This is a genomic window from Sphingomonas sp. EU05-FHT14C10 (genome assembly GCF_058790595.1).
Window position 1 is genome coordinate 56,663 of the sequence record NZ_JBYTEN010000014.1, and the last position, 49,374, is coordinate 106,036.

Sequence of the window (49,374 nt, forward strand, 5' to 3'; positions counted from 1 at the left end):
TGGAATGGGCAAGCCAGAGATAATTGTGCCGCTCGGTGACATGATCGCTGAACTCGTTGGCGAGCGCGAGGCCGAGGCGATATGGCGCGCCGTCCGGCCCGATGAGATAGATGCCCGCAAGCTCCGGCTCCTCGCCGCCATCCTGCGCGAAAGCGGGCATGCTGAGCGGCGCTTCCGGCCCGACGAGCTGCGAGCCATCGCCCTTGTAGAACCATTCGGGCTGCTGCCCGGCCTGGCCGGGTGCCGGCTTCCCCCCTTCGACGCCTTCGAGGAACATCCGCATCGAATCGGTCTGGTGCGCAGCGGCCGCGGCATCGCGGTGCATCTTGTCGCGTCCCTCGGCCGAGCCGAGATGGGTCAGCCCCGTGCCGGTCATGATGAGATGCGCGGGATCCGGGTGATCGATCGGGGCGATCAGGCGGCCGGCCTCGAGCGCGGCAGGGAGATCGACATCGCCTTCGACGCCAGCCGCTTCAACGGTCTCGGCGAGCGTGCGTCCACTCCCGATCGCCGCGAGCGCGAGCGCGCGCGTATCGGCGAAACCGACGACGAAGCCCGCCCGATCGTCGCGCGCGGCGATCACACGCCGTGCGCCGTCACCGGCGCGATATTGCAGAAGTCGGAACGCCATTCTTCGCTCTCCATACCCAAAGCGGCCTTTTGGGGCCTATTAGTCCGACATATTCATCTGTAAAGACGAAGGCAATCGTGCGTTGCCTGCGCGCGACGCGCTGTTAAGACTGCACCATCGGACAAGGGGCAAGTAGGAGACGCAAGGGGATGCCGTCGCAGCGGAAGGACGCATCGATTCCGCCTGGTTTGCTGGATGACGGATTGACGAAGGCGCCCCGCGGCTCGGGACGCCGGCTGCGCGGCGCGGTCGCCCATTATCTGGGCACCGCGATCGTTTCGGGGCGCATCGCGCCCGGCGAGCGGCTGACCGGCGAAGTGGCCAATTCGGAGGCGCTCGACGTATCGCGGAGCGCCTATCGCGAGGCGGTGCAGGTGCTGACCGCCAAGGGGCTGGTCGAAAGCCGGCCCAAGGCCGGCACCCGCGTACTGCCCCGGACGCGCTGGAACCTGCTTGATCCCACCGTGCTCGCCTGGGCGTTCGCGGGCGAGCCCAATGTCGATTTCATCCGGGATCTGTTCGAGCTGCGCGCGATCGTCGAGCCGGCGGCGGCGCGGCTGGCCGCCGAGCGCCGCGACAAGGACGACATCAAGGCGCTGAAGGATGCGCTCGCCAAGATGCGCCGGCACACGCTGGCGACCGAGGCGGGGCGCGCGGCCGATCGCGATTTCCATGAGGCGCTGCTCAACGCTACGCGCAACGAGGCGGTGGTGACGCTGAGCGCGAGCATCGGCGCGGCAGTGAGCTGGACGACGCAGTTCAAGCAGCGGCTGCGCGCCCTGCCGCGCGACGCCGTGCCGGACCATGCCCGCGTCTGTGATGCGATCGTGGCCGGCGACCCCGATGCGGCCAGCACCGCCATGCGCGCGCTGATCGACCTGGCGCTCGAGGACACGCGCGCCGCCCTTACGCCGCAGGGCTGATCGCCTCCGGGCTTGCTCCTCCGTTTGTAGTCAGAGTATTGGGGGGGCAATCGCGACGCCGCCGGCCATAGCAAGCGGCGGGCGCATGAGCTTATGGGGAGGAGACTAGAATGAGGATGAGCTGGCCGCATGCGTTTTCGGCATTCCTGATGATCGTCTCCACGACGGCGCCGACGGGCGCCCATGCCGCAGGGGCGCGGCGTGCGCCGTTCGGCGCCTTGCCCGACGGGCGCGCCGTGGAAGCGGTCACGCTGACCAATGCCAGCGGCATGAGCGTCACGCTGATCAGCTATGGCGCGATCATCCAGGCGCTGTCGGTGCCCGACCGCGCGGGCAAAGTGGCCGACGTGACGCTCGGCTATAAGGATATGAAGGGCTATATCGAAGCGCCCAACTATTTCGGCGCGACGGTGGGGCGCTATGCCAACCGCATCAAGGGCGGGCATTTCACGATCGACGGGACGAATTACACGCTCGCGCTCAACAACAAGACCAACGCGCTGCACGGCGGCGTGCAGGGCTTCGACAAGCGGCTGTGGAGCGTCGAGCGGGTGAGCGGCGGCGCGCAGGCGAGCGGCGGCGCGCAGGCGAGCGTCACCTTCACCTATGTCAGTGCCGACGGCGAGGAAGGCTATCCCGGTGCGCTGAACGTGACGGCGACCTACAGCCTCAACGACAGGAACGAGCTTTCGGTCGACTATAAGGCGACCACGAGCAAGCCGACGATCGTCAACATCACCAATCACAGCTTCTTCAACCTGGCGGGCGAAGCGGCCGGGCATGATGTCTATGACCATAGGCTGACGATCCCCGCCGAGACCACGACGCCCGTCGACGCCACGCTGATCCCGACCGGCGAATTTCGCGCGGTGGCGGGGACGCCCTTCGATTTCCGCCGACCGACCGCCATCGGCGCGCGCATCCGCGACGCGCGCGATCCGCAGATCGTCTTCGGGCAGGGCTATGACGAGAATTTCGTGATCGCCCGGACCGTGAGCGACACGCCGCGCCTGCAGGCGCGCGTCGAGGACCCCAGGAGCGGCCGGGTGATGGAGATCCTCTCCAACCAGCCGGGCGTGCAGTTCTACACCGGCAATTTCCTCGACGGCAGTGCCGTCGGCAAATCGGGACTTGCCTATCGGCAGGGCGACGGGCTGGCGCTCGAGCCCCAGCTTTTCCCCGACACGCCCAACCAGCCCGCCTTCGGATCGGCGCGCCTCGATCCGGGCCAGACCTATCGCAACATCATCATCTACCGCTTCTCGACAGCGGCCTCCGCAGGCGCCGACAATGACTGACAAGACCGACATGCCTAACACCAAGCTCCGTTCGCGCGCCTGGTTCGACAATCCCGACAATATCGACATGACCGCGCTTTATCTGGAGCGCTATCTGAACTTCGGCCTCAGCCTCGAGGAACTGCAGTCGGGCAAGCCGATCATCGGCATCGCCCAGACGGGCAGCGATCTTTCGCCCTGCAACCGCCATCATCTGGTGCTGGCCGAGCGCATCCGCGAAGGCATTCGCGAGGCCGGGGGCATCGCGATCGAATTTCCGGTCCACCCGATCCAGGAGACGGGCAAGCGCCCGACCGCCGGGCTCGACCGCAATCTTGCCTATCTTGGGCTGGTCGAGGCGCTTTACGGCTATCCGATCGACGGGGTGGTGCTGACCACCGGCTGCGACAAGACGACGCCGGCCTGCCTGATGGCTGCGGCGACGGTGAACATCCCGGCGATCGCCCTGTCGGTCGGCCCGATGCTCAACGGCTGGCACAAGGGCGAGCGCACCGGATCGGGGACGATCGTGTGGAAGGCGCGCGAGATGCTGGCGGCGGGCGAGATCGACGCCGCGCAGTTCATCAAGCTGGTCGCGAGCTCTGCACCGTCCACCGGCTATTGCAACACGATGGGCACGGCGACGACGATGAACAGCCTGGCCGAGGCGCTGGGCATGATGCTGCCCGGATCGGCGGCGATCCCCGCGCCTTATCGCGACCGGCAGGAGGCAGCCTATCATAGCGGCCGCCGCATCGTCGAAATGGTGGCCGAGGATCTGAAGCCTTCGGATATCCTGACGATCGACGCCTTCCACAATGCGATCGTCGTCAACTCGGCGATCGGCGGATCGACCAACGCGCCGATCCACCTCGCCGCCCTTGCGCGCCATGTCGGCGTCGACCTGCCGCTCAAGGATTGGGAGACGGTGGGGCACAAGGTGCCGCTGCTCGTCAATCTCCAGCCGGCGGGCGAATATCTGGGCGAGGATTATTATCACGCGGGCGGCGTGCCGGCGGTGGTCGCGCAGCTGATCGGCGAAGGGCTGATCCGCGAGCAGGCGATGACGGTCAACGGCCGGACGATCGGCGCGAATTGCCGCGACGCCCAGATCGAGGACGAGAAGGTGATCCGGCGCTTCGACGCGCCGCTGAAGGAGGAGGCGGGCTTCCTCGTGCTGTCGGGCAATCTGTTCGACGCCGCGATCATGAAGACCAGCGTGATCTCCGAGGAGTTCCGCGCGCGCTACCTGTCCAACCCGCAGGACCCCGATGCGTTCGAGGGGCCGGCGGTCGTCTTCGACGGGCCGGAGGATTATCATCACCGCATCGACGATCCGGCGCTCGGCATCACGCCCGCGACCCTGCTGTTCATGCGTGGCGCGGGGCCGATCGGCTATCCTGGCGCGGCCGAAGTGGTGAACATGCGGCCGCCGGCCTATCTGATCACCGAGGGCGTGCATGCGCTGCCCTGCATCGGCGACGGGCGCCAGTCGGGCACGTCGGGGTCGCCGTCGATCCTCAACGCCTCGCCCGAGGCGGCGGCGGGGGGCGGTCTGGCATTGCTCGAGACGGGCGACCGGGTGCGCATCGACCTGAGGCGCGGGACCGTGGACGTGCTGATCGCGGACGGCGAGCTGGCGGCGCGGCGGCGGACGCTGGAAGCCGCGGGCGGCTATCGCTATCCGCCGTCGCAGACGCCCTGGCAGGAAATGCAGCGCGCGGTCGTCGGGCAGATGGAGACGGGCGCGATCCTCGAAGGCGCGGAGAAATATCAGCGCATCGCGCAGACGATGGGCGTGCCGCGCGATAATCATTGAACTGGACTAGGTGCGGCTCCGGCCCGCTTCCTAGCGCGCGAGCGTCTCCAGCTCGCGGTCGACGAGCGCGATCGCGTGCCGCGTCAGAGCGGCGATCTCGACATCGGGGCTGAAGATGCGGCGCGTCATCAGCCCCATGCTGAGCGCGATGATCAGTTCCGCCAGCAAGGTGCGTTCGCAGGCGCGATCGGGCGCGGGGGCGAGCGCCTCGAGCGCGGCCATCAGGCTGGAGCGGACGCGGACGTCGAGGTCATTGTGGATTTCGGCGATGCGTTCGTTGCGGCCGGCTTCGGCGATGATCTCGGTCATCATCCGACATTCGTCGAGCGATTCTTCGACGACGCCGAAGCGGCGGATCCAGTCGCGGATAGCGGTACGGTCGCCGTTCGCCATCGCCAGCGCGAGCTCGTCCTCGAGCAGCCAGCTCGATACGTCTTCCTCGACGATCGCGGCGATGATCTCTTCCTTGCTGGCGAAATCGCGATAGATCTGGCCGACCTTGATCTCCGAGACGGCAGCGATCTGCGCCATGCCCGTCTGGTGGAAGCCATGTTCGACGAACAGCGCGCGCGCGACGTCCAGAAGATGCCGGCGTCGCGCATCGGCCCTGGCGGCGCGGGGTGCCTGTTCATCCAGCATCATCATCATTTGAACGCCAAACTCCTTATGTACTTGCCAGTTACGTTACGGCGCAGTAGAGGCGCAATGTGAGTGAACGATCATTCACTTTCAATCCCACTCGTAGCGCCACCGGTCCCACACCATGAAAAAAATCACTTCCGCTCTGGCTGTGACGCTGATCCTTGCCGGGTGCGGCGGAAAGGCTCCGCAGCAACCGCACGCCGTGCAGGTCGGCTATGTCACGATCAAGCAGGAGCCGGTGACGATCAGCACCGAGCTGCCCGGCCGGACGAGCGCCTATGAGACATCCGACGTGCGTCCGCAGGTGAACGGCATCGTGCTCGCCCGCCTGTTCGAGGAAGGCGACGCCGTGCGCGCCGGGCAGGCGCTCTACCGGATCGATCCCTCGCCCTACGAAGCGACCGCCGCCAATGCGCGCGCCGCGCTGGCGAGCGCGCGCGCCGGCATCGCCAACAGCCAGGCGCTCGCGCGCCGCTATGCCGAGCTGGTGAAGATCAACGCCGTCTCGCGCCAGGATTATGAGAATGCGGTCGCGAGCGCGCAGCAGGCGCAGGCCTCGCTCGCCGCGCAGCAGGCAACGCTGCGCAATGCGCAGATCGACCTCGGCCGCACCACGATCCGCGCGCCGATCAGCGGGCGGATCGGCCGCTCGACGATCACCACGGGCGCGCTCGTCTCGGCGGCGCAGACCGATGCGCTGTCGGTGATCCAGCGGCTCGACCCCATCTATATCGACATCCAGCAGTCGAGCGCGGCGCTGCTCAAGCTGCGCCAGCAGATGCTCGACGGCCAGCTCTCGCGCGACGGCGCGGATGCGCGCGTGCGGCTGGTGCTCGAGGACGGCAGCACCTACCCGATCGAGGGCAAGCTGAAGTTCGCCGACGTGACGGTCGATCCTTCGACCGGCAGCCAGATCATCCGCGCCGTCTTCCCCAACCCGCGCGGCCTGCTGCTGCCCGGCATGTTCGTGCGCGCCCAGCTTGTCGAAGGCACGCGCGCCAATGCGATGCTCGTCCCCGAGCGCGCGGTGTCGCGCAACGAGCGCGGCCTGCCGACGGTGCTGGTCGTGACCGGCCCCGACAAGGTCGAGCAGCGCGAGATCACCGCGCCGCGGACCGTGGGCGACAGCTGGCTGGTCACCGCCGGGCTCAAGCCGGGCGACAAGGTGGTGGTCGAAGGATCGCAGAACATCCGCCCGGGCCTGCCGGTGAAGCCGGTGCCCTTTACCGGCAAGCCGGCCCCGGCCGCCGGACAGGCGCAGGCGAAGTAAGGCCCCATGTCACGCTTCTTCATCGACCGGCCCATCTTCGCATGGGTCATCGCCATCATCATGATGCTGGCGGGCATCCTCGCGATCCGCAGCTTGCCGATCGCGCAGTTCCCGACGATCGCGCCGCCGGCAGTGTCGATCACCGCCACCTATCCGGGCGCGGATGCGGAAACGCTGGAGAAGACGACCACCCAGATCATCGAGCAGCAGCTGAAAGGCATCGATAATCTGCGCTATTTCTCGTCATCCTCCTCCTCGTCGGGGCAGGTGACGATCACGCTCACCTTCGAGCAGGGGACCAACCCCGACATCGCGCAGGTGCAGGTGCAGAACAAGCTGCAGGCGGCGACATCGCTGCTGCCGCAGGAAGTGCAGCGCCAGGGCATCCAGGTCGTCAAGTCGACCGCCAACTTCCTGCTGATCGTCGGCCTCTATTCGGACAATGATTCGCATTCGTCCTACGATCTTGCCGACTATGTCGTGTCGCGCCTGCAGGACCCGATCAGCCGCGTGAACGGCGTCGGCGACATCCAGGTGTTCGGCGGACAATATGCGATGCGCATCTGGCTCGATCCGATCAAGCTGACCAGTTACCAACTGACGATCGCGGATGTCTCCAACGCGATCCAGCAGCAGAACGTACAGGTTTCGGCAGGCCAGATCGGCGGCCAGCCCGCGCCCAAATCGCAGATGCTGAACGCGACCGTCTCGGTGCAGTCGCGCCTGCAAACCCCAGACGAATTCCGCAACATCCTGCTGAAGACCAGCACGGGCGGCGCGGCGGTGCGGCTGAGTGACGTCGCGCGCGTCGAGCTGGGCGCCGAGAATTACGGTTTCGACCTGAAATATAACGGCCACCCGGCCTCGGGCTTCGGCATCAAGCTGGCGCCGGGCGCGAACGCGCTGTCGACGGTCGAGGCTGTCAAGGCGCAGATCCAGCAGATCTCGAAGGAGTTCCCGGGCGACATCAAGGTCGTCTATCCGCTCGATTCGACGCCGTTCGTCCGGCTTTCGATCGAACAGGTCGTCCATACGCTGTTCGAGGCGGTGATCCTCGTCTTCCTCGTCATGTTCCTGTTCCTGCAGAACTGGCGCGCGACGCTGATCCCGACGATCGCGGTTCCGGTGGTGCTGCTGGGCGCTTTCGCGGTGCTCGCGGTCGCGGGCTATTCGATCAACACGCTGACCCTGTTCGGCATGGTGCTGGCGATCGGCCTGCTCGTCGACGACGCGATCGTCGTGGTCGAGAATGTCGAGCGCCTGATCCAGACCGAGCATCTCAGCCCCAAGGAAGCCGCGCGCAAATCGATGGACGAGATTTCCAGCGCGCTGGTGGGCATCGCGCTGGTGCTGTCGGCGGTGTTCCTGCCCATGGCTTTCTTCGGCGGATCGACGGGCGTCATCTATCGCCAGTTCTCGATCACCATCGTCTCGGCGATGGCGCTTTCCGTCCTCATCGCGATGATCCTGACGCCGGCGCTCTGCGCGTCGATCCTGAAGCCGCACGATCCGAACAAGCTCGAGGGCAACGGCCTGCTGACGCGCTTCTTCCGCTGGTTCAACAAATGGTTCGATCGCGGGACCAATCGCTACGAAGGCGTCGTCAAGGGCACGGCGCGCGGCTGGAAGCGGTCGATGCTCGTCTATCTGCTCATCGTCGTCGGCATGGGCTTCCTGTTCTGGCGCCTGCCGACCGGCTTCCTGCCCGACGAGGACCAGGGCACGGTCATCGCGCTCGTCCAGGGGCCGTCGGGCGCGACGCAGGGCCGCACCGAGGAAGGGCTGGCGCTGGTCCGCAAGCATTTCCTCGAAGATGAAAAGGCCAATGTCGAAGGCGTCTTCACCGTCGCCGGCTTCTCCTTCGCCGGTGCGGGCCAGAATGCCGGCATCGCCTTCATCCATCTGAAACCCTGGGCCGACCGGCCGGGCAACGCGAACAAGGCGAAGACCATCGCCGAGCGCGCGATGGGCACATTCTCACAATTCCATGACGCGATGATCTTCGCGATCGTGCCGCCTGCGGTGCAGGAACTGGGCAATGCCACCGGCTTCGACCTCCAGCTCGTCGATTCCGCGAATATCGGGCATGCCAAGCTGCTGCAGGCGCGCAACATGATGCTGGGCATGGCCGCGCAGGACCACAGCGTCGCGCAGGTCCGCCCGATGAGCCTCGACGATGCGCCGCAGCTCAAGGTCAATGTCGACCAGAACAAGGCGCGCGCGCTGGGCCTCGACCTTGGCGACATAAACAGCACGATCGCGACGGCGTGGGGCAGCGCCTATGTCAACGATTTCATCGACCGCGGCCGCGTGAAGCGCGTCTATATCCAGGCCGACGAGGCCTATCGCATGGCGCCGGAATCGGCCGACGACTTCTATGTGCGCGGCGCGAACGGCGCGATGGCGCCTTTCTCCGCCTTCTCGACGATGAGCTGGGCGCAGGCGCCGGTGCAGCTCACCCGCTATAACGGCCAGCCCGCCTTCGAGATTCAGGGATCGCCCGCGCCGGGGCTTGCCACCGGCACCGCGATGCAGGTGATGGAAGGCATCCAGGCCAAGCTGCCGCCGGGGACCGCGCTCGAATGGACGGGCCTGTCCTATGAGGAGCAGCTGGCGGGCGGGCAGGCGCCGGCGCTCTATGCGCTGTCGATGCTGATCGTCTTCCTCTGCCTCGCCGCGCTTTACGAAAGCTGGTCGGTGCCGATCGCGGTGATGCTGGTGGTGCCGCTGGGCGTGGTCGGCGCGCTGCTGGCGGCGACGCTCACCGGGCTCGACAACGACATCTACCTGCAGGTCGGCCTGATCACGACGATCGGCGTTTCGGCCAAGAATGCGATCCTGATCGTCGAGTTCGCCGAGGAACGGGTGCGTGCGGGCATGCCCGTCTTCCAGGCGGCGGTGGAAGCCGCGAAGCTGCGCATCAGGCCGATCCTGATGACATCGCTCGCCTTCGTGTTCGGCGTGCTGCCGCTCGCCGTCTCGACCGGCGCGGGCGCGGGCGGCCAGAATGCGATCGGCCGCTCGGTCGTGGGTGGCATGCTGTCGGCGACGGTGCTCGCCATTTTCTTCGTGCCGATGTTCTTCGTCGTCGTGAGCCGCCTGTTCGGCCATGGCAAGGAAGACCGGCCCGCCGCGTCCGAAGATGGCGCGGCGCAGGGAGCGTGAAGATGACCCGGTCCGCAGTCGCCCTCGCCCTCGCGGCGCTTTCGCTCTCCGCCTGCGATTTCGCGCCCAAATATGTGCGCCCGGTCGGTGCGGCGCCGGCGGAGCTGCCCGAGGGCGGCATCTACCCGGCCGCGCCGAGCGACGCGCCCGACGTGACGAGCATCGGCTGGCGCGATTTCTTCACCGACGCGCGGCTGCGCCAGGTGATCGAAAGCGGGCTGGCCAATAATCGCGACCTGCGCGTGGCCGCTGCCAACGTGTTGCAGGCGCGGTCGCAGTTCCGCGCGCAGCGGGCGCAGATATTGCCGACGATCAACGCCAGTGCCGGGGCGACCTTCACCAACAACGCTGCCGGTGCGCTTGGCGGGGCCGGCGGCACGGGCGGCGGCGTGGGTGCGGTCAGCAAGTCCGACCTGGAATTCTACAGCGTCGGCGGAGGGCTTTCGTCGTTCGAGATCGATCTGTTCGGGCGCATCCGCAACCTGACGCGCGCGGCGCAGGAGCAGTATTTCGCGAGCGAGGAGGCCCAGCGTTCGACGCGGATCACGCTGATCGCCGAAATCGCGACGGCCTGGCTGACGCTGGCTTCGGATCAGGATCAGCTGCGCCTGTCGCGCGAGACGCTGAAAGCCTTCGAGGAAACGCTGCGCCTGACGCGCGAGCAGTTCCGCGTCGGCACGGGCTCCGAACTGGAAGTGCGGCAGGCCGAGACCAATTATCAGTCGGCGAAGAACGACATCGCCGCGACCGAGATCAGGGTGGCGCAGGATCGCAATGCGCTGAACCTGCTGGTCGGCGCGACGGTGCCCGAGGACCAGTTGCCGGGCGGGCTGGGCGAGGCGCCGGCGACACGCGACGCGCTGCCCGCCAATCTCTCGTCGGACGTGTTGCTGCGCCGCCCAGACGTGCTGCGCGCCGAGCATCAGCTGATCGCCGAACATGCCAATATCGGCGCGGCGCGCGCCGCCTTCTTCCCCACCATCTCACTGACCGCGACGGTGGGGACGCTGGCGCCCGCGCTGTCGGGGCTGTTTACCGACGGCACCTTCAACTATTCGGTCGCGCCCACGGCCGCGCTGCCGCTGTTCGACGGCGGGCGGCGATCGGCCAACCTTGCCTATGCCAAGGCGTCGCGCGAGGTGGCGGTCGCGACTTACGAGAAGGCGATCCAGACGGCGTTCCGCGAAGTCGCCGATGCGCTGGCGGCGCGCGGCAGGCTCGGCGATCAGGTGACGGCGTTGACGACGCGCGCCGAGGCGGCGGAAGTGGCGGCCAGGCTCTCCGACGCGCGTTTCCGGGCGGGCGTCGATTCCTTCCTCGTCACGCTCGATGCGCAGCGCACCGCCTATGCGGCGCAGCAGCAGCTCGTCACCGCGCGGCTGAGCCGGGCGAGCAATCTCGTGGAACTCTATCGGTCGCTGGGCGGCGGTTTGAATTAGCGCTTTCGATCGGGCGAGGCCGTTGGCGCGGTCTCGCTATATCCGGATCAGGAGACGGGCGGGATCTGCGCGGGGTGCGACGGAATCTCGTCGCTGATCAGCGCCCAGTGGGGAGCCTCGTCGGTCCAGATCGTCGCCTGCGGACCCATGAGGTTGGGGTCGTCGAGCGCACCGGCACGGATGAAGATCAGGTGGGGGCGGGCCAGCGACTCGCTGGTCAGCGGCGTGCCGCAAGTGGGGCAGAAGCCCCGGCGCATCGGGTTGCCGCTGTCGGCAACATTTTCATAATAGCGGACCTCGCCGCTGATCTTCACCGCGTCGCTCGGGAAGCAGACGTTCACCGAGGCCGTGCCGCCGCCCAGATATTGGCAGAGGCGGCACCAGCAGGTGCGCGCCGCCATCGGCTCGGCGTCGATTTCCATGCGCACCGCGCCGCAGAGGCAGCCGGCGCCGATGGTCACGCGACGGCTTCCAGCAGGCCTTCGAAAAGGCGGCGGCCGTCGCTGCCGCCATGGGCGGAGCCGATCATCCGTTCGGGATGCGGCATCATGCCGAGCACATTGCCCGCATCGTTGAGGATGCCCGCGATGTCGCGCGCCGATCCGTTGACCGGCTCGGCATAGCGGAAGGCGACGCGGCCTTCGCCTTCGAGGCGGTCGAGCGTATCGGCATCGGCATTATAGTTGCCGTCATGATGCGCGACCGGGATGCGCACCGTCTCGCCCGCCTGATAGCGCTGGGTGAACATCGACTGGCTGGTGCCGACGGAAAGCGACACGTCGCGGCAGACGAAGTTGAGCCCGGCATTGCGCATCAGGGCGCCGGGGAGCAGTCCGGCCTCGGTCAGCACCTGGAAACCGTTGCACACGCCGAAGATCGGCACGCCGCGCCCGGCCGCATCGACGACCGCGCGCATGATCGGGCTGCGCGCCGCGATCGCGCCGCAGCGCAGATAGTCGCCATAGGAGAAGCCGCCGGGAACGCCGATGAAATCGAGGCCCTCGGGGAGATCGCTATCGCCGTGCCACACCATCGCCGGCGCCTTGCCGGTGACTTCGTGCAGCGCGGCCGCGAGGTCGCGGTCGCAGTTAGAGCCCGGGAAGACGATGACGGCGGTTTTCATCACGCGGCCTCGATGCGGAAATTCTCGATCACGGTGTTGGCGAGCAGCCTGGTGCACATCGCCTCAATCTCTTCGCGGCTGGTGCCATCGGCGAGGTCCAGCTCGATCAGCTTGCCTGCGCGGACGTCGTTCACGCCCTCGAAGCCCAGGCCGCTCAGCGCGTGATGGATCGCCTTGCCCTGCGGGTCGAGCACGCCGTTCTTGAGAGTGACGAAAATGCGGGTCTTCATGGCGCGCGATCCTGGCTGGCGGGGGTCGCGGCCCCTATGCCGCGCGGCGCGCGCGGGGGCAAGGATTCATCCTTTCTTCAGCACGCGGTGCGAAGCTCGCCCGCGCAAAGCAGTGGGAAGGGGACCAGCGATGGTTGGCCTGGCGATAGCGGTATTCGTGATGATCTTCGGCTTCGGCAACCAGCTGTTCGGCTGGTATGACCCGACAGGCCATGTCCAGCTTGCGCTGTTCACCTCGTTCGTGACCGGGATCGTCTGCGGCTACCGAACGCGGTCGTGATCCGAGGCTTTTTGCGGATGCGGCACCGGGTGGGTGCCGCCGACCTCACAGATAATGCGCGAGGTTGAAGCTCAGCCGGTTGCGGTTGGTCTTGTAGAAGAGATAGTTCGAATCCGCCGACACATAGGTGTAGGTGAGCGACGGCGAGAAGCCGAACAGCCGGAACGAGCGCAGCCCAAGATAGACGCGGCCGTTGAGCCGCCAGTCGCGCCGCGCGCTGTTCGAGAAGATCAGCATCGGCGCATCATAGGCGACGCGCGACAGGCCGCCCGAGAGTCCGGCGTTGATGCCGAGCGGGAATTCGCCGCCGATGCCGAGGCTGAGACCATATTCCTGGTTTGAATAGACGGCGGCCTGAAGCATCTCGCGCCGCGCGAAGATGCTGGCCGACGCGACCATCGTCTTGCCGATCACGCGCTCGTAGGTGCCGTAAGCGCCGAGCGACCAGCCGCGATAGTCGGGACTGAAGGCGTCGACGGTGTTGCGCACGTCGAACTGGATGCCGATGCGCTCGCCGCGATCGAGATAGCGCTGCGCGCCGAACTTCATGCCGGCCTGCGTCGTCGCGGTGCGCCAGCCATACCAGCGCTGCGCGCCGAGCGCCTGTACCGAGAAGCTGGTGCGGGCGTCGAACTTATATTCGGGGCCGACGGCGAGCTGGGTGGTGAGGTCGTCGTAATTGCTGCCGCTATAGTCGACGAACTGGGTGTCGACATCGACAAGCATCGCCGTCTTGGGGCTCATCTTGAGCCGGACGCCGCCCGAAAAGCCGCCGGTGCGGCCGACGCCCGATTTGGCCTGCGCATCCGGATTGAGACTGAGCGGCAGCGTGCCGCCGCCGAAGACGACGTCGATCGTGTCCGCGCGCGTCGCGCTGTTGATGTTGGTATCGGGCGCGAGGCCGAAATTGACGTCGAAATGCCAGGTGCGGCGATCGCGCAGGATGCCACGCTGCGAGCGGATGGTCGCAGCGACCTCCGACGGCAGGTCGCGATCCTTGGCGGCGAGGCGCAGATGATGCTCGGCGCTGAAATCCTGGCCCTTGAGCATCAGCGCGCGCGCCAGCTCGAGCCGGACGCGCGTCTGATCGGGATGATCGCGCAGGATGCCGCGAAACTCGTCGATCGCGCCGTCGAGATTGCCCGTTTCCGAATCGACATAGCCGATCAGAAACGCGCGCTGCATCTTATATTGCGGCGCATTCTCCAGCGCGGCGATCAGGGGGGCGGCTTCCGCGAAGCGGCGCTCCAGCACCAGCTTCTCGGCGGTATGGAGCACCTGATCGGCGCTCATCCGCACGGTGCATGGGCCGGGCGCGGCGCAATCTTCCGCGACCGCCTGGGTCGCGGGGAGCGTTGCCGCCAGCAGACCGGCCACGAGGAAGTGGCCGCGCATCGTCTGTCCTACTGCTTCTTGCCGACGAACGTGCCGAGCATGTCGACGCGCTGATCGGGCACCGCGCCGACGATGCGGAAGCCGCCGCCGACTTCCTGCGCCGTCGGGCCGTAGAAGGCGCCGTCGATGCTGGATCCCGCAATGCTGAGGTCGAGCTTCTGGCCGCCCGGCTGCGTGAAGGACGCGCTGCTGAACTGGCCGACGAAGCCGCCCGATCCGACCAGGTCGACCTTGCCGGCGCCGGCGGCGGCGAAGGTCGCCCCCTGCTGCAGCGTGTAGACGCGGCTGGTGTTCACATCGAACTGCGGTGCGAAGACGGTGCCGGTCAGGCCGAGCGTGAAGGTCTTGGCCCCGAAGTCGATCGTGGTCGTCGCACGGCCTTCGACCCACTGGAAATAGGTGGGGGTGCCGGGGCTGATGTCGAGCAGCGGATTATAGACCGTGCTGGCGATCATCGAGCCGGAATAGGTGCCGGTGCCGGTGATCGGCACCGCGCCATTGTCGCTGCGCTCGCCATAGGCGAAGGCCGCGCGCTCCAGCATGTTGTTCTGCTGCAGATAGTCCTGGCCCTGCTGGGTCTGGACCGACGCGATATCCGTCTTGTTGCGCACGAAGCCGGCGAAGGTCACATAGTTGGTCTCGGTGCCGGGCTTCTGGTAGAAGAAGGTCGAGACGTCGCGCGAACCGTTGGCATTGCCGGTCGGGAAAGTGGTCGACTGCGTCGGATCATAGACGACGTCACCCGAGGTGCCGCCCGCCTGCAGATAATAGATGCCGTTGGCGCCGAGGCGCGGCGTGCCGTCCTGCGGCTGGCGCGCGCCGCCGAAATCGGTGCGGTGCAGCGGGTCCTGGAAGCGCAGCGTGTCGCTGGCGCCCGACTGGGGATCGTTGATCGTCAGCTCGAAGATGGCGTCGCGCGGATCGTAGCTGATCGAGATGCCGCTGTTGCGCGCCGTCGACGCGTTGCCGGCATAGACCTGCCCCTGCTGCGTCGTGCTGATCGAGGTCGTGAAATAGCTGTATTTCTGCGTGCCGCCGATCGCGCTGTAAGTGCGCTTCTCGGTCGGGTTGACGAAACTGTGAGTCGCTGCGGGGTTGCTGGGGCTCGCAGTGCCGCCCGCAGTTTGCGGGCCGGTGCCCGAACAGGCGGCCAGCACCGACGCCGTGGCGAGGAGAATGATCCGGTTACGCATCCTTGAACCCCCTTGGCGGCGGGCATCATGCCTGCCGCTGTCTGGGGGAATGTCGTAACGGGAGATGGTTAAAGGGTTCTAAACGCCGCCGCCCGCAAAGGGGCTGGCGACGCGCTTATTTGCCCCGACGCTTGCGGTGCGTTTCGAGATCGAGAACCGCGCTGTCGACGCCGTCGGGAAGCAGGCCGAGGCGGCGCGCGACTTCCTGATAGGCTTCGACTTCGCCGCCCAGATCGCGGCGGAAGCGATCCTTGTCGAGCTTCTCGCCCGATTCCATGTCCCACAGCCGGCAGCCATCGGGGCTGATCTCGTCGGCCAGAATGATCCGGCTATAGTCATTGTCCCAGATGCGGCCGAATTCGAGCTTGAAATCGACCAGCCGGATGCCGATGCCTGCGAACAGGCCCGACATGAAATCGTTGATGCGGATCGCCATGTCGGCGATGTCGTGCATCTCGTCCTGGTTCGCCCAGCCGAAGCAGGCGATATGTTCCTCGGAGACGAGCGGATCGCCCAGCGCGTCGTCCTTGTAATAATATTCGATGATCGTGCGAGGCAGCGGCGTGCCTTCCTCGATCCCCAGGCGCTTCGACAGCGATCCGGCGACGACGTTGCGCACCACGACCTCGATCGGAACGATCTCGACCTGGCGGATCAGCTGCTCGCGCATGTTGAGGCGGCGGATGAAGTGCGTCGGCACGCCGATATGGCCGAGCAGAGTGAAGATATGCTCGGAAATACGGTTGTTGAGCACGCCCTTGCCGTTGATCGTGCCCTTCTTCTGGGCGTTGAAGGCGGTCGCGTCGTCCTTGAAATACTGGATCAGCGTGCCCGGCTCCGGACCTTCGTAGAGGATCTTGGCCTTGCCCTCGTAGATCTGGCGGCGACGTGCCATGTGGCGGGGCTCCTTCGGGGCCGCGACCTGCGCGGCGCTTCAAAAAAGATGCGCGCCCCGGATGCGCGACGAATCATGACGCGCGGCCGGGGCGTGGGAGGCGGGGCTATAGCCCAACGTCCGTTAACAGGCAATTCGGACCTGTAAATGATGGTTACCTCACGCGAATCCAGTCGCGAAAAAAGTTCCGCTCTGCTATCGGCACCTGCGTCGGGCTGTGTGTTTTGTCCGACGAGTTGGCGTAGCTGAGGGGACGCACCAGAATGATAAGGGATATGGCGACGTCGGGTGCCGCGAAGCTGATCGCGGCCTGTGTCTGCCCGATTGCCGGCACGGCGGCGCTGACCGTCTCGATTCCGCAGGTCCGACAGGCCGTGCACCGCGCAACCGCGCCCACCGCAAAGGCCAAGCCCAAGCTGATCGCGCCGGGCGCTGCAGCGGCCGGGCCGAAGCTGGCGATGAACTGCCCGTCGGAAACGCCGGTGATGCTGACCGGCGGGGCGCTGTCGCCCATGCCGCAGTCGCCGCAATATGCCGCGGCAGCGCCTGCGCCGACCGGCGGCGGCATTCCCTATTATGGCGGGGGCATCATGCCGCCTGCGGACGGCCCCTTCTTCATCCCCGTCAGTGGTGGCGGAGGGGGCGGCGGTGGCGGCGGCATCAATCCGCCCGCGCCTCCCGGATCGGTCCCCGAGCCCGCGACCTGGGTGCAGATGCTGATCGGCTTCGGCGTGATCGGCGGTGCGACGCGCGTCGTCTATCGTCAGGAAAAGCGCCGCAAGCGCGAAGGTGGGGAAGAAGCCGAGGCCTGAGCTTCGGCCACTCCGGGGGTGTTCAGTAGGCCTTTTCGCCGATGACGTTGCCGCCGCTGCTGTAGCGGCAGACGAGCACGTCTTCATCGGCGCCGCGCGCCAGTGCGCAGCCGACGCGCCGCGTGTCGCGCCAGACGATCTGCGTATAATGGCCGACATCCTCGAAATCGCCGGTGCGCGAGACATTGGGAATGCGGCCGGGCCGGTAGTTTTTCTTTTCGGCGACCCACAGCCCGACCATCTGCTCCGGTCCGAATGCGCCGGGCGTGCCCGCCCACAGATTCTCGCCCTGCGGATCGGGATCGTCGGGATCGTCGCGCGAATGTTCGAAGCTGTCGGTTTCCGCCAGCGCCTTTGCCCATTGGCGCGCGTCGGCGGCGAGGCCTTCATCCCATTCGAGATGATCGAGGCCGAGCGTGCTGCGCTCGCGATTCTGCGCGGCGAGCAGGCGGGCGTCGAAATTGGTCGACTGCCCGACGCTTCCCGTGACGAACGGGAAGCCGGCGAGCAGGATCAGCAACCTTTTTGCGCCATGAGCCATGCAGGCGGATTAGGCGCGCGATGGTTCCCGCCGGCTTGAAGGAAAAAGTAAATGCTGAAAAAAGCATGATCATGGATCGCGACGCGCTTGCCGCCCTCATCGACCGGATCGCGGCGGACATCGGGTCCGCGGAGGATCGCGGCAAGGTCGCGAGCTACATACCCGGGCTGGCGGGCGTCGACCCGGCGCATTTCGGCATCGCGGTGGTGACGGCGGGCGGCGACATATTGCGCGCGGGCGACGCCGACACGCCTTTCTCTATCCAAAGCATTTCCAAGGTCTTCGCACTGACCCTCGCGCTCGGCAGGGTGGGCGACGCGCTGTGGCGGCGTGTCGGGCGCGAGCCTTCGGGCAGCGCGTTCAACTCGATCGTCCAGCTGGAGCATGAAGAGGGAATACCGCGCAACCCCTTCATCAATGCCGGCGCGATCGTGGTGTGCGACGTCATCCTTTCGGGCAGCGGTCCGCACGCGGCGATCGGCGAGATGCTGCGCTTCGTCCGCTATCTGGCGGAGGATGAAACGATCACGATCGACCAGGCCGTCGCGGGATCCGAAAGCGATACCGGATTTCGCAATGCGGCGCTTGCCAATTACATGAAATCGTTCGGCAATATCGCCAATCCCGTCGCCGATCCGCTTAACCTCTATTTCAACCAGTGCGCGCTGTCGCTGAGCTGCGTCCAGCTTGCCATGGCCGGGCGTTATCTGATGCATGGCGGCCGTCATCCGGGGCTTGGCGGCCGCGTGGTTTCCGAGCGGCGCGCGCGGCGCATCAACGCGCTGATGCTGACCTGCGGCCATTATGACGGATCGGGCGAGTTCGCCTTTCGCGTCGGCATCCCCGGCAAATCGGGCGTGGGCGGGGGCATATTGGCGATCGTGCCGGGCAAGGCATCGATCGCTGTCTGGTCGCCCGGCCTCAACGAGCGCGGCAATTCAAAGCTCGGATCGCTCGCGCTCGAGCGGCTGGCCGAGGCGACCGGCTGGTCGGTGTTCACCGGCAGGGGCTAGCCGGGCGGCGCCAGGGTGCGTCGTAAAGCCGTGCATGGCCCGCCTTGAAGCCGGCCCAGAAGCGCTTCAGCGCCTTGCCGATCTGGTCGCTGAAGGCATGATGGTGATCCGCCCAGATGCGGCTTTCAAATCCGTCGATCATTGCAGCTCTCCTTATCGTTGGGCAGCGGTGGGGGAATGACGGGCTGTCCCGATGCAAGGAAAATGACTGAATCGGGGCCGGCGCGCCAACAAAGACTTGGACATGATCGATAAGCTGGCCTTATGATCGAGGCATGCGCCAGATACCGCCTCTCGCCGCCGTCAGGGTATTTGAAGCAGCGGCGCGCCACGAGAATTTCACGATGGCCGCAGCCGAGCTGGCGATGACGCAGGCGGCGGTTTCCTATCAGATCAGGCTGCTAGAGGAGCGGCTGGGCGTCGCGCTGTTCGTGCGCGCGAAGCGGCAGGTGCGGCTGAGCGATGCGGGACGGCGGCTGGCGCCACAGATCAGCGCGGCCTTCGACACGATGCAGACGGCCTTTGCAGGCCTGCGCGCCGAGGATGAGGCGATGCTGAGCGTCTCGACCTCGCAGACCTTCGCCAATACCTGGTTCGCATGGCGCATCGGCGGCTTTCAGGTCGCGCACCCCGACATGGCGGTGCGGCTGAACGCCACCGACGCGCTGGCTGATTTCGTGACCGACGATACCGACGTCGCGGTGCGCGCCGGGCTGGGGCCGTGGCCGGGACTGGCGTCTGAGCTGCTGCTGCGGATCGACTTCACGCCGATGGCCAGCCCCGATTTCGTCGCGCGCCACGGCGGCCGGATTGCGCCGGCGGATCTGCTGCACCTGCCGCTGATCAGCCCCCACGATCCCTGGTGGGCGTGGTGGCTGCGCGAGGCAGGCGTCGAGCTGCCCGAGGGGCCGCTGCGCGCGGGCGGGGTCAGGCTCGATTCGCAGGCCAATGAAGGCGCGGCGGCGATGGCGGGGCAGGGCGTTGCGATGCTCACCCCCTTCTTCTGGCGCAACGACCTTGCTGCCGGGCGCCTCGTCCGCCCCTTCGCCCAGCTTTCGACGCGCGGCTACGGCTATTGGCTGGTCTGCCTCGAGCATCGCCGCAACGTGCCCAAGATCAAGCGCTTCCGCGAATGGCTGCTCGACGAGATCGGGCGCGACCTGGCGGCGCTGGCGCGCGACGAGGCGATCTGATCAAGCCGTATCGCGCGCGCCACGCCAGCGCAGGTAGCGGAGGCGCGCCCACAGCCCGATCCCGGCGAGGGCCGCCCATGGTGCGATCATGACGAGCAGCCTCAACAGCGCGCCGAGGCTTGCGGTGAAAAGTTCGGCCGAATCGCCGATCGCGCTGCCGACCTTGGAAAACGAGCCGCCTGCGACGCCCGTCGAGCTATAGCCGATCTCGATGGTCGACATGGCGACGCGCGATTGTGCTTCCGCCAGCCACGCACGCGCGGAGTCGAGTTCCTGCTGCGCATCGCCGATCGCGCGTTCGGCCGAGACCAGTTGATCGACGCTACCGGTCCTGGTTCGCAGGATGGTGGTCAGGCGTTCGATGACTGCTTCCTTCGCCTTGATGCGCGCTTGGGTATCGACCATGTCCTTCGACAGATCGGTGGCCTTGATCGACGTGTCGACCGCCTTGCCGCCCGCGCCGTCGACCGATTTGACGAGTGCCGCACCAAAGGCCCGCGCCTTGTCCGCTTCGACCTGGAGTTTGAGCGAAGCGAGTACTTCGCTGCCCGTCGTCTGGCTGCGCTCCAGGCTGACGACGCGGCAGGCCGCCGGGCCGGCGCGGTCGCACAAGGCGACATGCTCGTCCTGCACCGATCCGATCGCGTCGGTCGGCAAGCGGAAGCCATATTGATAGTCGTAGGCGATGCGCGGCTGAACGGCCTTGATCGAGGTGCCATCCTTTTCCGCGGTATCTGCGGCGACGGACTTCGCGGGTGAGGCTTCTGTCGCACCGGACGTTGTTTCCGGCTGTTCGTTGACCTCGTGCGGCTTCGAACAGGCGGCAAGGCTGAGCGTGGAAACCAGAAGGACGGGACCAAGAGCACGAAGCATGCGAACCTCCCCGATCGGATCGCAATGAAACTATATCAGTAGAAAATGGAGGCAAGCCGTTTATTTTCGTCGATGAGCCGTTTGACGAGGGCAATTTTCCTGCCCCGCTTCCCCCACGCGGGCGGAGCGCATAAAGACGAGCCATGCCAAGCGCGCCGCCCGTGCCCGATCTGACCGGCCTTTCGCTGGCCGACATCGCGCGGCTGGCGGACGAGCGGAAGCTGCCGCCCGTCGAAAGCTGGAACCCGTCGCACTGCGGCGACAGCGAGATGCGGATCGGCCGCGACGGCACCTGGTATCATCAGGGATCGCCGATCGGGCGCGCGGCGATGGTCCGCCTCTTCTCGACGATTCTGAGGCGCGAGTCCGATGGGTCCTATGTGCTCGTCACCCCGGTCGAGAAGCTCGACATCGCGGTCGATGATGCGCCTTTCGTCGCGGTCGAGGTGAAAAGCGAAGGCGAGGGCGAGGCGCGGCGGCTGGCCTTCCGGCTCAACACGGGCGACATGGTGGTGGCGAGTGCCGAGCATCCGCTGCGTTTCGAGGCGAGGGCGGATGGGCCGCACCCCTATCTTCGCGTGCGCAAGGGGCTGGACGCGCTCGTCGCGCGCGCCGTCTATTACGAGCTAGCCGCGCTCGCCATCGACGAAGGCGCGGACCCGCCCGCGCTGTGGAGCGAGGGCGCGCGTTTTTCGTTCGAGGCCGCATGACGCTTGCCGACCGACTGACACGCGCGCTGGGCGAAGGCGCCGAACGCGAGCTGGTGCTGCTCGAAAGCGACTATCGCGACGCGCAGATGCGCCCGGACGAAGTGCTGATGCCTGCGGCCGTGCTGATCGCGATCACCGACCGCCCGGAGCCGGGCGTGATCCTGACCCAGCGGACCACAAATCTGAAGCGCCATGCCGGGCAGATATCCTTCCCCGGCGGACGCATCGACCCGGACGATTCGGGACCGATCGAGGCCGCGCTGCGCGAAGCCGAGGAGGAAGTGTCGCTGCCCCGTTCGCTGGTCAAGGTGATCGGCCCCGCCGACCGCTATCGCACCATCACGGGCTTCGACGTGACGCCGATCGTGAGCGTGATCCCGCCCGATCTGCCCCTCGTCGCGGGCGAAGGCGAAGTCGAGAGCCTGTTCGAGGCGCCGCTTTCCTTCCTGTTCGAGCCGGGCAACCAGATCGAGCAGGCGGTGGAATGGCAGGGTCGCGAGCGCCACTATCACGAGATCATGTGGGACGGCCGCCGCATCTGGGGCGCGACGGCGGCGATGCTGATCAATCTGGGACGGCGGCTGGCATGGCCGCTGTGACATTGCCCGATGCGGCCTGGCGACACAGGCCGGGGCTAGACAGGCTGCTGGCCGCGCTGGACGCGGATGGGGGCGAGACGCGCTTCGTCGGCGGGGCGGTGCGCGATACGCTGCTTGGCCTGCCCGTCGCCGACCTCGATCTCGCGACGCGGCTGAAGCCTGAACTGGTCCGCGATCGCATCCGCGAGGCGGGATTGAAGGCCGTGCCGACGGGGCTCGCCCACGGCACGATCACGGCGGTGCTGGCCGACGGCCCGGTCGAGGTGACGACGTTGCGCCGCGACGTTTCGACCGACGGGCGGCGCGCGACCGTGGCGTTCAGCGACGACTGGCGCGAGGATGCGGCGCGGCGCGATTTCACGATCAACGCGCTTTATGCCGATCCGGCGGACGGGGCGGTGATCGATTATTTCGGTGGGCTCGACGATCTGGCGGCGGGGCGGGTGCGCTTCATCGGCGATCCGCTGACGCGCATCGCCGAGGATCATCTGCGCATCCTGCGCTTCTTCCGCTTCCATGCGCGCTTCGGCAGGGGCGTGCCCGATGCCGGAGGCTATGACGCCTGCGCGGCGCGCGCGAAGGACCTGATGGCCTTGTCGCGCGAGCGGATCGCTGACGAACTGCTCAAGATATTGGCGGGGGACGATCCCGCGGCGGTCATTCGGCTGATGCTCGATCGCGATATCCTCGCATCGGTGCTGCCCGAGATCGGGGCCGACAATGCCGGGCGGCTGGGAGCGCTGGTCGCGGCCGAGGCCGGGGCGGGCGTCGCGTCTGACCGGATCCGGCGTTTCATCGCGCTCGTCCCCGCCGATCCGGCGGTGGCGGACGATATAGCCGCGCGGCTGCGCCTGTCGAACGCCATCCGCAAGCGGATCGCGCTGGTGCTGTCGGATGTGCCTGCCGGAACGCCGGAAGCCACGGGGTATCGCATCGGGCGCGAAGCGGCGATCGACCGGATGCTGCTGACGGGCGACACGGCCGGCGCGGCATTGCTGCGAAGCTGGGAGAAGCCGACCTTGCCGACGAGTGGCGGCGCGCTGGTGGCGCGCGGGCTGGTGGCGGGGCCGGCAGTGGCGCGGGCGTTGAGGGCGATCGAGGAACGGTGGATCGCCGAGGGCTTTCCCGGGCGCGAGCGAGTCGACGCGATCGTCGACGCCGAATTGCTTCAGGCGCTCAGCCCGCGCCAGTAATCGAAGGCTTCGTCGGCAGAGAGCGGGCGCGAATAGAAGAAGCCCTGCGCGCGCGAGCAGCCAAGCGCGCCGAGCAGCTGCGACAGCTCGAACGTCTCGATGCCCTCGGCGGTGGTCTCCATGCCCAGCGAACGGGCGAGCGACAGGATGGCGCGCACGATGGCGGCCTTGTCGCGATCGGCGAGCATGCCGGTGACGAAGCTGCGGTCGATCTTGAGCATGTCGATCGGCAGGCGCTGAAGCGCCGCGAGGTTCGAATAGCCCGTGCCGAAATCGTCCATCGCGATCGTCGCGTCGAGCTCCTTGAGCGCGCCGAGCGTGCGGGTGGCGCGATCCGGATCGGCGATAAGCGCGCTTTCGGTGAGTTCGAGCATCAGCCGGCCGCCGCGCATCCCGACCCTGTCCAGCTCGGCGGCGACCATCGCCGGCACGTCGTCGCTGAAGATCTGGATGGGCGAAATATTCACCGCCATGCTGACCCGGATCGGCGCGCCATGGGCGGCGTCCCACGTCGACAGGGTGCGCAACGCCTCGCCAAGCGCCCATTGGCCGAGCGGACGGATTAGCCCGGACTCCTCGGCGACGGGGATGAACAAGGTCGGCGGCACCTCGACGCCCTCGTCGACCCAGCGGGCGAGCGCCTCGAAGCCTGCGACCTCACCGGTCGCGAGATCGATGACCGGCTGGAAGGCGAGGCTCAGTTCGTCGCGGTCGATGGCGTGGCGCAGTCGTGTCTCCAGCGTGAAGCGCTGGCGCGCGGCGCGCGATGCCGAAGGCTGGTAGATCTCGAACTCGCCGCTGGCCTTCGCCGCCTTCACCGCGAACTGCGCGCGGCGGATGATCTCGGCCGCGTCAGCGGAGCGATCGAACAGGGCGCAGCCGACTGCGGCCTCGATCTTGATCTCGAGCTCCGACAGGCGGCAGGGATTGAGGAAGATGTTGGAGATGCGGCGGGCGACGCGCGCGGCATCCTCCACGCCTTCGTTGAGGCGGATGAGCAGGCCGAATTCGTTGCCGCCGGTGCGCGCGATGAGATCGCCCGCGCGCAGTGCGGCCATCAGGCGGCGCGCCACGGTGATCAGCAGTTCGTCGCCCGCCATCGGGCCGATCGATTCGTTGATTCGGCTGAAACGGCGGACGTCGACGATCAGGATGGCGTGCTCGCCTTCCGCGCCGCCGCCCAGCGCCTCGACGCTTTCGTTGAAACCGGCGCGGTTGGGCAGGCCGGTCAAGGCGTCATGCGTCATTTCCAGTCGCAGGCTGCGCTGGGCATGATGCTCGGCCGTGCGATCGACGAGCGTGACGATTCCGCGCGCTTCCTCGCCGGTGAAGGAATCGAGTCGGGTCAGCCGGACGTCGAACTGGAGACCCGCAATTTCGTCGCCGTCGGTCCACTGGAGGTCGCTCTGCGCCTCCCCGCTGGCGAGAAAGGCCGAAAGGCAGGCGCCGAAGCCGCTGCGCCCGATCAAGGGGCGGCCGGAAAGCTGGGGATCGGTACGGTCGAGCAGCGCGAAGCGCCGGTTGTGATCCTCGATCGACAGGCGTCCGTCGCGGATCACCATGATGGCGACAGCGAGCGGCATCGCCTCCATGTAGATGGTGCGGAAGTGATCGAGCTGGCCCTTGAGGCCGGGATGCGCGGCATCGGCCGAAGGCTCGCCTCCGGATTCATTTCGGGTCGCCAGGACCGGGACCTTCATGTCCGCACGCGCCATGCAAGCCGCTTAGCGGCGAAAGGCTTAACAGTGTGTCTACCAGACGTGCGAAACGGGACGAATTGCGCGTCAATCGAAGCGGTTGTCGCGCGGGAACCCGACCGGCGCCATACGGCCGGCGGCGCCGCGCGCGGTGCGCCAGGGCGACAGATCGGCCTCGGTGCGTGTGCGCCCGCTGTCGCCGCCCATCGCCCAGCTCAGCCCCTGATCGAAGCGGATGGCGATCGCATCGGACAACCCGCCGTCGCGGTAGCGCTGGAGCGTGACGCCTTGCCCGCGCGCCATTTCGGGCAGTTCGGCGATCGGGAAGGCGGCCATTTTGCGGTTCTCGCCGATCACGACGACATAATCGGCGTCGGCCGGCATGGCGCGCGCGATGCGGAGCCTGGCGCCGGGCTTGAGATTGACGAGCTGCTTGCCCTTGCGCGTTTCCGCCACCGCATCGGCGACGCGCGCGATGAAGCCGCGCCCGTCCGATGACGCGAGCAGCAGCCGGCCATCGGGCGCGCCCGCCATCAGGGCGGTGATCCCCGTTTCGGCCTCCAGATCGATCATCAGCCGCACCGGCTCGCCAAAGCCGCGTCCGCCGGGCAACTTGTCGGCGGCTAGCGTGTAGAAACGGCCATTGTCGGCGGCGAGCAATATCTTGTCGGTGGTCTGGGCGTGGAAGGCGTGGGATGGCCCGTCGCCTTCCTTGAACTTGAGCGCGTCGGCCGAAGACAGGTCGATATGGCCGCGCATCGCGCGGATCCAGCCGCGCTGCGACATGATGACGGTAATCGGCTCGCGCTCGACCATCGCCTCCAGCGGAATCTCGCGCGCCGGGGCGGCTTCCTCGATCGTCGTGCGGCGTGCGCCGAGCGCGGTCTCGGGACCATAGCGTTCGCGCAGCCTGGCGAGATCGCGCTTCATCCGCGTGCGCTGGCGCGCGTCGGAGCCGAGCAGCTGGGTCAGTTCCTCGCGTTCCTTCTCCAGCGCGTCGCGCTCGCCGCGAATCTCCATTTCCTCCAGCTTGCGCAGGCTGCGCAGCCGCATGTTGAGGATTGCCTCGGCCTGGCGGTCGGTCAGGCCGAACTCGGCGATCAGCGCGGGCTTGGGTTCGTCTTCCTGCCGGATGATCGCGATCACCCGATCGAGGTTGAGATAGGCGACGAGATAACCGTCGAGCAGCTCGATGCGGTCGGCGATCTTGTCGAGCCGGTGGCGCGTGCGGCGCTGGAGTACCTCGAACTGATGCGCGAGCCAGTGCGTCAGCACGTCCTTCAGGCTCATCACGCGCGGCGTGCGCGTCGCGTCGAGGACGTTGAGGTTGAGCGGGACGCGGACTTCGAGGTCGGTCAGCCGGAACAGGCTGTCCATCAGCATCTGCGGATCGACGGTGCGGCTGCGCGGCTCGAGCACGATGCGGATCTCGGCATCGGATTCGTCGCGGACGTCGGCGAGGATGGGCAGCTTCTTCTCGTTGATGAGCGTCGCGATCTGCTCGATCAGCTTGCCCTTCTGCACGCCATAGGGAATCTCGGTGACGACCGCGATCCAGGTGCCGCGCCCTTCATCCTGCTTTTCCCAGCGCGCGCGCGTGCGGAAGGCGCCGCGCCCGGTCGCATAGGCCTCGGCAATGCTGGCCGCCGGATCGACGACGATGCCGCCGGTCGGGAAATCGGGGCCCTTCACATAGTCAAGCAGCGCGGCGTCGGGGGCGTGCGGCTGATCGATCAGCCGCATGGCCGCGTCGATCAGCTCGGCGGCGTTGTGGGGCGGGATGCTGGTCGCCATGCCCACCGCGATCCCGCTCGCGCCGTTGGCGAGCAGGTTCGGGAAAAGGCCGGGCATGATCTCCGGCTCTTCATCCTCGCCATTATAGGTCGGGCGGAAATCGACGGTGCCGTCGTCGAGCCCGGCCATCAGATCGATCGCGACCTGCGTCAGCCGCGCCTCGGTATAGCGATAGGCGGCGGCGTTATCGCCGTCGATATTGCCGAAATTGCCCTGCCCGTCGACGAGCGGGTAACGCAGCGCGAAGGTCTGGGCGAGGCGGACCATCGCGTCATAGACCGAGGCATCGCCATGCGGGTGATATTTGCCGATGACGTCGCCGACGACGCGCGCGCATTTCTTGTAGCCTTGCGTAGGATCGAGCCGCAGCAGCCGCATCGCCCAGAGCAGCCGGCGGTGGACGGGTTTCAGCCCGTCGCGGACATCGGGGAGCGATCGTGCGGTGATCGTCGACAGCGCATAGACCAGATAGCGCTCGGACAAGGCCGAGTCGAAAGGCGCATCGATGATCGTGTCGAACGGATCGCGGTAATCACTCATCACCCGCCGATAGCAGGCGATCGGGGCGGACGGGAAGGGTGGAGAGAGGGGGAAAGCCTCAGCCGGCGCGATGCGCGGCGATCAGCAGCTCCGCATTCTTCTCCAGCCGGTCGGGCAGGCCGGGACAGCCGCAGGCGTGGTGGAGCGAGAAGGCGCCTTCGACGAGCATGAGCAGGCCGTCGGCCAGCGTGCCGGGATCGGCGGCGGGGAGGGCGGTCGCGATCTCTTTCAGGCGACCGCGAAGCTCGGTCTTGCAGGCGTGGGCGACGACGCGACCGGGATGATCGGGCTCGGCCAGCTCGCTCGCGGCGTTGGAGACGGCGCAGCCACGGAAATGGCCGGCCTCCATCTTGATGACTTCATAATGCACGATGGCGAGGAGCTGGCGCGCCGGATCGTCGCCCGCGCGCTTGATCTCGGTCTCCATCGCAATGCGGTCGCGCTCGGCCGCGTCCTGAAGGCAGGCTGCGACCAGCGCATCCTTCGACGCGAAGGCGCGATAGAGACTCGGCTTGGTAACGCCCGCGCGCGCCACGATCTCGTCGACGCCGACCGCGCGTATGCCCTTTTCGTAGAAGAGCTCCTGCGCCGCCTCGAACACGCGCTGGGCCGCGTTCTTGCGCTCGCCGGCCGGCCTGGTGTCGATCGTCTGGGTGGTCATCGTCAAAAAAATCTCCGTGGCCCGTTGACAGGGATGTAACAGACCGGTACGTAGCCTTCAAGGACGTACCGTTCAGTAACATTAAGCAGCTTCGGCCTCAGGGATCGGAAAGGGAAGTGACATGGCCTATCGTTCGTTCGCAGCCTGGCCCGAGGTCGAGGCGCTCGGTCTTTACGGTGCCGCCCATGCGGAGCAGGCGCCGCTGTTCTCGCCGCTCGAATATCGCGTGATCGGCATCGGCGCGCGCAGCGACGTGCGGCGCGAGCTTCGCCCCGAATCGCGCACCGCCCGCTGGCTGAACCGCCTGTTCGGCATCGAGTTCGCCCGTCCGCTTGCGGACGGCAAGCTGGAGGCCCTGCGCCGTTTCGCCTCGATCGTCGGGCGCGCCGCGCCAGACGTGGTCGCGGATCATATCAACGAATTCCTGGAAGCTGGTTATAGCAGGCGGCAGGCTGAATGGCTGACCCGCATGCCCGCCCGCGCGCGTACGCCCCTTCGCGCTGCGATGGCTTGACCCGCTGACCGGAATGCTGCGACGGGGGTCATATGCCCCTAACCCGCCCCCGTCGCAGCGCTCTTTTTCTCCCCGCATCCAATGCGCGCGCGATCGAAAAGGCGCGCGCGCTTCCCGCAGACGTCATCATCCTCGATCTTGAGGATGCCGTCGCGCCCGACGCCAAGGTCGAGGCGCGCGCAGCAGCGGTCGCCGCCGTTCGCGAAGGCGGCTTCGGCTCGCGCGAGCTGATCGTCCGGATCAATGCGCCGGGCACCGAATGGGGCGTTGAGGATCTGCGCGCCGTCGCCCATGCCGAACCCGACGGCATCCTGATCCCCAAGGTTTCCGCGCCGAAGCAGATCCACGATGCCCGTGCGCTGATGGGCACGGCGACGCCGCTCTGGGCGATGATCGAGACCTGCGCCGCGCTGCCGCAGCTCGACGCGCTGGCCGGCGAGGCGGGGCTGGCGGGCTTCGTGCTCGGTACCAACGATCTGGCCAAGGAAATGCGTGCGCGGCTGCTGCCGGGACGGGCGCCCTTCCAGCCGATCATGACGCTGGCGGTCGCAGCGGCGCGCGCGCACGGCATCGCGGTGCTCGACGGCGTGTGCAACGATTTCTCCGACATGGCGCGCCTCGGCGCCGAATGCGAGCAGGGGCGCGAATTCGGTTTCGACGGCAAGACGCTGATCCATCCCGCACAGATCGAAACGTGCAACGCCGTCTTTTCGCCGAGTGCGGAAGAGATCGCCTGGGCGGAAAGCGTGATCGCCGCGTTCGAGGCGCCCGAGCATCAGGGAAAGGGCGCCGTGAAGGTCGACGGGCGGATGATCGAGCGCCTGCACCTCGACGAAGCGCTTCGGATCAGGGCGCTCAGCGCCTAGACTCGCGCCTTCCCCGTCATTGCGAGGGGCAAAGCCCCGTGGCAATCCAGTTCTTGGCACCAGCCTTCTGGATTGCCGCGCTTCGCTCGCAATGACGAAGCGGGCGCGGGCCTGTCGCCTCAATCGCCCAGAATATGCATCAGCATCGGCGCGCCGGTGAGGCTGGGCGAGCCGCTGAGGCGTGCCAGTGCGTCGGCGACCGCGCGTTCCGGCCCCTCATGCGTGACGATCGCGACGATCACGCTGCCGTCGGCAAGCTGGCCGCGCTGGATGAGGCTTTCGATCGAGACGTTTGAGTCGCGCATCGCCGCTGCGATCTCGGCAAGCACGCCGGTGCGATCCTGCACCGTGAAGCGCAGATAGGCCTTGCCGATACGGCCCCCCGAATCGGCGGCAGAGCGCTCGGCCAGCGCGGCGACGGGCATGGCGAAGGCGGGGCCATATTCGCCGCGCGCAATGTCGATCAGGTCGGCGACCACGGCGCTCGCGGTCGGGCCGTCGCCTGCGCCGCGCCCCTCGAAGAGCAGGCGGCCGACGAAATTGCCCTCGGCGACCACGGCGTTGAGCGAGCCCGAGACGTGGGCGAGCGGGTGATCGACGGGCACGAGATGCGGGTGGACGCGCTGGAACAGGCCGTCCTTGCTCGCCTCGCCTACACCGACCAGGCGGATGCGATAGCCGAGCGCCGCAGCTTCGGCGATGTCAGCGGCGATGACGTGGCGGATGCCGGTGATCGCGACTGAGTCGAAATCGATCTTCGTCCCGAAGGCGAGGCTGGAGAGGATCGACAGCTTGTGCGCGGCATCGACGCCGTCGATGTCGAAGCTGGGATCGGCCTCGGCATAGCCCAGCGCCTGCGCCTCGCCGAGCACCTCGGCGAAATCGCGGCCTTCCTTCTCCATCGTGGTCAGGATGTAGTTGCAGGTGCCGTTGAGGATTCCATAGACGCGGCTGAGCTCGTTGGCGGCTGCGCCCTCGCGCAGACCCTTGATCACCGGGATGCCGCCCGCGACCGCCGCTTCATATTTGAAGGCGACGCCCTTCGCCTCGGCTGCGCCGGCCAGTTCGAGCCCGTGATGCGCGATCATCGCCTTGTTGGCGGTGACGAAGGGCCGGCCGGCGGCGATGCTGCGGCGCGCAAGCGTGAGGGCGGGGCCGTCGGACCCGCCGATCAGTTCGACAACCGCATCGACGCCGTCATGTTCGGCAAGCGCGGTCGTGTCGTCGACCCAGGCGAAGCGCGAGAGATCGACGCCGCGATCCTTGGCGCGATCGCGCGCCGAGACGGCGACGACCTCGATCGGGCGGCCCGCACGGCGCGCGATCAGATCGCGATTTTCGTCTAGCACGCGAATGACGCCGCCGCCGACGGTGCCGAGTCCGGCAAGGGCGATCCTGAGCGGTTGCGTCATTTCATGTCCTCAAATTGATGCGAATCGCCTCGCCATAACCACAAATCGCCACGCGGGCGAAGCCCGGTGGCGCAAATGCATTGGTCACGCGTCTGTTATTTCAGCAGTCCGATCTCGCGCAGCCGCTCGGTCAGATAGTCGTCGGCGGTGATCGGCGTCGGATAGCGATCGGGATTTTCGGCGCTGATGCACTGCGGCAGCGTCCTGATCTCGAAGTCCGAGGCGAGGTGCAGGAAATAGGGCATCGAGTAGCGCGAGAAGCCGCGCCGTTCGACCGGCGGATTGACCACGCGGTGCGTGGTCGACGGCAGGACATGGTTGGTCAGCCGCTGCAGCATGTCGCCGACATTGACGACCATTGCACCTTCGGGCGGCGCGATCGGCAGCCAGCGGCCATCCTTGTCGAGAAGCTGGAGGCCCGCTTCCTCGGCACCGAGCAACAGGGTGATGAGATTGATGTCCTCGTGCGCGCCGGCGCGGACGCCGGGGGCGTCGGCAGGCACGGGCGGGTAATGGAGCAGGCGCAGCACGCTGTTGCCATTCTCGGTCGGCTTCTCGAACCAGTCGGACGCGAGGCCGAGATGGCGGGCGATCGCCGAGAGGATACGCAGCCCCGCCTTGTCGAGCGCGTCGTAGAGCGCGAGGAAGGTCGGCTTGAAATCCGAAAGCTCGGCGGGCCAGACATTGTCGGGCATGTGGCTGCGATAGCGGTGGCCGGCGGGCAGTTCGCGCCCGACATGCCAGAATTCCTTCAGGTCGTGCTGCTTCGCGTCCTTCGCGATCTCGATACCGAAAGGCGTATAGCCGCGCGCGCCGGCCTTGCCGGCCAGGTGGTAGGCCTTCTTCGCTTCGACCGGCAGGTCGAAGAACGCCCTCGTCTCGGCCCACGCCTTGTCGATCAGCGCATCGTCGACGCCGTGGTCGGATATGACCGCGAAGCCGAAACGCTCGAAGCTCTGGCCGAGCGCATGGGCGAAGCCGTCGGGATCGCGCGCTTCGTCATTGAGCGAGAGCGGGGTGATGGCGGGGGTGGGCGTGTCCAGCATGACGTAACTTTAATCCGGTCGCGACGGGAAGGGAACGGCAACGCGCTTCCAATCGGGAAGCGGATCGCCACATAGTGCGCTCCCTTCGCGGTTGAAATAGTCGAGAGTGATGATGAAAGCGCTTACCACCCTTGTCGCCGGGCTTGCCGGCCTGGCCCTGACGTCCCCCGCCGCTGCCGCCGATGTCGGAGGGCGCTGGCTGACGCCGACCGGGGCGACGATCGAGATCTACAGTTGCGCGTCGGCGCTGTGCGGGCGGATCGTCACCTCGGATGCGCTGCAGAAGAACCCCGATATGCGCGACACCAAGAACTCCAACGCCAATTTGCGCACACGCCCGGTGAAGGGGCTGGTGATGCTTTCGGGGTTCACCGGCGGCCCGGCAAAGTGGGCCGGCGGGCAAGTCTATAATCCGCAGGACGGACGCACCTATTCGGGCAGCGTCGAACTCACCGCGCCCGACAAGCTGAAGCTCACCGGCTGTGCCCTGGCGATCTTCTGCAAATCGCAGGAATGGCAGCGCGTGAAATAGCGCGCCTTATTATTCCGGCTTGAGGGGCGTTCCCTCAAGCCGGGCGACGGCGTGGCGCACGACCTTATCCAGCGCTTCCTCCGAGAAGAAGCCGCCCGGGATCAGGCAATGTTCGATCAGCACGCGACGGAAGGCCGCGAAGGTCGCGGTGTCGGGTGCGACGGGGGCCTGCCAGAAGGCATCGAGTCCGTTCTGGAACGTGATATCGGGCATGTCGTAGATGGCCTGGCCCAGCGCGACGACGGGAATGCCCATGGCCAGCGCCAGCGTTCCGCTGGTGCTGTTGATCGTGACCACGCCGCGCGAGCGCCGCGTGACGGGCACGATGTCTCCCCAGCCGAGATAGTCGATCCGGTCGGCGACACCGAAGATGGCGGCCATGAGCGCCGTTTCCTGCCGCCAGTTGCGCACGCCATTGTCGAGCGGATGTTCCTTGACCACCAGCCGCATATTGGCAGGCGCGTGGCGCGAGAAGGATTCGATCACCAGCCGCAGCGCATCGGCAACGCCTGCGAAGGGCGAGTGGAGGCGGATCTGCGCGTCCGAATCAAGTTGGAGCGGAAACAGGAAATAGGGATCGTCGGACGATTCCAGCCGTGCCAGCAATTGACGGGCCTGAGCCTCGTTTTCCTTGCGGCGCAGCAGTTTGCGCGTCCACCCGATACCTTCCACCAGCGGATGCCACGGCCGGTGATTGCTCCAGTGCGGATAGCGCCAGCGGCTAAGCACGTCGCCGAAATTATAGACGAGGCCCTCGAGCGCGCGCCTGCGGAACGACGACGGAACCTGGCTGTGCGCAGGCACCGGCGGGAGCTTGGCCGCCATCCGGCGATACCAGGCAGGATCGCGCGGCAGCGAGGAATGGCCGTTGACGCCGCCCAGCTCGAGCGTGACCCAATCGGGCCGGATATAGCCTTCCTCGAACACATGGACGGGCACGCCCAGCTCGCGGCAGACCGGGATCGCCGCCATGTGATAGGCGCGGCAATCGCCGAACAGAACGACGTCGGTAATCTTCTTCTCGCGCAGGATGCGATCGAAGGCGGCCGGCCATTCCGCCAGCGAACCCAGATAGTCGATGCCGTTCGGCAGGCGCCAGAAAAGCCGGTCGCCGCCGTTGAAGTTGATCTTGTGGACGGTGTGGCCGTCGGCGATCAGCCCCTGGCCCAGCCGCCGGAACAGCGGACCCATCAACCCCTGCAACAGCAGGACGGTGCGCTTTCCGGGCCTGATCGAGCGGTCGTCCACGGCGGCGGAACGCTCCGTCGCGGCGGCGGGTATATCAAGCATCTGGAAAAAGCGCTCCGAACTCACATCGTCGAGAGCGCCTGGGTGACGGACATTTTGCGTCGGTCGGCTTGCTGGTCTGGCCCCTCTCACATCCGGACCGTTAGCCCTCCCGATGCTGCGCCGCAACCCCGCCCGTCTCGTCGGCGAGGCGGTGCATCGACAGCCGCGACTTCTGATGACAGCAAAAGGCGGGCTCGCTATGAGGCCTCCCCTTCGGGCCGCGCGGCCGGAGAATCGAAATCGGGCGGTGCGACAAGGCAGTGACGGGTGACTGGTTGACAATCGCGGCGTCGCTGGCGGCCGCAATCCTGCTCGACGGATTGGTCCGGCCGCGACCGAGGACCGCCTTCGCGCCAGCCGGGCGGAGCCTTTCCGGGCTATGGCTGTTCGTCTGGATGATGACGGCGCTGTTCGGGCTGTTTCTCGCCGTCAGCGGGAATATCGCCGTTTCGGCGGCGATGGCGGTGGCGCTGCTGGCGCTGCTGGTGCTCGTTTCCAACGCCAAGCATGCGATGCTCGGCGAACCGCTGCTTTTTTCCGACCTTGCGCTGATCGGGGCGATTTTCCGCCATCCGCAATTCTACCTGTCGGCGATCAAAATGTGGCAGCGCATCTGGGCCGGCGCGATCGCCGCGCTGCTGCTCGTCATCTTCTCGCTGCTGTTCGTGCCGCATCTGGGGCCGCATCTTGCGGGCGGCGGACTGCTTCTCGGCGCGCTCGCCATCCTGGGCGTCAGCCTGCGAAGCGCACCCTATTCCGCGCTTGCGCGCGAGCCCGACGCCTATGCCGACGTCCGCCGCCTCGGGCTTTTCCCGACGCTGCTGCTCTATTGGCGGCGCTGGCGCGAAAGCAGCGATCCGGCGCCTTGCCCGCCGGTTGCGCGGCGACCCTTGGCGGCCCCCCCAGCAACGCCCGAACTGGTGGTCATCGTCCAGTGCGAATCCTTTGCCGATCCGGCAGAACTGTTCGGCGACGCGGGCCTCGCCCTGCCGGGGCTTTCCGCTGCATGCGCGAAGGCCTGGCAGTGGGGCCAGCTCGATGTCTATGGCTTCGGCGCCTATACGATGCGCACGGAATATGGCGTGCTGTTCGGCCGCGGCGAGGCTGCGCTCGGCTTCCGCCGCTACGATCCTTTTCTGACCGCGCTTGGCGAGACCTCATACGCCATGCCGATGCGGCTGAAGGATGCGGGCTGGCGCAGCCTTTTCGTCCATCCGCACGACATGCGCTTCTACAATCGCGATCTCATCATGCCGGCCAGTGGATTTTCGGTGCTCGTCGGTGAAGATCGGTTTGCGCCCGTCGCCCCAGGGGACGGGCGCTATATTTCCGACACGGCAGTGGCGTCGCAGATCGCCGCGCTGGCGAAGGAGGCGACCGACCCCACGCTCATCTATGCCGTGACGATCGAAAATCACGGTCCCTGGGCGCCCGAGGCAAGGACCGAGAAGCCAGATCTGGTCCAGAGCTATCTGCGTCTCGTGAGAAACAGCGACGCGATGCTGACGGCTCTGCTCGACGAGCTGGCCACGCTCGGGCGGCCGGCCATGCTCGTTTTCTTCGGCGATCATCGCCCGAGCATTCCCGGCGCGACCGCACCCGGCGCGGCGCTCCACACGCCCTATGTGATGGTGCGTCTCGACGCTTCGGGGCAGGTGGTGCCGGGCGACAACCGGCGTGTCGATCTGTCGCCCGCCGATCTTCACCATGCCGTGCTGGATATGCTGTTGGGCGAACGGACATCGGACGGGCCGGCTAAAGCCCGGGCGGAGTAAGCGCGCGCAACAGCCGTGCGCGCAATGGCGCGGGCATTAGCCGATCGATCAGGCGCAGGAACGCAAACGGCCGTGGCAGCACCAGATGCGCCTTCCCGCGCATCGCCGCTGACATGATGCGGGCGGCGGCGGCGTCCGGCGACAGGATCATTGGCTTCGGCCCCGGAATTCGCCGTGCTGCTGCGGTGTCGATGAAACCCGGGGAAACGAGCGTCACCGATACGCCATGTCCGCGCACTGCCAGGCGCAGCGCTTCGGCGAAGCGCGCCAGCCCTGCCTTCGTGCCCGCATAGGCCGCAGCGAATGGCAGGGCGTGAAATCCCGCAGCCGAACCGATCAGCACGATCCGGCCGCTGCCGCGTGCGGCCATGCGCCCGGCCAGAGCAGCGGCCATGGCGGACGGCGCGACGAAGTTGACCTGCCCCAGACGGGTGACGAGCGCCGGATCCTCGACGACCGCGCCGGCCGCGCGCACTTCGCCCAGGCCGGAGGCGACTATGGCCAGATCGATCGGGTCGTCCTCGTCCTCGGCCAGCAGAGCGGCGACGGCGGCTGCGGCGTCGGTCAGATCGAGCAGGCGAATATCCGCCCGGGCGCCGGCCGTGCGGCAGGCCGCAGCGACGGCCAAGAGGCGAGCCTCGTCGCGCGCCCACAGGGACATGCGTATGCCGGGGCGTGCGCAATACTGTGCAAGAGCGCCGCCAAGCCCGCCGGACGCGCCGACGACAAGAATCCGTTTCGGATCGAACATCCCGTCACATTCCAGCTTTTTTATCACTCTAATGAATAATCACCGGTTCACCTTTTCCGCCCGGCTCTTAGTGCTTGACAGCCCATGGGGTCTTCTGTCCAGACATCGCATAATGACTGCCCGTAATCCCCGTCCGCAGCGCATCCGGCTGTTCAAGAGCGACCGGCTGGAGCGGCTCACCCATTTTTCGCCCAATGCCTTTTGCGCGACCTGGGCCGCGATCATTCCGCTGATTGCATGGGCGGGGTGGGGACGCGCCAGCTTCGCGACCGGCATCGGCTTCGGCCTTGCCGGGCTGCTGGTCTGGACCTTGTTCGAATATGCGATGCACCGCTATCTGTTCCATTGGCGCATCGACTGGAAGCCGGTGGAATGGCTCGTTTTCCTGATCCACGGCAATCATCACGCCAACCCCAATGATCGCATGCGCAACCTGATGCCGCCGATCATAAGCGTGCCAGTCGCGGCGCTGATCTGGGGTGGCTGCGTGGCGGTTTTCGGCGGGGCGGGAACCTGGCTCTTCCTCGGATTTATTTCGGGCTATGTCATCTACGACCTCATCCACTTCGCCTGCCATCAATGGCCGATGCGTGGTCCGTTGGGCAAGGCGCTGAAGCAGCATCATATGCGTCATCATCATATCGATGAGGATCGCAACTTCGCGATTTCGGCGATCTTCTGGGATCGCGTGTTCGGTAGCAGCATCTCGTCGCTCGGCCGTTAGGACCCGCGCGGCCGCAAGTTGCCGACCCGCGTTCGGCTATTGTCAGGCGATTTCCCGAGGGGCTTCGCGCAGCATGGTTATCGCGCGCGTGACGATTGCGATATGATCGTCCCAGTCCGGCGCGCGCCAGGCGGGAAGGCGCAGCATCTGCGCGGCATGGGCGGGGCCGCATGCAGCGTGATCGAGGATCATCGCCTTCCAGCCCGGTCCGTCGAGCGGATCGATATAGTCGGGCGTTTCGCCGCCCACTTCGCGCAGCGCCGGCAGATCGCTGCACAGAACGGGCGTGCCGACCGAAAGCGCCTCGGCGACGGGCATGCCATAGCCTTCGGCGAAGGTCGGCATGAGCAGCGCGCGCGCGCCGCGCAGCAGGCTGGCCATGCGGGCGTCGGAGCAGCCGTTGAGTTCGGTAACATGGCCCTTGAGCGCCGGGCAGCGCTCGAGCATGTCGATGACCTGCTCGTTTTCCCATCCGCGCTTTCCGATAACGACAAGGCGCGGAACACGATCCGCAGGCATCGTTTCGGCCAGGTGCCGCCATAGGTTCAGCAGCAGCAGGTGGTTCTTGCGCGGCTCGATCGTGCCGATACAGACGAAATAGGGGCGCGGATCGTCGTCGGATGGGGGCGGAGCCGCCGCCATCGGCTCGGTGCCGAGCAGGGCGACGTGCAGATCGATGGCGCGGCCCGATTGTGCGATCCACGGCTTGAAGGATTCGCCGGTCGCGGCTGAGTTGACGATCACGGCGTCGGCGAGCGCGGCCACGGTCGCCATGCGCTGCCGGTGCTGGCGGTCGCCTGCCGGGCGGGCATATTCAGGATATTCGATCGGGATCAGATCGTGGACCAGGCACAGGAAACGCGCCTGTTCGCGCGCGAGGATGCGGCCCACCTTGGCTTCGTTGATCAGATGATGGGGCGACGCCTGGACATAGATGCTGGCTGTCGTCGCCTGGGCGCGACGCGTGGGCAACAGGGCCGCGAGCCAAGGCATGACCGAGATCAGCGATCGCTGGCGCGGATTGCCGTCCTCGCGCGACCAGCGGCGTTCCAGCTCGTCGAGATAGGCGAGCGCCGACGCGCGCGACAGCCGCCCGTAAAGCCCGGCCGGATGAACGGCGGCAAAGACGAGATCGTCGCGATAATGCGCGAGAAGGCCGCGCGCATAGGCCATCTCCACCCGGTCGACGCCGGACGGCGTAGAATAGCGCACGCGCGAGATGAGGCGCGAAATATCGAGTATGACCTGGCTCATCGCCACCCCGCCATGAACCGGCCCTGCCAGCGGCGCAACGGGGCGATCCAGCCGAGCCGGTTGGGCGCCGCGTCCGCCGCCATCCGGCCGATCAGGATTTCGGGCGGGCAGGGCAGGCGCGTGACAGGATCGAGATAGCGGGGGTAAAGGATCAGCACCCCCGCCACCAGCTCGTCGAGCGAAAGCCGCCGCGTGCGCCTATCGGGCACTGCGCCGAGATCGCGCGTCAGCCCCCAGCCCGCATAGAAGGGCGTGCCGTGACAGGTGACGTCGCGACCGCGCAGCAGCGCCTCGAACCCCGTCAGGGAGGTCAGCACATGCACCCCATCGACGGCGTCCAGCAGCGCCGCCATGCCCGGGCCGCGCGCGATACGGTCGGCGAGCTTCAGCGCTTCGGCGTCGGGCACGGCGCCTGTCCGGTGCCCGGCATCGACATCGGGATGAGGGCGGAACCAGATTTCGGCATCGGGCTCGAGAGCCCGGGCGCGGCGCAGCAGTTCGAGGTTCGAGCGCAGACCGCCACCGCCGGCCAGCACCGACATGTCGTCCTCGACCTGCCCGGGCACGAGGACCAGCCTGCGCCCGGACCGTCTCTCGGGAACGGGTGCAGCCGCGCCTGCCGCATATTTGCTGATCCCCGCGGCGACGATCGCCGCGCGCAGCGCGCGTGCGCGTTCCAACAGGCGGGGGACGAACCGCGTCGTCGACAGGATCGCTTCCAACTCGCTGGGCGCGGAAGGATCGAAGTGAATGCCGCGCGGATCGACGACGATCGAGGAGGGGGGAACGAGATTGCTGCCGAGCCCGACCGACCGCACAAAGCCATCCTCGACGCGCACCAGCTCGACATGCTGCCGCTGCGCTTCGTCGAGCAGCGCAGGGGATATGCGCGAGGGCCAGATCGCCAGCGCGCCGCCGCCGCGCCGCGCCGCCGACAAGGCCCGACGCGGACTTGAGATCATGTGCAGGCGATGTTGGGGCGACCAGAGGAAACGGCGGATTTCGGCCCGCTTCCACCAGGCCATGCCGTTGGCCGCGACGATCGGGCGGTTGGCGTCGATGATGCGGCGCCATTCCGCGAGCAGTTCGATCGTCGCTTCGATCGTGGCGACCCCGTCGCTGAACGGATCGCGATACCGTGCCGACCTCAGGGCCAGAACGGCACGGGCATCGAGCGTGGCGGCATCGTCACCCGGTGCGCCGAAGCGCCCGGCGGACAGAAGGCGCACCGCCACGTCGGCGATCCGGGCGAGCGCGACCCATTCGTCGTCGCCATGCGCCACCAGTTGTCCGGCGCCGTCAAGCACGGACCATGGATCGACATCGCTGCGCCAGCTTGCCCCTTCCATCTCGGCGAAGCGTTTGAAAGCGGCATTACTCGGCGATGGGGCGATCCATAATGCTCCCCTGCGTTCTCCGGGCGTGAGGGATTGCGCGATGCCAGCAGCGTCGTCCGCATCGCGCGGGCGAAGCACGATCGGGGGAGAATCGGCGAGATCGGCCGGATCGGCCCAGAAGCGCCCGCCGACGCGCGCCTCGCGGATGCGTGCGAAAAGCCCGGCTTCCTCGACCGCGCCGCCATCGGCCAGTGGTCGTGCGACGGTTGCGTCAGACCCCGGGAAGGGCGGGGCGCGAAGCAGGGTCAGGGCGGTCATGGTCGCTGGCCCCAAAGGGGAACCGCAAGGCCGCCGGTCGCGTCGCGGCGGACCACGCCATAGCTGCCGGTCGGCAGTTTCAGGCTGGGAAGCGCGGACATCGCGGCGGCCAGCCTCGGATCGGCAAGCAATGCGAAGCGCGCCGCGCCGTTGCTCGTGACGATCAACGTCGGTCGAGCCGAAGCCTCCCCGGCGGCATGCGCGAAAAGGTCGCGCCATGCCTGCTTTCGCGCGTCCGCGTCGACGATCCAGCCCGGTGGAGCTTTGGCATCCCTGTCCCACGCCGCCAATGCATCGCGCCCGATCCGGGCGACCACTGCGTCTTCGGGCTGATCTTCGTCGGGGCCGTGGTCGATCTCGCAGAGCCAGTCGCACGCTTCCGGGACGAGGACCGAGGGCTGGCGAGCCAGGATGAACCGGGCCGTCTCCTGCGCACGGCGCAGCGGCGCAACGAGCGCGCGCGCGAAGCACATGCCGGTTTCGGCAAAATGCGCGCCCAGCGCCTCGGCCTGCTCCGCACCTTCGGCAGTCAGGGGCAAATCGGTGCGCGCGCCGATCCGGCGCGCAGGCTCTCCGGCGGCGAAGGTGTTGCCGTGGCGGACGATCACGAACATCGGAGAGTCAGCCCGGGAAGGGATCGCCCAGGCGCGCGATCGCGGCCTCCGCCGCGACGATATCGGCCGGCGTGTCGATCCCCGACAGGGCGTGCTGCGGCACTTCGACTTCCACCGTTGCGATCGTCCTTCCGCATTCCAGGAAACGCAATTGTTCCAGCCCCTCCAGCCGCTCGTAGGGCGTCGGGGCGGCGGACGCAAACCATTGCAGCGCCGCCATGCGATAGCCGTAGAGCCCGAGATGCTGCCAGACGGGCGACTCGGGGTTGCTGCGCAGCGCGGCTTCGTCGCGGATCGCGGGCAGGATCATCTTGGAGAACCACAGCGCCTGCCCGTTCATCCCGCGCACGCACGTCGTTCCGCTGAAGGGGGCCGTCGCCTTGTGCGCGCGCAAGCGATCGAGGCGGGCCCAGTCGAGGCGATAGACTGGTGTGGCGACATCGGCATGCCCGCCGCGCAGCGTCGCGATCAGGCTCGCTACGATGGCGGGCGGGATGAACGGCGCGTCCCCCTGCAGGTTGATGACAAAGGCAGGCAGGCGGCTGCGCAGTTGCGCCGCTGCGCAGGCCCGCGCACTGCCCGAATCAAGCGCGGCGTCCGTCATCGACACCTCCGCGCCGAGTGCGCGCGCATGTTCGGCAATGCGTTCGTCGTCGGTCGCCACCACGACGTCGCAATTCCCCGCCAGCACGGATGCCGCGCGCGCCGTCGCGACGACGCGTTCGAGCAATGTCCGCCCGGCAATCTGCAGCAAGGGCTTGCCGGGGAGGCGCGTGGAGCCGAAGCGCGCGGGAACGACGATCAGATCGGACGGGGATGCCTCAGCCGGCGTCCCGCTGTCAGGCAACGCGCGCCCGGACGATGTCGTGCATGTGCACGATCCCGGCGAGTTTGCCTTCTTCGACGACGAACAGCACCGAGACGGCATTCTCGTTCATGACGCGCAGTGCATCGGACGACAGCATCTCACGCGATACCGTGACCGGGCTGGTCGACATGTGCACGCCGATATTGTCGTTCAGATCATGGACCGCGATGCACCGCCGCAGATCGCCATCGGTGAAGGCGCCAAGCAGTGCACCCCGTTCGTCGACCACGGCAGTGCAGCCGTAGCGCTTGCGGCTCATCTCGATCGTGGCGCTGACCAGCGACGCATCGCGACCGACGCGCGGGATGGCGTCGCCCGTGCCCATGATTTCGTCGACCATGCAGAGCCGCGCGCCGAGGCTGCCGCCGGGATGGAAGACGTGAAAGTCGGCAGGCGTGAAGCCGCGAGCCTCGATCAGCGCCACCGCCAGCACGTCGCCAAGCACGAGCTGCATCGTCGTCGACGAGGTCGGCGCCAGTTCGTGCGGGCAGGCCTCGCGCACGACCGGCAGCTCAAGGCAGATATCCGCCGCGCGGGCCGCCGTGCTGTGCGGATGGGCGGTTGCGACGATCAGCTTGACGCCATAGCGACGGCAATAGTGGAAGATGTCGCCCAGTTCGCTGGTTTCGCCCGACCAGGTGATCGCGAGCACGACATCCGACATGGTTATCAGGCCCAGATCGCCGTGGCTGGCCTCGCTGGGGTGAAGGAAGAGCGCCGGCGTTCCCGTCGACCGCATCGTCGCGGCGATCTTGCGGCCGATATGCCCGCTCTTGCCCATCCCGGTCACGACGACGCGGCCAGGGGTGGCCGCAATGGTTTCGATCGCCCGGTCGATCGATCGGCCGAAATCGCTCTCGGCAAGCGAGGCTTTCAGGGTTTCCAGCGCCGCCAGTTCAATGTCCAGCGTCTTGAGCGCGGAGGCCGCATAACGTGATTGGAATACGCGAGTGTCCATAAAAACCTTGAATATGAAAGTGCGCGACCGATTTTAACTTGCACCTTGGACTATCGGATATTTGAACCCCGAGGGGATTGCCAGTCGTTCCATTCCCCGCCAATGGCGATCATCTTATTAAGCGCACGGCGCACCGCACTTGGGCGGCGGACGCGAACGGGGCGACTTTAAAAGCGTAAATTGAGCTTACAAGGCAGGTAGATAGATAATGATCCTTTATGGACATGATATCGGCTCGGCATCTCCACTCTTCGTCATCGCCGGCCCGTGCGTCATCGAAAGCGAAGATCTGACGCTCTCGGTGGCCGAGACGCTGGCGGGCGTGGCGCAGCGGCTGGGGCTGTTCCTGATTTTCAAAAGCTCGTTCGACAAGGCCAATCGCAGTTCGGACCGCTCCTTCCGCGGGCCGGGGCTCGACGACGGTCTGCGCATCCTCGAAAAGGTGCGCGAGCGAACCGGGCTTCCGGTGCTGACCGATGTCCATGAGCCCGCGCAGGTGGCGGCGGCAGCGCAGGCCGTCGACGTGCTGCAAACCCCCGCTTTCCTTGCGCGGCAGACCGATTTCATCGCGGCCGTCGCCGCATCGGGCAAGCCGGTGAACATCAAGAAGGCGCAGTTCATGGCGCCGGCGGACATGGCCCAGGTGGTTGCGAAGGCGCGCAATGCTGCGGTCGCGGCGGGACATGAGCCCGATGCCTTCATGCTTTGCGACCGTGGCACCTCCTTCGGCTACAACAATCTGGTGTCGGACATGCGCGGGCTGGCGATCATGGCGGAGACAGGGTGTCCGGTGGTGTTTGACGCCACCCATTCGGTCCAGCTTCCGGGCGGGCTCGGCGAGCGATCGGGCGGCCAGCGCGAATATGTGCCGTTGCTTGCGCGTGCGGCCGTCGCTGCGGGCGTATCGGGCGTGTTCATGGAAACCCACCCCGATCCCGACAAGGCTTTGTCCGACGGCCCCAATGCGATGCCGCTCGGCGAGATCGAACCGCTGCTCGCCAGGCTGCAGGCGATCGATGCGCTGGTGAAGGGCCTTTAGGCGAGCGGCTTGGCAGTCGCACGCTTCGGATCGTCGCACCTCTGCAAGGTTACGTCGCCGCCAGGCCGGATAGTCGTTGCATAACGCCGATTGCTGACTCAAAGGGAATAAAATCGGATTTCGGTGTGCGAAAGCGTATGACTATTCGGGCGCAGGCCAGGGCGTTGCTCCTTTCACCGGTCTGGACGGTTCAGCTGCTCACATCGGCCAAGAGCTTCCTCGACAATCCGCTGATCGGGTCGCGTCGCCTGAATGGCATGGGGCTTCACCGCGCGCGCGTGCGGCTGGCCGATATGCTGTGCCGCTGGCGCCGCCGCCGGCTGGCGCGGCATGTGCGCGCCGACTGGCGCGAGGCGTTCGATCGCGACGGCTTCGTCGTGGTCCAGGATGTGGTGCCGCCGGCCGAGTTTGCGGCGCTGCGTGCGGCGATCCTCGATTATCAGGGGCCAGCGCGCGAGATGCGCCAGGGCGACGCCGTTACGCGCAGGCTGGCCGTCGATCCCGACATGCTCGCCAGGATCGCGCCGCTCGAAAAGCTCCTCGCGCGGCCCGATCTGGTCGCGCTGTTCAACTATGTGGCGAGTTTCCGCACCACGCCGCTTCATTATATCCAGACGATCGTCAGTCATGTCGGTGGCAACGAGCCCGATCCGCAGGAAGCGACGCACGCGGACAGCTTCCATGCCTCGATGAAGGCCTGGCTGTTCCTCAATCCGGTCACCGGGGATGACGGGCCGTTCTGCTATGTCCGCGGATCGCACCGTTTCACCCGCGAGCGGATCGACTGGGAGCATCGCCGGAGTCTCGCCGATCCGCAGACGATCGACCGGCTTTCTGCGCGCGGCTCTCCACGCGTGTCCAGGGAAGATCTGGCTGCCATGAAACTGGGCGATATCGAGGCATTGGCCTTGCCCGGCAATACGCTGGTCGTCGCGGATACGGGCGGTTTTCATGCACGCGGCGCGGCGGCGCGGGCGGGCGAGCGCGTCGAAATCTGGTCCTATTCGCGGCGCAATCCGTTCCTTCCCTGGCTGGGCGGCGATCTGCTCAGCCTGCCGGGAATCGCCGAGCGGCGGGTGCGCTGGCTGTGGGCGCTGCGCGATCGTTTCGAGCACCGGTTCGGCCAGCCTTGGCAACCCGTGGGCCGGCGCCGCGCGATCGACGGCTGACGGAGCGCCCCGCAGAGCGCTCCGTCGCAGGAGTGCCCGCTGCCTATTTGATCGTCGCGATCTCGTAGAGGAAGTCGACGAAGCCGAGCGCGGCGCCGTCGATGCCCTGAACCTTGGGGTTGCTGCTGTCGATCACATAATATTCGTCGGGTGCATGCGCGCCGCTGCCCGCGCCGAGGCCGAACTGGCCGGCGGGAAGGCTGACCGGCGCATCGGTGAACACGCAGCCCGGCCATGATCCGGCGAGGCGCGGATAGACGGTGACCTTGACGCCCGCGCGTTCATAGACGGCCTTCTGCGCGCGGATGACGAGCGCGTCCTCGGCCGTCTCGGTCGGGTTGTAGCCGCCGGTGAACTTGACCTCGATATCGCCGAAGCCGTGCTTGGCGAGATGCGCCTTGATCTTGGCGATGCTGTCTTCCGCCGTCTGGTTGGGGACGAGGCGAAGGTCGAGCTTGGCGACGGCGCGACTGGGCAGGATCGTCTTGCCGCCCGGGCCCGTATAGCCGGCGACGATGCCTTCGATGTTGATCGTCGGCACGGCGGCGAGGCGTTCGAGCGACTGCTGCCAGGGTTCGTCGTTGACCCAGTGGGTGACGCCCGCCGCCTTCATGGCATTCTCCTCGCTCGTCCGCGCGGCGGTGTCGGCGATCAGCGCCTTTTCGCGCGCGGTGAGCGGGCGGACCTTGTCCATATAGCCCTCGACCGCCGGCATGTTGCCGTCGGGCGTGACCAGCGAGTTGAGCGCGGCGACGAGATGCCAGGCCGGGCTGTCGACATGCGCCTTCTGGCTGGAATGGAGATCGCGCACCGGGCCACGGCCCCACTTCTCGCCGCTGGAAATCAGCTCGAGCTCGACCACGCCCTTGGCGCCGAGGTTGATCGCGACGCCGCCATCGGGATCCTGCCAGCCGCTGGGGATGATCACGCCGACGCATTTCTTGAGCGCGGCAAGAATGTCCGGGCGGCGCACGATCTGCGAGAAATGCGGGCTGCCGATTTCCTCTTCGCCCTCTGCGACGAGGACGAGATTGACCGGCGGCTTGCGCCCCGCCGTCTTGAAGGCGTGGAGCGCGGCGAGGAAGGCGCATTCGGGACCCTTCTGGTTCACCGCGCCGCGCCCGACCACAACCTTGCCATAGCCCGGCTTGTCGACCAGTTTCGCCTCAAGCGGCGGCGACGACCATTCGGCCGGGTCGAACTGCTTGACGTCGTACATGAAATAGATCGCCATCCAGCGCTTCGCGCCATTGTCCATCGTCGCGAAGACGCCCGGCGCGCCGTCGGTGGGTACGACCTCGGCCTTCTGGAAGCCGGCATCGAGCGCCAGCTTCATCATATATTCGGCGCCGCCCGGCATGTTGCGGTTCTCGGCGGCGATCGAGGGATTGGCGATCCAGTCCTGCAGGCGCTTGACCGACGCGTCGTGATTGGCGGCGATCGCCTTCTTCAGCGCATCGAGGTCGCCCGAAGCGGCGAACGCGCTGCCCGGTGCGAACAGCGCCGCGCCCACGGCTGCCCCCTGCAGCAATGCGCGGCGGTCGATCGGCATCGTCGAGTCGGTCATGGCAGTCCCCCATTTGGATGAGAGGCGAGTAGAACTTTATTGCGCGACCGCGTCCAGCCCTCCGGCAAAGATCGACTTGAGGCCGCGCAAATTTTTGCTGCTGGCGATCAATCTACTTATTCAATAGAGAATCAGGCGTCGGACGGCCTGGCCGGCAACTTCCAGGCCCGCGGCTTTTGATGGTCCAGCTTGCCCCGCGTCACCAAAGGCTAAAGCGCGCGACGTTCGCCTTCCGAGGCGGCGGCGCGTTCCCAAAAAGGAAAGTCCAATGCTCAACCGTCCGTCGAACCCGCCTTCTCCCGTCGCCGTGCCCGGTTGTTGTCGCTGCTGTCGCTGAACCGCAACGCAACGCCTTTATGGGGGCCGTCGTCCGGCACCCCTCACCGGAGTGACAAGATGAGTGAGTATCGCAGCGGGGCGGCCGAGCGCCGCCTGTCCGACTATCCAGTGTCGCTGCAGAGCGCGGCCAGCGCGCTGTGGGGCGACGAGAATTTCTGGGGGCGCGACACGTTGCGTCCGCCGGCAAGGCCCGAGCCGCGGCGCGGGCGACTGAGCCGATAGCCTCGATTCCCGATCCTCCTCCGCCCGGACTGAGCAGGCCGAAGCCGCGCATTTCCGCGCCGTAGCCCCAAAGCGGCGCGGACTTCGGCCGGCTCGATCCGGGCGGCTCTTCCCGCGGCGCGGCCGACTTCCCGCGCCGCCGGACCTTTTTCCACAGCTATAGGTTGGTCCTGTCACTAAAGTGACATAGAAGGACTGATGGCTACCCTCTTCCAACCCACCGAAACGCAGGCGCCCCCGCTGGGGCTGCTGCTGCGCGAGGTGCGCCAGATCGCAAGCTGGCGCCGCGTCGCGCCGGCTGCGCCGATCGTGGAAGCGGTGGGGCAAGGGCGCCCGGTGCTCGTCATTCCCGGTTTTCTGGCGTCGGACGGATCGACACGGCCGCTGCGTCAGGCACTGCGCCAGGCGGGTTTCAAGGTTCAGGGCTGGGGCCAGGGGCGCAATTTCGGGTTGCGCGGCGACGTGATGGGCATGATTGACGCGCGCGTGCGCGAACTGGAGGCGCGCTATGGCGGGCCGGTCTCGATCGTAGGCTGGAGCCTCGGCGGACTGATCGCGCGCGAATATGCGAAGATCGAGCCTGGCCGGGTCGATCGCGTGGTCACGCTCGGCAGCCCCTTTTCGGGCGATCTCCGGAGCAACAACGCCTGGCGGCTCTACGAACTGGTGGCGCGGCACAAGATCGACGAACTGCCCATCGCATGCGACATCAAGGCCAAGCCGCCGGTCGAGACGGTGGCCATCTGGTCGCGCCGCGACGGCGTGATCGCGGCGGCAAGCGCGCGCGGCCTGCCCGGAGAGCGCGACCGCGCGATCGAGGTCAGTTGCGGGCATATCGAGATGAGCTTCGCGCCCGAGGCGCAGCGCGCCGTCATCACCGCCCTCGCCTGAGGCTGCTGCTTCCCCCCTTCACCGTCAGCGTCTAGCGTGCGCCGACTTGTAAAAGGGGAATCACCAAATGATCGTCAGTCGCAGAGGCTTCATCCTGTCTTCCGCCGCGCTCGGCGTGATGGCCGGGATGGAATGGCCCGCCTTCGCCGCCATCGACCCGAAGCTGGCGACGGTGTTCGACGCCATCGCCAACGACCTGCTCAACGACTCGCCTGAGGGGCTGAGCTATCTCGGCCTCGACAGCGGCGACCGCGCCTGGGCGCGCGCCAAGCTTGGCGACCGTTCGGCCGCCGCGCGGGCCAAGACCTTCACCGACATCGCCAAATATCAGCAGATGCTGGCAAGCGTGCCGCGCGCAGCGCTGCAGGGGCATGACGGGCTGCTGTATGATTCGGTCGCCTATGAGTTGGCGAACGGCGCGGCGGGCAAGCGCTTCGCCTATGGCAGCGTCGGCACCTTCGGCGGCGGCACGCCTTATGTGATCAGCCAGCAGGACGGCAGCTACCAGCAGATCCCCGAATTCCTCGACTCGGTGCACCGGATCGCGGTGAAGGCTGATGCCGAGGCCTATCTGTCGCGCCTTGCCGCTTTCGCGACCGTGCTCGATCAGGAAACGACGCAGTTCAACGACGACCTCGGGCTGGGCGTGCTGCCGCCGAGCTTCCTGCTCGACACCGCGATCGGCCAGATGAAAGCGCTGCGCGCCGTCGAGGCCGGCAAGTCGCGCATGGTCGCGTCGATCGCGCGGCGGACCAAGGAGAAGGGCATCGAGGGCGACTGGGCGGCGCGGGCGACCAAGATCGTCAGCGATGCCGTCTATCCGGCGCTCGATCGCCAGATCGCGGCGGTGGTCGCGGCGCGACCCAAGGCGACGACCGATGCGGGCGCCTGGAAGCTGCCCGACGGCGGCGCCTATTATGGCTGGGCCCTGCAATATGCGACGAGCACCGACCTGACGCCCGACCAGATCCACCAGATGGGCATTGATCAGGGCCGCGAGCTCGACGCGCATATGGACGCGGTGCTCAAGTCGCAGGGCATGACCAGCGGCACGGTCGGCGAGCGGCTCGCCGCGCTCACCAAGGACCCCAGGCAGCGCTTCCCCAACACCGATGCGGGCAAGGCCGAGGCCGTCGCGTACGTGCAGGAGAATATCAACGAGCTGCGCGCGCTGCTGCCGCGTGTCTCGCACATGAAGCTGAAGGCGGGCATCGACGTGAAGCGCGTGCCGCCGGACATCGAGTCGGGCGCGGCGCTCGGCTATATGAATCCGGCTTCGCTCGATGGCGCGCGCCCGGCCATCTATTATATCAACCTCAAGGACACGGCGAACTGGCCCAAGTTCACCATCCCCTCGCTGTCCGCGCATGAAGGCCTGCCCGGCCACGCCTGGGAAGGCGCCTATACTGCCGAGCATCGCGACGACGTACCGCTGATCCATTCGCTGATGGGCTTCAACGCTTATACCGAGGGCTGGGCGCTCTATGCCGAGCAGCTGGTCGACGAGCTGGGCTTCTACGAGAAGAACCCGCTGGGGCGGCTCGGCATGTACCAGGCGCTGCGCTTCCGCGCCTCGCGCCTTGTCGTCGATACCGGGCTGCACGCCAAGAAATGGTCGCGCGAGCAGGCGATCGACTATCTCGCCTCGACCACCGGGCGCGCCCGCGTCGCCTGCACCAGCGAGATCGATCGCTATTGCGCGTCGCCGGGCCAGGCCTGCGGCTACAAGGTCGGCCATACCGAGATCGTGCGCCTGCGCGAGAAGGCCAAGGCGGCGCTGGGCGCCAAATATGACGTGCGCGACTTCAACGATGCGGTGATCCAGACCGGCGCGGTGCCGCTGGCGGTGCTGGAGACCGGCGTCGACGCCTATATCGCGGCGAAGAAGGCAGGCTGACGGGCGCGGGGGGGGGGGGGGGGGGGGGGGGGGGGGGGGGGGGGGGGGGGGGGGGGGGGGGGGGGGGGGGGGGGGGGGGGGGG

Annotated in this window: 48 protein-coding genes (1 of these 48 running past the window's edge); 24 read left to right on the forward strand and 24 right to left on the reverse strand. The window is 67.0% G+C overall.

Annotated elements, in window-relative coordinates:
- Positions 1 to 631, reverse strand: partial view of an AraD1 family protein gene (gene araD1 / locus AC3WT0_RS13940; RefSeq protein ID WP_492753999.1) — the 5' portion only. It extends 362 nt beyond the left edge of the window; 631 of the gene's 993 nt are visible here — the first part of the coding sequence; it begins with the start codon at positions 629 to 631; the stop codon falls past the left edge of the window.
- A gap of 149 nt (positions 632 to 780) precedes the next feature.
- Between araD1 and AC3WT0_RS13945 the strand changes: the two genes are divergently transcribed.
- The 3 genes from AC3WT0_RS13945 to AC3WT0_RS13955 all read left to right on the forward strand — a co-directional run bounded on the left by AC3WT0_RS13945 (position 781) and on the right by AC3WT0_RS13955 (position 4,650).
- Entirely contained in the window at positions 781 to 1,554 is a 774-nt protein-coding gene (locus tag AC3WT0_RS13945; RefSeq protein ID WP_492754000.1) for a FadR/GntR family transcriptional regulator, read from the forward strand.
- Between the two features lie 116 nt (positions 1,555 to 1,670).
- Positions 1,671 to 2,852 carry an aldose epimerase family protein gene (locus AC3WT0_RS13950; RefSeq protein WP_492754001.1) on the forward strand — a complete coding sequence of 394 codons (1,182 nt, stop codon included), beginning with the start codon at positions 1,671 to 1,673 and terminating at the stop codon, positions 2,850 to 2,852.
- Positions 2,845 to 4,650 (forward strand): IlvD/Edd family dehydratase, encoded by a 1,806-nt coding sequence (locus AC3WT0_RS13955; RefSeq protein WP_492754002.1) that lies wholly within the window; start codon positions 2,845 to 2,847, stop codon positions 4,648 to 4,650. Before AC3WT0_RS13950 ends, AC3WT0_RS13955 begins: the two co-directional genes overlap by 8 nt.
- Positions 4,651 to 4,680: 30 nt before the next feature.
- On the opposite strand, the gene AC3WT0_RS13960 is transcribed toward AC3WT0_RS13955, so the two are convergent.
- Positions 4,681 to 5,298, reverse strand: coding sequence for a TetR/AcrR family transcriptional regulator (locus AC3WT0_RS13960; RefSeq protein ID WP_492754003.1), 618 nt, complete (start codon positions 5,296 to 5,298; stop codon positions 4,681 to 4,683).
- A gap of 115 nt (positions 5,299 to 5,413) precedes the next feature.
- Here AC3WT0_RS13960 and AC3WT0_RS13965 point away from each other — a divergent pair, with 115 nt between their 5' ends.
- From AC3WT0_RS13965 to AC3WT0_RS13975, 3 genes are read left to right on the forward strand one after another with little or no spacing between them, the layout of a single operon-like run.
- On the forward strand, positions 5,414 to 6,562 hold the full coding sequence (locus AC3WT0_RS13965; protein WP_492754004.1) for an efflux RND transporter periplasmic adaptor subunit: 1,149 nt from the start codon (positions 5,414 to 5,416) through the stop codon (positions 6,560 to 6,562).
- A 6-nt stretch (positions 6,563 to 6,568) separates the two neighbouring features.
- The gene (locus AC3WT0_RS13970) at positions 6,569 to 9,727 is read left to right on the forward strand and encodes an efflux RND transporter permease subunit (protein ID WP_492754005.1); all 3,159 of its coding nucleotides are present in this window, start codon (positions 6,569 to 6,571) and stop codon (positions 9,725 to 9,727) included.
- A gap of 2 nt (positions 9,728 to 9,729) precedes the next feature.
- Positions 9,730 to 11,166 (forward strand): efflux transporter outer membrane subunit, encoded by a 1,437-nt coding sequence (locus AC3WT0_RS13975; protein WP_492754006.1) that lies wholly within the window; start codon positions 9,730 to 9,732, stop codon positions 11,164 to 11,166.
- Positions 11,167 to 11,213: 47 nt separating this feature from the next.
- Here AC3WT0_RS13975 and AC3WT0_RS13980 read toward each other — a convergent pair whose 3' ends face one another.
- From AC3WT0_RS13980 to purS, 3 genes are read right to left on the reverse strand one after another with little or no spacing between them, the layout of a single operon-like run.
- A complete protein-coding gene (locus tag AC3WT0_RS13980) occupies positions 11,214 to 11,627 on the reverse strand; it encodes a GFA family protein (RefSeq protein ID WP_492754007.1) in 414 nt (137 codons plus the stop codon).
- The gene (purQ, locus tag AC3WT0_RS13985) at positions 11,624 to 12,289 is read right to left on the reverse strand and encodes a phosphoribosylformylglycinamidine synthase subunit PurQ (protein WP_492754008.1); all 666 of its coding nucleotides are present in this window, start codon (positions 12,287 to 12,289) and stop codon (positions 11,624 to 11,626) included. Before purQ ends, AC3WT0_RS13980 begins: the two co-directional genes overlap by 4 nt.
- Complete coding sequence (purS, locus tag AC3WT0_RS13990) at positions 12,289 to 12,519, reverse strand: phosphoribosylformylglycinamidine synthase subunit PurS (protein ID WP_492754009.1); 231 nt, start codon at positions 12,517 to 12,519, stop codon at positions 12,289 to 12,291. Before purS ends, purQ begins: the two co-directional genes overlap by 1 nt.
- Before the next feature lie 130 nt (positions 12,520 to 12,649).
- Here purS and AC3WT0_RS13995 point away from each other — a divergent pair, with 130 nt between their 5' ends.
- Positions 12,650 to 12,799 carry a hypothetical protein gene (locus AC3WT0_RS13995; RefSeq protein WP_492754010.1) on the forward strand — a complete coding sequence of 50 codons (150 nt, stop codon included), beginning with the start codon at positions 12,650 to 12,652 and terminating at the stop codon, positions 12,797 to 12,799.
- 45 nt (positions 12,800 to 12,844) lie between these two features.
- Here AC3WT0_RS13995 and AC3WT0_RS14000 read toward each other — a convergent pair whose 3' ends face one another.
- The 3 genes from AC3WT0_RS14000 to purC all read right to left on the reverse strand — a co-directional run bounded on the left by AC3WT0_RS14000 (position 12,845) and on the right by purC (position 16,282).
- Entirely contained in the window at positions 12,845 to 14,194 is a 1,350-nt protein-coding gene (locus AC3WT0_RS14000) for a surface lipoprotein assembly modifier (RefSeq protein ID WP_492754011.1), read from the reverse strand.
- Between the two features lie 8 nt (positions 14,195 to 14,202).
- Positions 14,203 to 15,387: a transferrin-binding protein-like solute binding protein gene (locus AC3WT0_RS14005; RefSeq protein ID WP_492754012.1), complete on the reverse strand. Its 1,185-nt coding sequence runs from the start codon at positions 15,385 to 15,387 to the stop codon at positions 14,203 to 14,205.
- A gap of 115 nt (positions 15,388 to 15,502) precedes the next feature.
- Positions 15,503 to 16,282: a phosphoribosylaminoimidazolesuccinocarboxamide synthase gene (purC, locus tag AC3WT0_RS14010; protein WP_492754013.1), complete on the reverse strand. Its 780-nt coding sequence runs from the start codon at positions 16,280 to 16,282 to the stop codon at positions 15,503 to 15,505.
- Positions 16,283 to 16,557: 275 nt separating this feature from the next.
- Between purC and AC3WT0_RS14015 the strand changes: the two genes are divergently transcribed.
- The gene (locus AC3WT0_RS14015; RefSeq protein ID WP_492754014.1) at positions 16,558 to 17,094 is read left to right on the forward strand and encodes a PEPxxWA-CTERM sorting domain-containing protein; all 537 of its coding nucleotides are present in this window, start codon (positions 16,558 to 16,560) and stop codon (positions 17,092 to 17,094) included.
- A 22-nt stretch (positions 17,095 to 17,116) separates the two neighbouring features.
- Here AC3WT0_RS14015 and AC3WT0_RS14020 read toward each other — a convergent pair whose 3' ends face one another.
- Complete coding sequence (locus AC3WT0_RS14020; protein WP_492754015.1) at positions 17,117 to 17,614, reverse strand: CAP domain-containing protein; 498 nt, start codon at positions 17,612 to 17,614, stop codon at positions 17,117 to 17,119.
- A gap of 92 nt (positions 17,615 to 17,706) precedes the next feature.
- Between AC3WT0_RS14020 and AC3WT0_RS14025 the strand changes: the two genes are divergently transcribed.
- A complete protein-coding gene (locus tag AC3WT0_RS14025; RefSeq protein WP_492754047.1) occupies positions 17,707 to 18,648 on the forward strand; it encodes a glutaminase in 942 nt (313 codons plus the stop codon).
- On the opposite strand, the gene AC3WT0_RS14030 is transcribed toward AC3WT0_RS14025, so the two are convergent.
- On the reverse strand, positions 18,632 to 18,790 hold the full coding sequence (locus AC3WT0_RS14030) for a hypothetical protein (RefSeq protein WP_492754016.1): 159 nt from the start codon (positions 18,788 to 18,790) through the stop codon (positions 18,632 to 18,634). The two genes, AC3WT0_RS14025 and AC3WT0_RS14030, sit on opposite strands and share 17 nt — an antisense overlap.
- Positions 18,791 to 18,923: 133 nt before the next feature.
- Between AC3WT0_RS14030 and AC3WT0_RS14035 the strand changes: the two genes are divergently transcribed.
- Positions 18,924 to 19,841 (forward strand): LysR substrate-binding domain-containing protein, encoded by a 918-nt coding sequence (locus tag AC3WT0_RS14035; RefSeq protein ID WP_492754017.1) that lies wholly within the window; start codon positions 18,924 to 18,926, stop codon positions 19,839 to 19,841.
- Here the strand turns inward: AC3WT0_RS14035 and AC3WT0_RS14040 are convergent, their stop codons facing one another.
- Positions 19,842 to 20,714: a DUF4349 domain-containing protein gene (locus AC3WT0_RS14040; RefSeq protein WP_492754018.1), complete on the reverse strand. Its 873-nt coding sequence runs from the start codon at positions 20,712 to 20,714 to the stop codon at positions 19,842 to 19,844.
- 143 nt (positions 20,715 to 20,857) lie between these two features.
- Between AC3WT0_RS14040 and AC3WT0_RS14045 the strand changes: the two genes are divergently transcribed.
- Genes AC3WT0_RS14045 through AC3WT0_RS14055 form a run of 3 tightly spaced genes read left to right on the forward strand, consistent with a single transcriptional unit; the run spans position 20,858 to position 23,216 of the window.
- A complete protein-coding gene (locus AC3WT0_RS14045) occupies positions 20,858 to 21,424 on the forward strand; it encodes a DUF1285 domain-containing protein (RefSeq protein WP_492754019.1) in 567 nt (188 codons plus the stop codon).
- Positions 21,421 to 22,023, forward strand: a complete 603-nt coding sequence (locus AC3WT0_RS14050) for a CoA pyrophosphatase (RefSeq protein WP_492754020.1) — start codon at positions 21,421 to 21,423, stop codon at positions 22,021 to 22,023. Before AC3WT0_RS14045 ends, AC3WT0_RS14050 begins: the two co-directional genes overlap by 4 nt.
- Positions 22,011 to 23,216 carry a CCA tRNA nucleotidyltransferase gene (locus tag AC3WT0_RS14055; protein ID WP_492754021.1) on the forward strand — a complete coding sequence of 402 codons (1,206 nt, stop codon included), beginning with the start codon at positions 22,011 to 22,013 and terminating at the stop codon, positions 23,214 to 23,216. Before AC3WT0_RS14050 ends, AC3WT0_RS14055 begins: the two co-directional genes overlap by 13 nt.
- Here AC3WT0_RS14055 and AC3WT0_RS14060 read toward each other — a convergent pair.
- The 3 genes from AC3WT0_RS14060 to AC3WT0_RS14070 all read right to left on the reverse strand — a co-directional run bounded on the left by AC3WT0_RS14060 (position 23,192) and on the right by AC3WT0_RS14070 (position 27,908).
- Positions 23,192 to 24,916 carry a putative bifunctional diguanylate cyclase/phosphodiesterase gene (locus tag AC3WT0_RS14060; RefSeq protein ID WP_492754022.1) on the reverse strand — a complete coding sequence of 575 codons (1,725 nt, stop codon included), beginning with the start codon at positions 24,914 to 24,916 and terminating at the stop codon, positions 23,192 to 23,194. The two genes, AC3WT0_RS14055 and AC3WT0_RS14060, sit on opposite strands and share 25 nt — an antisense overlap.
- 84 nt (positions 24,917 to 25,000) lie before the next feature.
- The gene (gene parC / locus AC3WT0_RS14065) at positions 25,001 to 27,247 is read right to left on the reverse strand and encodes a DNA topoisomerase IV subunit A (protein WP_492754023.1); all 2,247 of its coding nucleotides are present in this window, start codon (positions 27,245 to 27,247) and stop codon (positions 25,001 to 25,003) included.
- A 58-nt stretch (positions 27,248 to 27,305) separates the two neighbouring features.
- Positions 27,306 to 27,908 (reverse strand): TetR/AcrR family transcriptional regulator, encoded by a 603-nt coding sequence (locus tag AC3WT0_RS14070; RefSeq protein WP_492754048.1) that lies wholly within the window; start codon positions 27,906 to 27,908, stop codon positions 27,306 to 27,308.
- A gap of 121 nt (positions 27,909 to 28,029) precedes the next feature.
- Between AC3WT0_RS14070 and AC3WT0_RS14075 the strand changes: the two genes are divergently transcribed.
- Positions 28,030 to 28,422: a hypothetical protein gene (locus tag AC3WT0_RS14075; protein ID WP_492754024.1), complete on the forward strand. Its 393-nt coding sequence runs from the start codon at positions 28,030 to 28,032 to the stop codon at positions 28,420 to 28,422.
- A 32-nt stretch (positions 28,423 to 28,454) separates the two neighbouring features.
- Positions 28,455 to 29,288, forward strand: coding sequence for an HpcH/HpaI aldolase/citrate lyase family protein (locus AC3WT0_RS14080; RefSeq protein WP_492754025.1), 834 nt, complete (start codon positions 28,455 to 28,457; stop codon positions 29,286 to 29,288).
- A gap of 119 nt (positions 29,289 to 29,407) precedes the next feature.
- Here the strand turns inward: AC3WT0_RS14080 and AC3WT0_RS14085 are convergent, their stop codons facing one another.
- Positions 29,408 to 30,700 carry a homoserine dehydrogenase gene (locus AC3WT0_RS14085; protein WP_492754026.1) on the reverse strand — a complete coding sequence of 431 codons (1,293 nt, stop codon included), beginning with the start codon at positions 30,698 to 30,700 and terminating at the stop codon, positions 29,408 to 29,410.
- 95 nt (positions 30,701 to 30,795) lie between these two features.
- Complete coding sequence (locus AC3WT0_RS14090) at positions 30,796 to 31,746, reverse strand: isopenicillin N synthase family dioxygenase (RefSeq protein ID WP_492754027.1); 951 nt, start codon at positions 31,744 to 31,746, stop codon at positions 30,796 to 30,798.
- 112 nt (positions 31,747 to 31,858) lie between these two features.
- On the opposite strand from AC3WT0_RS14090, the gene AC3WT0_RS14095 reads away from it, so the two are divergent.
- Positions 31,859 to 32,278: a DUF2147 domain-containing protein gene (locus AC3WT0_RS14095; protein ID WP_492754028.1), complete on the forward strand. Its 420-nt coding sequence runs from the start codon at positions 31,859 to 31,861 to the stop codon at positions 32,276 to 32,278.
- Positions 32,279 to 32,287: 9 nt separating this feature from the next.
- On the opposite strand, the gene AC3WT0_RS14100 is transcribed toward AC3WT0_RS14095, so the two are convergent.
- Positions 32,288 to 33,469 (reverse strand): capsule polysaccharide biogenesis protein, encoded by a 1,182-nt coding sequence (locus AC3WT0_RS14100; RefSeq protein WP_492754049.1) that lies wholly within the window; start codon positions 33,467 to 33,469, stop codon positions 32,288 to 32,290.
- Between the two features lie 374 nt (positions 33,470 to 33,843).
- Here AC3WT0_RS14100 and AC3WT0_RS14105 point away from each other — a divergent pair, with 374 nt between their 5' ends.
- Entirely contained in the window at positions 33,844 to 35,343 is a 1,500-nt protein-coding gene (locus AC3WT0_RS14105) for an LTA synthase family protein (protein WP_492754029.1), read from the forward strand.
- Here AC3WT0_RS14105 and AC3WT0_RS14110 read toward each other — a convergent pair.
- A complete protein-coding gene (locus AC3WT0_RS14110; protein WP_492754030.1) occupies positions 35,324 to 36,094 on the reverse strand; it encodes an SDR family NAD(P)-dependent oxidoreductase in 771 nt (256 codons plus the stop codon). The genes AC3WT0_RS14105 and AC3WT0_RS14110 overlap by 20 nt on opposite strands.
- Before the next feature lie 112 nt (positions 36,095 to 36,206).
- Here AC3WT0_RS14110 and AC3WT0_RS14115 point away from each other — a divergent pair, with 112 nt between their 5' ends.
- Positions 36,207 to 36,818 carry a sterol desaturase family protein gene (locus AC3WT0_RS14115; RefSeq protein ID WP_492754031.1) on the forward strand — a complete coding sequence of 204 codons (612 nt, stop codon included), beginning with the start codon at positions 36,207 to 36,209 and terminating at the stop codon, positions 36,816 to 36,818.
- 42 nt (positions 36,819 to 36,860) lie between these two features.
- Here AC3WT0_RS14115 and AC3WT0_RS14120 read toward each other — a convergent pair whose 3' ends face one another.
- The 5 genes from AC3WT0_RS14120 to AC3WT0_RS14140 are packed head-to-tail and all read right to left on the reverse strand — an operon-like array spanning position 36,861 to position 42,167.
- Entirely contained in the window at positions 36,861 to 38,072 is a 1,212-nt protein-coding gene (locus tag AC3WT0_RS14120; RefSeq protein ID WP_492754032.1) for a glycosyltransferase family 4 protein, read from the reverse strand.
- Entirely contained in the window at positions 38,069 to 39,727 is a 1,659-nt protein-coding gene (locus AC3WT0_RS14125) for a capsular polysaccharide export protein, LipB/KpsS family (RefSeq protein WP_492754033.1), read from the reverse strand. The genes AC3WT0_RS14120 and AC3WT0_RS14125 overlap by 4 nt, the downstream gene beginning before the upstream one ends.
- Positions 39,724 to 40,341: a histidine phosphatase family protein gene (locus AC3WT0_RS14130; protein WP_492754034.1), complete on the reverse strand. Its 618-nt coding sequence runs from the start codon at positions 40,339 to 40,341 to the stop codon at positions 39,724 to 39,726. Before AC3WT0_RS14130 ends, AC3WT0_RS14125 begins: the two co-directional genes overlap by 4 nt.
- A gap of 7 nt (positions 40,342 to 40,348) precedes the next feature.
- Entirely contained in the window at positions 40,349 to 41,188 is an 840-nt protein-coding gene (locus AC3WT0_RS14135; protein ID WP_492754035.1) for a 3-deoxy-manno-octulosonate cytidylyltransferase family protein, read from the reverse strand.
- Positions 41,181 to 42,167 (reverse strand): KpsF/GutQ family sugar-phosphate isomerase, encoded by a 987-nt coding sequence (locus tag AC3WT0_RS14140; RefSeq protein WP_492754036.1) that lies wholly within the window; start codon positions 42,165 to 42,167, stop codon positions 41,181 to 41,183. Before AC3WT0_RS14140 ends, AC3WT0_RS14135 begins: the two co-directional genes overlap by 8 nt.
- A gap of 208 nt (positions 42,168 to 42,375) precedes the next feature.
- Between AC3WT0_RS14140 and kdsA the strand changes: the two genes are divergently transcribed.
- Together kdsA and AC3WT0_RS14150 are read left to right on the forward strand one after the other, a co-directional pair.
- Positions 42,376 to 43,206, forward strand: coding sequence for a 3-deoxy-8-phosphooctulonate synthase (gene kdsA, locus AC3WT0_RS14145; protein ID WP_492754037.1), 831 nt, complete (start codon positions 42,376 to 42,378; stop codon positions 43,204 to 43,206).
- A 137-nt stretch (positions 43,207 to 43,343) separates the two neighbouring features.
- Entirely contained in the window at positions 43,344 to 44,375 is a 1,032-nt protein-coding gene (locus AC3WT0_RS14150) for a phytanoyl-CoA dioxygenase family protein (protein WP_492754050.1), read from the forward strand.
- 43 nt (positions 44,376 to 44,418) lie between these two features.
- Here the strand turns inward: AC3WT0_RS14150 and AC3WT0_RS14155 are convergent, their stop codons facing one another.
- Complete coding sequence (locus tag AC3WT0_RS14155) at positions 44,419 to 45,942, reverse strand: M20/M25/M40 family metallo-hydrolase (RefSeq protein ID WP_492754038.1); 1,524 nt, start codon at positions 45,940 to 45,942, stop codon at positions 44,419 to 44,421.
- Between the two features lie 39 nt (positions 45,943 to 45,981).
- Here AC3WT0_RS14155 and AC3WT0_RS14160 point away from each other — a divergent pair, with 39 nt between their 5' ends.
- The 4 genes from AC3WT0_RS14160 to AC3WT0_RS14175 all read left to right on the forward strand — a co-directional run bounded on the left by AC3WT0_RS14160 (position 45,982) and on the right by AC3WT0_RS14175 (position 49,291).
- Positions 45,982 to 46,122, forward strand: a complete 141-nt coding sequence (locus AC3WT0_RS14160; RefSeq protein WP_492754039.1) for a hypothetical protein — start codon at positions 45,982 to 45,984, stop codon at positions 46,120 to 46,122.
- A 216-nt stretch (positions 46,123 to 46,338) separates the two neighbouring features.
- Positions 46,339 to 46,503 (forward strand): hypothetical protein, encoded by a 165-nt coding sequence (locus AC3WT0_RS14165; protein WP_492754040.1) that lies wholly within the window; start codon positions 46,339 to 46,341, stop codon positions 46,501 to 46,503.
- 198 nt (positions 46,504 to 46,701) lie between these two features.
- Positions 46,702 to 47,394 (forward strand): esterase/lipase family protein, encoded by a 693-nt coding sequence (locus tag AC3WT0_RS14170; RefSeq protein WP_492754041.1) that lies wholly within the window; start codon positions 46,702 to 46,704, stop codon positions 47,392 to 47,394.
- Positions 47,395 to 47,461: 67 nt separating this feature from the next.
- Positions 47,462 to 49,291 (forward strand): DUF885 domain-containing protein, encoded by a 1,830-nt coding sequence (locus tag AC3WT0_RS14175; protein ID WP_492754042.1) that lies wholly within the window; start codon positions 47,462 to 47,464, stop codon positions 49,289 to 49,291.
- Positions 49,292 to 49,374 lie beyond the last annotated feature (83 nt).

Coding starts and splice junctions, on each gene's coding strand:
- AC3WT0_RS13945 (WP_492754000.1), top strand. CDS start 781: ATGCCGTCGCAGCGGAAGGACGCATCGATTCCGCCTGGTTTGCTGGAT.
- AC3WT0_RS13950 (WP_492754001.1), top strand. CDS start 1,671: ATGAGCTGGCCGCATGCGTTTTCGGCATTCCTGATGATCGTCTCCACG.
- AC3WT0_RS13955 (WP_492754002.1), top strand. CDS start 2,845: ATGACTGACAAGACCGACATGCCTAACACCAAGCTCCGTTCGCGCGCC.
- AC3WT0_RS13960 (WP_492754003.1), bottom strand. CDS start 5,298: ATGATGATGATGCTGGATGAACAGGCACCCCGCGCCGCCAGGGCCGAT.
- AC3WT0_RS13965 (WP_492754004.1), top strand. CDS start 5,414: ATGAAAAAAATCACTTCCGCTCTGGCTGTGACGCTGATCCTTGCCGGG.
- AC3WT0_RS13970 (WP_492754005.1), top strand. CDS start 6,569: ATGTCACGCTTCTTCATCGACCGGCCCATCTTCGCATGGGTCATCGCC.
- AC3WT0_RS13975 (WP_492754006.1), top strand. CDS start 9,730: ATGACCCGGTCCGCAGTCGCCCTCGCCCTCGCGGCGCTTTCGCTCTCC.
- purQ (WP_492754008.1), bottom strand. CDS start 12,289: ATGAAAACCGCCGTCATCGTCTTCCCGGGCTCTAACTGCGACCGCGAC.
- purS (WP_492754009.1), bottom strand. CDS start 12,519: ATGAAGACCCGCATTTTCGTCACTCTCAAGAACGGCGTGCTCGACCCG.
- AC3WT0_RS13995 (WP_492754010.1), top strand. CDS start 12,650: ATGGTTGGCCTGGCGATAGCGGTATTCGTGATGATCTTCGGCTTCGGC.
- AC3WT0_RS14000 (WP_492754011.1), bottom strand. CDS start 14,194: ATGCGCGGCCACTTCCTCGTGGCCGGTCTGCTGGCGGCAACGCTCCCC.
- AC3WT0_RS14005 (WP_492754012.1), bottom strand. CDS start 15,387: ATGCGTAACCGGATCATTCTCCTCGCCACGGCGTCGGTGCTGGCCGCC.
- purC (WP_492754013.1), bottom strand. CDS start 16,282: ATGGCACGTCGCCGCCAGATCTACGAGGGCAAGGCCAAGATCCTCTAC.
- AC3WT0_RS14015 (WP_492754014.1), top strand. CDS start 16,558: ATGGCGACGTCGGGTGCCGCGAAGCTGATCGCGGCCTGTGTCTGCCCG.
- AC3WT0_RS14025 (WP_492754047.1), top strand. CDS start 17,707: ATGGATCGCGACGCGCTTGCCGCCCTCATCGACCGGATCGCGGCGGAC.
- AC3WT0_RS14030 (WP_492754016.1), bottom strand. CDS start 18,790: ATGATCGACGGATTTGAAAGCCGCATCTGGGCGGATCACCATCATGCC.
- AC3WT0_RS14035 (WP_492754017.1), top strand. CDS start 18,924: ATGCGCCAGATACCGCCTCTCGCCGCCGTCAGGGTATTTGAAGCAGCG.
- AC3WT0_RS14040 (WP_492754018.1), bottom strand. CDS start 20,714: ATGCTTCGTGCTCTTGGTCCCGTCCTTCTGGTTTCCACGCTCAGCCTT.
- AC3WT0_RS14045 (WP_492754019.1), top strand. CDS start 20,858: ATGCCAAGCGCGCCGCCCGTGCCCGATCTGACCGGCCTTTCGCTGGCC.
- AC3WT0_RS14050 (WP_492754020.1), top strand. CDS start 21,421: ATGACGCTTGCCGACCGACTGACACGCGCGCTGGGCGAAGGCGCCGAA.
- AC3WT0_RS14055 (WP_492754021.1), top strand. CDS start 22,011: ATGGCCGCTGTGACATTGCCCGATGCGGCCTGGCGACACAGGCCGGGG.
- AC3WT0_RS14060 (WP_492754022.1), bottom strand. CDS start 24,916: ATGAAGGTCCCGGTCCTGGCGACCCGAAATGAATCCGGAGGCGAGCCT.
- parC (WP_492754023.1), bottom strand. CDS start 27,247: ATGAGTGATTACCGCGATCCGTTCGACACGATCATCGATGCGCCTTTC.
- AC3WT0_RS14070 (WP_492754048.1), bottom strand. CDS start 27,908: ATGACCACCCAGACGATCGACACCAGGCCGGCCGGCGAGCGCAAGAAC.
- AC3WT0_RS14075 (WP_492754024.1), top strand. CDS start 28,030: ATGGCCTATCGTTCGTTCGCAGCCTGGCCCGAGGTCGAGGCGCTCGGT.
- AC3WT0_RS14080 (WP_492754025.1), top strand. CDS start 28,455: ATGCCCCTAACCCGCCCCCGTCGCAGCGCTCTTTTTCTCCCCGCATCC.
- AC3WT0_RS14085 (WP_492754026.1), bottom strand. CDS start 30,700: ATGACGCAACCGCTCAGGATCGCCCTTGCCGGACTCGGCACCGTCGGC.
- AC3WT0_RS14090 (WP_492754027.1), bottom strand. CDS start 31,746: ATGCTGGACACGCCCACCCCCGCCATCACCCCGCTCTCGCTCAATGAC.
- AC3WT0_RS14095 (WP_492754028.1), top strand. CDS start 31,859: ATGAAAGCGCTTACCACCCTTGTCGCCGGGCTTGCCGGCCTGGCCCTG.
- AC3WT0_RS14100 (WP_492754049.1), bottom strand. CDS start 33,469: ATGGGTCCGCTGTTCCGGCGGCTGGGCCAGGGGCTGATCGCCGACGGC.
- AC3WT0_RS14110 (WP_492754030.1), bottom strand. CDS start 36,094: ATGTTCGATCCGAAACGGATTCTTGTCGTCGGCGCGTCCGGCGGGCTT.
- AC3WT0_RS14115 (WP_492754031.1), top strand. CDS start 36,207: ATGACTGCCCGTAATCCCCGTCCGCAGCGCATCCGGCTGTTCAAGAGC.
- AC3WT0_RS14120 (WP_492754032.1), bottom strand. CDS start 38,072: ATGAGCCAGGTCATACTCGATATTTCGCGCCTCATCTCGCGCGTGCGC.
- AC3WT0_RS14125 (WP_492754033.1), bottom strand. CDS start 39,727: ATGACCGCCCTGACCCTGCTTCGCGCCCCGCCCTTCCCGGGGTCTGAC.
- AC3WT0_RS14130 (WP_492754034.1), bottom strand. CDS start 40,341: ATGTTCGTGATCGTCCGCCACGGCAACACCTTCGCCGCCGGAGAGCCT.
- AC3WT0_RS14140 (WP_492754036.1), bottom strand. CDS start 42,167: ATGGACACTCGCGTATTCCAATCACGTTATGCGGCCTCCGCGCTCAAG.
- kdsA (WP_492754037.1), top strand. CDS start 42,376: ATGATCCTTTATGGACATGATATCGGCTCGGCATCTCCACTCTTCGTC.
- AC3WT0_RS14150 (WP_492754050.1), top strand. CDS start 43,344: ATGACTATTCGGGCGCAGGCCAGGGCGTTGCTCCTTTCACCGGTCTGG.
- AC3WT0_RS14155 (WP_492754038.1), bottom strand. CDS start 45,942: ATGACCGACTCGACGATGCCGATCGACCGCCGCGCATTGCTGCAGGGG.
- AC3WT0_RS14165 (WP_492754040.1), top strand. CDS start 46,339: ATGAGTGAGTATCGCAGCGGGGCGGCCGAGCGCCGCCTGTCCGACTAT.
- AC3WT0_RS14170 (WP_492754041.1), top strand. CDS start 46,702: ATGGCTACCCTCTTCCAACCCACCGAAACGCAGGCGCCCCCGCTGGGG.
- AC3WT0_RS14175 (WP_492754042.1), top strand. CDS start 47,462: ATGATCGTCAGTCGCAGAGGCTTCATCCTGTCTTCCGCCGCGCTCGGC.